Genomic DNA, 56,146 nt, shown 5'->3' on the forward strand with positions numbered 1-56,146 from the left:
CCTATTGGGATATGTCCCCGGGGCTGGATTTTGAAACCAAGCTGATCGCCAAGAGCAACACCGCCGCGCTGCTGGAGCAGCAACTGTCCAAGCCCGGCTATCGCTGTGCCCCGATCAACCTGGGGTCCAATACCGACCCCTACCAGCCCATCGAGCGTGAGCAGCAACTGACCCGACGCACCCTCGAAGTGCTGCTGCGCTATCGGCATCCGGTGACCATCGTCACCAAGGGCTCGCTGATCCTGAGGGACCTGGACCTGCTGGTCGAGCTGGCCCGGCAGCGGCTGGTGGCGGTGATGATCAGCCTGACCACCCTGGACGATGAGTTGAAGCGCATTCTCGAACCCCGGGCGGCGGCGCCCAAGGCGCGTTTGCGGGCGATCCGGGTGATGCGTGAAGCGGGCGTTCCGGTGGGGGTGCTGTGTTCGCCGATGATCCCGATGATCAACGACAGCGAACTGGAAAGCCTGCTCAGCGAGGCCCATGCCGCAGGGGCGCAGAGTGCGGCCTACATGATGCTGCGCCTGCCCCTGGAGGTGGCGCCGCTGTTCGAGGAGTGGCTGGCGGCGCATTACCCGCAGCGGGCCGCCCATGTGCTCAGCCTGATCCGCCAGAGCCGGGGTGGTGAGCTCTACGACAGCCGTTTCGGCAGCCGCATGCGCGGTGAGGGGCCCTTCGCCGACCTGTTGGCCCAGCGTTTCGCCAAGGCGCTCAAGCGCCTGGGGCTCGATCGGCGCGCGGGCTTCGATCTTGATTGCTCGGCCTTCTGTCCGCCGGGGGGGCAGATGTCGTTGCTGTGAGAAGCATTGGCCTATGGTTGCCTAGCGGATGTTGCTGACGGAGGTCCGCTGGTCACCTTTTGACATCGCCCATAGTGGCGTTCTAGAGCGTTCCATTCAGTTTGAGTTAAGTTTTTAGCGCTACCTTGCCCATCAAGTGACCGACGGGTCGCGGTCGGCGCCCCGGTTATTTTTTAATCGATTACTGGCGTCGTGCCGGATAATTCTGGAAAATTCACCAAATCCGACAGAGAGGCTGAATCATGAGTGACAAGGATAAACAGCCGTTGGCTGCGTCGGCTCCCGCACCCACCGAGGTTGCCGAAACCGCCGATGCAGCGCTGCAGCATATCGTTGACGGCTTTTTGCATTTTCATCATGAAGTCTTCCCGCAGCAGGAAGAACTGTTCAAGAAACTCGCCACCGCCCAGCGGCCAAGGGCGATGTTCATTGCTTGCGCGGATTCGCGCATCGTTCCCGAACTCATTACCCAGAGCTCTCCCGGCGACCTGTTCGTGACCCGCAACGTGGGCAACGTGGTGCCGCCCTATGGGCAGATGAACGGGGGTGTTTCCACGGCGATCGAATACGCGGTGCTGGCCCTTGGGGTGCACCACATCATCGTCTGCGGGCACTCGGACTGCGGCGCCATGCGCGCGGTGCTCAATCCGCAAAGCCTGGAGAAAATGCCTACGGTCAAGGCCTGGCTGCGGCACGCCGAAGTGGCGCGGACCATGGTCCACGAGAACTGCGATTGCGCCGATGAATCCTCCAGCATGCATGTGCTGACCGAGGAGAACGTCATCGCCCAGTTGCAGCATCTGCGCACCCACCCTTCGGTGGCTTCGCGCATGGCCAACGGCCAATTGTTCATCCATGGCTGGGTCTACGACATCGAGACCAGTTCGATCAAGGCCTACGACGCGGACAAGGGTTGTTTCCTGCCGCTCGATGGCACTCATCCGATCCCCGTGGCGACGCCCAAAGCGCGCTTCTAATCCCGCCTAAATACACCTGAGTGGTTGTAGCCAGGGCCGCCGTTTGGCGGTCCGGCTTTGCCACGCCTGAACAAAAGTCAGGAGAACTGTCATGCGTGCAGCACAGTTGAAAAGTGTCCTGCCACGGGAGCTGCTGGCTTCGGTGGTGGTGTTTCTGGTGGCCCTGCCCCTGTGCATGGGGATCGCCATTGCCTCGGGCCTGCCGCCAGCCAAGGGCCTGATCACCGGGATCATCGGCGGGCTGGTGGTGGGCTGGTTGGCGGGCTCGCCCTTGCAGGTCAGCGGTCCGGCTGCCGGGCTGGCGGTGCTGGTGTTCGAACTGGTGCGCCAGCACGGTGTGGCCATGCTCGGGCCGATCCTGCTGTTGGCCGGGCTGCTGCAATTGCTGGCCGGGCGTCTGCGCCTGGGGTGCTGGTTCCGGGTCACGGCGCCGGCGGTGGTCTACGGCATGCTGGCGGGGATTGGTGTGTTGATCGTGCTGTCCCAGGTGCATGTGATGCTCGATGCCGCGCCCCAGGCCTCGGGGCTGGCTAACCTTGTCGGTTTCCCTCAGGCGCTGGCCCAGGCCTTGCCGAGTCTGGGTTGGCAGGCGGGCTTGCTGGGGTTGTCGACCATCGCGCTGATGTGGGGGTGGGACAAGTGGCGGCCACAATCGCTGCGCTTCATTCCGGGGGCGTTGCTGGGTGTGGGCCTGGCGACCCTGGCCAGCCTGGTGCTGGCCCTGGAGGTGAAGCGGGTCGAGGTGCCGGCCAACCTGAGTGAGGCCATCGACTGGCTGCGCCCCGCCGACCTGCTCAATCTGGCGGACCCCAACCTGTTGATCGCGGCCTTCGCCGTGGCCTTCATTGCCAGCGCCGAGACCTTGCTGTCTGCCGCGGCGGTGGATCGCATGCACAGCGGCGTGCGTTCGGACTTCGACCGTGAACTGTCGGCCCAGGGCGTGGGCAATATGCTCTGCGGCCTGCTTGGGGCCTTGCCGATGACCGGGGTCATCGTGCGCAGTTCGGCCAACGTCCAGGCCGGGGCCCAGACCCGTTTCTCGACGATCTTCCATGGTCTGTGGCTGCTGGGTTTCGTGTTGCTGCTGTCCAGCGTGCTGCAGAGCATTCCGGTGGCGAGCCTGGCCGGGGTGCTGGTCTACACCGGCTTCAAGCTGGTGGACCTCAAGGTCTTTCGCGGCCTGGGGCGCTACGGGCGGATGCCGATGTTGACCTACGCGGTGACGGCCCTGGCGATTGTCTTCAGCGATCTGCTGACCGGGGTGCTGATAGGTTTTGCCCTGACGCTGGCCAAGCTGGCGTTCAAGGCCTCGCGCTTGAAGATCAGCCTGATCGACCTTCCCGCCGCCGGCGAGATGGAGCTGCGTCTGATGGGGGCCGCGACCTTTCTCAAAGTGCCGGCCCTGACTCGGGTTCTGGCGAGCATTCCACCGGCGACGACGGTGCATGTGCCTCTCAACCACCTCAGTTACATCGATCACGCCTGCCTGGAGCTGCTGGAGGAATGGACTCGGGCCAATCAGGCCAAGGGGTCGCGGTTGATGATCGAGGCGCGGGGCTTGAAGCGACGCCTGGAAGGACGCTTGAGCAGTGGTGGTGGGATTGGAGTGGCGTCAGCAAGAAGTTGATGGCAGCAGGGAATGGGCTGCCCCCTTCGCCACAAGGCTCGTTGCGAGCCTTGCTGGCGAGGAGTGGGTTCAGGCGGCGGGCTGGTCGAGCTCTAGCTCCACGCCCAGCTGGCGTGACAGGCAGGGCCAGCGTTTCCAGGCGGCCTCGGTGTCCGGGCTGTTGAGTTTGTCGCGGTAGGCTTCCACTGATTCCAGGGCGAAGCTTTCTTCGTCGAGCATGGCGTCGACCGCGTGGTGTACCGCTTCGTCCAGCTGGTTGGCGAAGGTTTCACCGATCAGTTGGTGGGCGATGAGGTTGGCGACCGTCATGTCCAGGGGGATCAGTGGACGGCCGAAGTGCTTGATGTACAGATCGTTAACCTCTTCCACCAGGCGCAGTGCCAGGTAGGCTTCGTCCAGCAGGCTGTCGAGGCCGACGTGGCCGTCCATGATGGCCGGCGGCTGGAGGAAGAATTGCTCGGCGATCTTCAGTACAGGCTTGATCTGCGATTCGATGCCGGCTTCACGGGCCACCGCATTAGCGGCGTCCAGCAGGTCCGGAACCTGGTCGATGTAGGCGCTGACGAAACGGGTCATGACGTCCTTGGCGTCGACTTCGGGCAGCTGGATGGCAGGGTGCAGGTGAGGCAGTTGCGTTTCCAACTGACGGGTCAGAAGGCCTGTGCTGGCTTCGTGTTGCCGGGCCAGTTGGATCTGCTCGCGCAATGCGGCGGTGTTCATGAAAACTCCAGGGAACAAGGGCAATTGAATAGGGAGAACATAAGTTAGCCTGCTTACGAAAATGCTTAAGACGCATTTGTCATAATTATTTCATGCTTAGACAGCGGGGTTATATCGTTCTGCCATCCCGGGCACTCGATCCCTTTTGTGCCGTGGCCTGCAAACCTCCTTTCCAGTGTTTCAGCTGATTTACGCCCTCGCGTTGCGAGGTCAGAGTCGCTGTCTATACTCGCCATTGTATGAAGTTAGCTGATGACGCCCGACTGCAAATGCAGCGAGGCCCGGCCGGTTTAAGTTCGTAGTCTAGGCAGCCGCTCCCTTGCCGCAGGTGTTAAGCCGGCGGGATAACAAGAACGATAAGGGGAACCCGCAATGATGCGACATCCACATGTCTGGATGGGCCTCCTGTTGTTGTCGATATTCAGCCAGGCGCAAGCCGCCTGGACGGTGAATATGACGCCTGGGGCTACCGAGATAAGCCACGCGGTATTCGACCTGCACATGACCATCTTCTGGATCTGTGTGGTGATCGGCGTCATCGTCTTCGGCGCGATGTTCTGGTCAATGATCGTTCACCGCCGCTCCACGGGCCAGGTCCCGGCCCGGTTCCACGAAAGCACCACTGTGGAAATCCTCTGGACCATCATCCCCTTCCTGATCCTGGTGGCCATGGCCGTCCCGGCGACGGCGACCCTGATCAAGATGTACGACACCAGCGAGCCGGACGTGGACATCCAGATCACCGGCTACCAGTGGAAGTGGCACTACAAATACCTCGGCCAGGATGTGGAGTTTTTCAGCAACCTGGCCACCCCCGCCGAACAGATCCACAACAAGAGCGTCAAGGGCGAGCACTACCTGCTGGAAGTCGACCAGCCCCTGGTGCTGCCGGTGGGGGCCAAGGTGCGCTTCCTGGTGACCGCCGCCGACGTGATCCACTCCTGGTGGGTGCCGGCCTTTGCGGTCAAGCGTGACGCCATCCCGGGCTTCGTCAACGAAGCCTGGACCCGGGTCGACAAGCCCGGCATCTACCGTGGCCAGTGCGCCGAGCTGTGTGGCAAGGACCACGGCTTCATGCCGATCGTGGTGGAGGTCAAGAGCCAGGCCGACTACGACACCTGGATGGGCGAGCGCAAGGCCGAGGCCGCCAAGCTCAAGGAGCTGACCAGCAAGGAATGGACCCTCGATGAGCTGGTGGCCCGTGGCGATAAGGTCTACCACACCGCTTGCGTCGCCTGTCACCAGGCGGAAGGCCAGGGCCTGCCGCCGATGTTCCCGGCCCTCAAGGGCTCGAAGATCGCCACCGGGCCCAAGGGCGATCACTTGAATATCGTCCTTTACGGCAAACCGGGGACTGCCATGGCGGCCTTCGGCAAGCAGTTGTCGGAAGTCGACATCGCTGCGGTGGTGACCTACGAGCGCAACGCCTGGGGCAACAACAAGGGCGACATGGTCACGCCAAAAGAAGTGCTGGCGCTGAAACAGGCGGAAAGCAAATGAGCCGGCTTATTGGGTATTTCCGCAACCGCTCGGGGTGCAGTGTCCCTGAGCGTCCAGCCCACCCGTTTGCAGGAGACAGGGCATGAGTGCAGTGATCGATGACCACGGCCACGCCGGCCATGATGACCACGCCCATGGTCCCGCCAAGGGCCTGATGCGCTGGGTACTGACCACCAACCACAAGGACATCGGCACCCTGTACCTGTGGTTCAGCTTCGCGATGTTCCTGCTGGGCGGCTCCTTCGCCATGGTGATCCGCGCCGAGCTGTTCCAGCCCGGGCTGCAGATCGTCGAGCCGGCGTTTTTCAACCAGATGACCACCATGCATGGCCTGGTGATGGTCTTCGGCGCGGTGATGCCGGCTTTCGTCGGCCTGGCCAACTGGATGATTCCGCTGATGATCGGCGCCCCGGACATGGCCCTGCCGCGGATGAACAACTTCAGCTTCTGGCTGTTGCCGGCGGCCTTCCTGATGCTGGTTTCGACGTTATTCATGCCCGGCGGCGGGCCGAACTTCGGCTGGACCTTCTACGCCCCGCTGTCCACCACCTACGCCCCGGAAAGCGTGACCTTCTTCATTTTCGCCATCCACCTGATGGGTATCAGTTCGATCATGGGGGCGATCAACGTGATCGCCACCATCCTCAACCTGCGTGCCCCGGGCATGACCCTGATGAAGATGCCGCTGTTCGTCTGGACCTGGCTGATCACCGCCTTCCTGCTGATCGCAGTGATGCCGGTGCTGGCCGGTTGCGTGACCATGATGCTGATGGACATTCACTTCGGCACCAGCTTCTTCAGCGCTGCCGGCGGCGGCGACCCGGTGTTGTTCCAGCACGTGTTCTGGTTCTTCGGCCATCCCGAGGTCTACATCATGATCCTGCCGGCCTTCGGCGCCGTCAGCTCGATCATCCCCACCTTCAGCCGCAAGCCGCTGTTCGGCTACACCTCGATGGTCTATGCCACCGGGGCCATCGCCTTCCTGTCGTTCATCGTCTGGGCGCACCACATGTTCGTGGTGGGCATCCCGCTGGTGGGCGAACTGTTCTTCATGTACGCCACCCTGCTGATTGCCGTGCCCACCGGGGTCAAGGTGTTCAACTGGGTGAGCACCATGTGGCAGGGCGCGCTGACGTTCGAGACGCCGATGCTGTTCGCCGTGGCCTTTGTCATTCTGTTCACCATTGGCGGCTTTTCCGGGTTGATGCTGGCCATCGCCCCGGCGGACTTCCAGTACCAGGACACCTACTTCGTGGTGGCGCATTTCCACTACGTGCTGGTGCCGGGGGCGATCTTCGGGATCTTCGCCTCGGCCTATTACTGGTTGCCCAAGTGGACCGGGTACATGTACGACGAAACCCTGGGCAAGCTGCACTTCTGGCTGTCCTTCGTCGGCATGAACATGGCCTTCTTCCCTATGCACTTCGTGGGTCTGGCGGGCATGCCGCGGCGGATTCCGGACTACAACCTGCAGTTCGCCGACTTCAACATGGTGTCCTCCATCGGGGCCTTCACCTTCGGCGCGACGCAGATCTTCTTCCTGTTCATCGTCATCAAGTGCATTCGCGGTGGCAAACCGGCCCCGGCCAAGCCGTGGGAAGGGGCCGAAGGGCTGGAGTGGAGCATTCCATCGCCGGCGCCGTACCACACCTTCGTCACGCCACCGGAAGTGAAATGAACAGCTGTGTTGTAGGAGCGAGCTTGCTCGCGAAGGCGTCGGGCCAGGCGATAGAACGCATCGCCCGGTTCGCCAGCAAGCCGGCTCCTACAGGTTCGGGAGGACGTTGAGATGGCCGAGATCTCGCTGAAGAAGCTGGTGACCCGCCTGTTGCTGGTGGTGGCGGCGATGTTCGTTTTCGGTTTTGCCCTGGTGCCGATCTACGACGTGATGTGCAAGGCCTTGGGCATCAATGGCAAGACCGGCGGGCAGTACGCGGACCAGGGGCAGCAGATCGACGCTTCGCGCCAGGTGCGGGTGCAGTTCCTGTCCACCAACGCCATCGACATGGTCTGGGAGTTCTATCCCAAGTCTGATGACATCGTGGTCCATCCGGGGGCGGTGAACGAGATGGTCTTCATCGCCCGCAACCCCAGCGATCACCCGATGAGCGCCCAGGCCATCCCGAGCATCTCCCCCAGCAGCGCGGCCATGTATTTCCACAAGACCGAGTGCTTCTGCTTTACCCAGCAGGTGCTGCAGCCCGGGGAGAAGATCGAGATGCCGGTGCGTTTCATCGTTGACCGCGACATGCCCAAGGATGTGAAGCACCTGACGCTGGCTTACACGCTGTTCGATATCACCGCGCGTCATCCACCGGTGGCGGTTGCCGCCAAGACCGGTGGATAGACGATCTGGCGTGCCCGATAAGGAGAACAACCCATGGCGACTCATGAGCACTATTACGTTCCTGCCCAGAGCAAGTGGCCGATCATTGCGACGGTGGGCATGTTCGTCACCGTGTTCGGCCTGGCGACCTGGTTCAACGACCTCAAGGCGGCGCGCCCGGAATCCCATGGCCCGCTGATCTTTTTCGTCGGTAGCCTGCTGCTGGCCTACATGCTGTTCGGCTGGTTTGGCGCGGTGATCAAGGAAAGCCGCGCCGGCTTGTACAGTGCTCAGCTGGACCGCTCGTTTCGCTGGGGCATGAGCTGGTTCATCTTTTCCGAAGTGATGTTCTTCCTGGCCTTCTTCGGCGCGCTGTTCTATGTGCGACACCTGTCCGGGCCCTGGCTCGGCGGTGAGGGGAACAAGGGCATCGCCCATATGCTCTGGCCGAACTTCGAGTTCGTCTGGCCCCTGCTCAACAACCCCGATCCGAAACTCTTTCCATCGCCCACGGGCACCATCAGCCCCTGGGGCTTGCCGCTGCTCAACACCGTGCTGCTGGTCAGTTCCAGTGTCACCGTGACCATCGCCCACCATGCCCTGAAGAAAGGCCATCGTGGAGCGCTGAAGATCTGGTTGGCGCTGACCGTGCTGCTGGGTTGCGCCTTCCTCGGCTTCCAGGCCGAAGAGTACATCCACGCCTATCGCGAGCTGGGCCTGACGCTGGGCTCGGGGATCTACGGCGCCACCTTCTTCATGCTCACCGGTTTCCACGGCGCCCACGTGACCATCGGCACCTTGATCCTGTTCGTGATGCTGATGCGTGTCATGCGTGGGCATTTCGACGCCGAACATCAGTTCGGATTTGAAGCGGCCAGCTGGTACTGGCACTTCGTCGATGTGGTGTGGATCGGCCTGTTCGTTTTTGTCTACGTGCTCTGAGGACCTGCAGCGCCCTACCAGGGCGCGTGGGACACCAGCTGGCCGCTGAAGAAACCCCAGGCGATCAAGCCCACGGTGATTGCGGCCAGGCATACCCGAATACTCAAGGCGGTCACCAGGCGTTTGGATTGGCTGTCGTCCTTGACCAGAAAGAACAGGCCGCTGAACAGGCTGATAACCGTGGCAATCAGCATCAGGACGATGGCTGCTTTGAGCATGGTGGGACTCCGGGGGAAACGCGATGTACAGCAGTATAGCGAGTGGATTTCTCAGCCTTGCGGGCCGGTCATGAAAGGCTTCCGGCCGGGAGTCGTGCCGACCCTGGTGGTGCTGTTGCTGCTGCCTGCGCTGGTTTCCCTGGGCTTCTGGCAACTGAGCCGTGGCGAGCAGAAGCGCCAATTGCTGACCAGCTACGCCGAGCGCCGCGCGGCCGAGCCGGTGTCGCTGTTCGAGTTGCTGGCGGTCGAGGACCCGGCCTTTCGCCGGGTGCGCCTGCACGGTCATTTCGATGCCGATCACAGCCTGCTGCTGGACAACCGCCTGCACGACGGCAAGGTCGGGGTCGAGCTGCTGCAACCCTTCCTTGATCAGGCCAGCGGGCGCTGGTTGCTGGTCAATCGTGGCTGGCTGCCCTGGCCCGATCGGCGCACGCCTGCGGCATTCAGCACCCCGGAGCAGAGCCTGAGTCTGGATGCCTGGGTCTACGTTTCTCCGGGCGCGGCGTTCCAGCTGCAGGCCGACCCGGCTGCTGCGCGCTGGCCACGGTTGATCACCGCCGTGAACCCGGAGGCTCTCTGGGCCGAGCTTGGCCGCAGCGGCTTCAACCATGAAGTGCGTCAGGAGTCCGGTGCTGGCGCCTACCTGACCGCGTGGCCGGTGGTGGCCATGGGGCCGGAAAAACACCTGGGCTATGCCGTGCAGTGGTTCGCCATGGCCCTGGCCCTGCTGCTCCTCTATCTCTATTTCGGCTGGCACAACGCACGGGAGAACCGCCATGGGAACGGCCATGAATCCACCCAACATCTCTGACGCCCAGGTGCCCAACCGGCGCCGCGGCCGTTGGCAACTGATCCTGATCCTGCTGATGGTGATCGGTCCGATGATCCTCGCCACCGGCATGTACAAGCTGCAGTTCTGGGTGCCGGAAAGCCGCAGCTATCACGGTGAGCTGATTGGCAATGGCCAGACTCGGGCGCAGATCGGCGTGCAGTCCGAGGAGGCTCGCTGGCAGATCCTGGTCACGGCCCCCAAGGCGTGTGATGCCGATTGCCAGCAATTGGTGTACCTGGCGCGGCAGATTCAGGTGGCCCTGGGCCGCGATGCTTCGCGGGCCAGCCATGCCCTGGCCAGCGCCCAGCCGCTGAGCGCCGAATACCAAGCCAGGCTGCAGCGCGAGTACCCGCAGTTGCAACGCTACCCCCTGGACCTGGTGACCTATGCCAAAGGCGTCAACGACAAGGACGCGCCGCAGCTGTGGATCGTCGACCCCCACAGCAATCTGGTGTTGCGCTACGACGCTCGGGTCAAGGGCAAGGACCTGCTCAATGACCTGCGGCACCTGCTGAAACTGTCGAATATCGGATAAGGGCATCGTCATGGCCAAACCTGGATTTCGCCTCGCGTTGTTTGCCACTTTGCTGGCTCTGATCGTGGTGCTGCTGGGCGCCTACACCCGGCTGACCCATGCGGGCCTGGGCTGCCCGGACTGGCCCGGCTGCTACGGTTTTATCAGCGTGCCCAAAAGCGAAGCCCAACTGGCCCATGCCGAACTGCATTTTCCCGACACCCCGGTGGAAGCCCACAAGGGCTGGAACGAGATGATCCACCGCTATTTCGCCGGCACCCTGGGGCTGTTGATCGTGCTGCTGGCGGCCCGCGCCTGGACCCATCGCCGGCATCCCGGGCAGCCCCTGAAGCTGCCGCTGTTCCTGATGGTGGTGGTGTTTGCCCAGGCGGCCTTCGGCATGTGGACGGTCACCCTCAAGCTCTGGCCGCAAGTGGTCACCGCGCACCTGCTGGGGGGCTTTGCCACCTTGAGCCTGCTGTTCCTGGTGACCTTGCGCTTGTCCGGCGTGCTGCCGGCGCTGATTGTGCCGCGGCGCCTGCAGTACTGGGCAACGGCCGGGCTGGTGCTGGTGATCGGGCAGATCGCCCTGGGCGGCTGGGTCAGCTCCAACTACGCCGCCGTGGCCTGCATCGACCTGCCCACCTGCCATGGCCAGTGGTGGCCGAACATGGATTTCGCCAACGGCTTTCACCTGACCCAGCACATCGGCCCCAACTACCTGGGCGGACAATTGGACAGTGACGCCCGCACCGCCATCCACATGACCCACCGGGTCGGCGCGGTGCTGGTGACCCTGGTGTTGCTGGGGCTGGCCTGGCAACTCCGGCAAACCGGCATGACCCGCCTGGCCGGGCTGGTGCTGGTGGCGCTGGCGGCGCAGGTCAGCCTGGGCATCAGCAACGTGCTGTTCCATTTGCCACTGCCGGTGGCGGTGGCGCACAACGCCGGGGGCGCGGCGCTGCTGCTGACCCTGGTGCTGGTCAACTATCACGCCCGTACCAGCCTGGTGCAGGCCCGGGATCGCCTGCCCCTGGGCTGGCGTCTCAGCCCGCGCAAACAGATGGCGGGTCCCATCACCATCAAAGGAGAGATGCCATGGCGACTCTGATCAGCGAACGTCAGCATCCCCAGGCCATCTGGCGCGATTACCTGGAGCTGACCAAACCCAAGGTGGTGGTGCTGATGCTGATCACCTCCCTGGTGGGCATGTTCCTCGCCACCCGCGCCGGGGTGCCGTGGACAGTGCTGGTGTTCGGCAACCTGGGCATTGCCCTGTGTGCGGGTGGCGCGGCGGCGGTGAACCATGTGGTGGACCGACGCATCGACGCGCTGATGGCCCGGACCCACAAACGGCCCCTGGCCCAAGGCCGGGTTTCACCCCGGGCGGCCTTGGCGTTCGCCCTGTGCCTCGCGTTGGCCGGGCAAGCGCTGCTGCTGGCGTTTACCAATCCGCTCACGGCCTGGCTGACCCTGGCGTCCTTGCTGGGCTACGCGGTGGTCTACACCGGCTTTCTGAAACGCGCGACGCCGCAGAACATCGTGATCGGCGGGCTGGCCGGTGCGGCGCCGCCGCTGCTGGGCTGGGTTGCTGCTACCGGGCACTTGAGCGCCGAGCCGCTGCTGCTGGTGCTGATCATTTTCGCCTGGACCCCGCCGCACTTCTGGGCCCTGGCCATCCATCGCAAGGAGGAATACGCCAAGGCCGATATCCCGATGCTGCCGGTGACCCACGGTGAGCACTACACCAAGGTGCACATCCTGCTCTATACCTTTGCCCTGCTGGCGGTGAGCCTGCTGCCCTATGCCATCCACATGAGCGGCGTGCTGTACCTGGTGTGCGCTTTGCTTCTGGGCGGGCGCTTCCTGCAATGGGCCTGGGTGCTGTACCGTGGCACTCGGCCGCACGCGGCGATCAACACCTTCAAGTACTCTATTTACTACTTGTTCCTGCTGTTCATCGCCCTGCTCGTAGACCACTACCTATTGTTGAACCTATGACTCGAACTCAGAAAACCGTCTTTATTCTCGTTGCGCTGGTGGCCCTGATCCTGGGGCTGACCGTCAACAAAGTACTGTCCGGCAAGGGTCAGGGCGATCCCACCGCATTGATCGACGCCGGTATCATCCTCCTGCCCCAGAGCCGTACCCTGCCTGCGGTGAAGATGCTCGACCAGGACGGCCAGCCCGTGGTGATCGATGAGTTGAAGGGCAAGTGGTCGCTGCTGTTCTTCGGCTACACCTTCTGCCCGGACATCTGCCCCACCACCCTGGCCCAACTGCGGCAGATCAAGAGTGAGCTGCCCAAGGAGGCGGTGGACAAGCTGCAGGTGATTCTGGTCAGCGTCGACCCCAACCGCGATACGCCGCAGCAGCTCAAGCAGTACCTGGGCTACTTCGACAAGGACTTCAAGGGCCTGACCGCTGCCTCGGTGGAAGACCTGCAGAAACTGGCCAACGCGGTGAGCATTCCCTTCATTCCGGCGGACACCAGCAAGCCCAACTACACCGTGGACCACAGTGGCAACCTCGCGGTGATCGGTCCGGACGGCCACCAGCGTGGCTTTATCCGCGCACCGTTGAACAACCAGAAGCTGGTGGCCCAATTGCCGGTGATGTTGCAGCGCCAATAACGCGGCATGCTTGAACCGCTGAACCGCTGAACCCTGTAGCCGCTGCCGCAGGCTGCGATCGGCCTCGAAGAGGACGCATGCTTGAGGCCCTCGGAAGGCGCTTCGCGCCTTATCGCAGCCTTCGGCAGCGGCTACAAACAAAACGGGGCGCCCAAGGCGCCCCGTTTGTATTTCTGCAACCGATCAGAACGCTGGCAGTACGGCGCCTTTGTACTTCTCGAGAATGAATTGCTTCACTTCTGGGCTGTGCAGGGCGGCGACCAGTTTCTTCATGGCGTCCGAGTCCTTGTCGTCAGGACGGGCGACCAGGATGTTCACGTAAGGCGAATCCTTGCCTTCGATCACCAGGGCATCCTTGGAAGGGTCCAGCTTGGCCTGCAGGGCGTAGTTGGTGTTGATCAGGGCCAGGTCGACCTGAGTCAGCACGCGGGGGATGGTGGCGGCTTCCAGTTCGCGGAACTTCAGGTCCTTGGAGTTCTCGGTGATGTCCTTGATGGTGGCCAGGATGTTGTTGGAATCCTTGAGCTTGATCAGGCCGGCCTTGTCCAGCAGCAACAGGGCGCGACCGCCGTTGGTGGCGTCGTTGGGGATCACCACGGTGGCGCCGCCTGGCAATTCGGAGAGTTGCTTGTATTTGCTGGAGTAGGCGCCCAGGGGTTCCAGGTGCACGCCGGCCACGCTCACCAGCTTGGTGCCTTTGGCCTTGTTGAACTCATCCAGGTATGGCTGGTGCTGGAAGAAGTTGGCGTCCAGGCGTTTCTCGGCCACTTGCACGTTGGGCTGCACGTAGTCGGTGAAGACCTTGACCTTCAGGTCCACGCCTTCTTTGGCCAGGGCCGGTTTGACGAATTCCAGGATCTCGGCGTGGGGCACCGGTGTGGCGGCCACGGTCAGGGTTTCGGCGGCGTGCGCGGAGAACGCGGCAACGGCTGCGAAAGCGACGAGTAGTTTTTTCATCGAACAAGCTCCTTGTAAGTCGCCCGACCCCGGGCGCCTGCCGGCCGGAGCCGGCGATTGCAATTATTTGCGGGAAAAGTGCACCACCAGCTTATCGCCAACGGTTTGCAGAACCTGAACCAACACAATCAGCATCACCACGGTCACCACCATCACATCGTCCTGGAAACGCTGGTAACCATAACGAATGGCCAGGTCACCGAGGCCGCCTGCACCCACGACACCGGCCATGGCGGTGTAGCCGACCAGGGCGATGGCGGTGACCGTGATCGCCGCGATGATACCGGGGCAGGCTTCGGGCAGCAGGGCGTTCATGATGATCTGCCGGGTCGTGGCGCCCATGGCCTGGGTAGCCTCGATAATGCCGCGATCCACTTCACGCAGAGCGGTTTCTACCAAGCGCGCGAAGAAGGTGGAAGCGCCCACCACCAGCGGAGGGATGGCGCCCGCCACACCCAGGGAGGTGCCCGTGATGAGGATAGTGGTCGGAATCATCACAATCAGCAGGATGATGAACGGCAGCGAACGGATGGCGTTGACCACAAAGCCCAGGATCGAATAGACATTTTTCTGTTCCAGCAACTGCCTTGGGCTGCACAGGAACAGTAAGACCCCCAGCGGCAGGCCGACCAGTACGGTGAATACCAGGGACGTGCTGAGCATGACCATGGTGTCGCTGGTCGCCACTCCGATATCGGCCCAGTCAACGTTGTCGAAGTAATGCAGTAAGCCGCTCATTAGCGCAGCACCTCCATGTGGACATCCGCCGCGGTGAAGCGGGCGAAGGCCGCTTCCATGTCACCGCCGGTGATGGCCAGGGTCAGTTGCCCGTAAGGGGTGTCTTTGATGCGGTCGATGCGTCCGGCGAGGATGCTGTAGTCGACCCCGGTCTCCCGGGCCACAGTGCCCAGCAGCGGTGCGTAGGTGGAATCGCCCTGGAAAGTCAGGCGCACGATACGCCCCGGGACGTGGGCGAAGTCGTCGCGTTGCTCGTTCTCGTCGATCTGCTCGTCTTCCTGGACGAAGCGTTTGGTGGTCGGGTGCTTGGGGTGCAGGAACACCTCGGCCACCGAGCCCTGTTCGACGATCTGGCCGGCGTCCATGACCGCCACTTGGTCACAGACGCGACGGATCACGTCCATTTCGTGGGTGATCAGAACGATGGTCAGGTTCAGCTCGCGATTGATCTCGGCCAGCAGTTGCAGGACCGAGGCCGTGGTCTGCGGATCGAGGGCGCTGGTGGCTTCGTCGCACAGCAGGATCTTTGGCTTGGTGGCCAGGGCACGGGCGATGCCGACGCGCTGTTTCTGGCCGCCGGACAGTTGTGCCGGGTATTTCTTGGCGTGGTCGGACAGGCCGACCCGCTCCAGCAACTCAGCCACACGGCGTTCGATGTCGCTGCGCGACAGCTCGCCGGCCAGGGTCAGGGGCAAGGCGACGTTGTCAGCCACAGTCTTGGAGGACAGCAGATTGAAGTGCTGGAAGATCATCCCGACCTGTTGGCGGAAGCGGCGCAGGCCGTTGGCGTCCAGCGCGGTGACTTCTTCACCGTCGACGATGATCGTGCCGCCGCTGGGGTTTTCCAGGCGGTTGATCAGGCGCAGCAGCGTGCTTTTGCCCGCGCCGGAATGACCGATCAGGCCGAACACCTGACCATTCTCGACCCGAAGACTGGTCGGGTGCAGGGCGGGAATATCCTTACCGGCGACCCGGTAGGTTTTATGGACGTTTTGAAACTCGATCACGTAGCGAACCTTGTGGGGCGCGTTAGAAAAGGATCAGCGGTTAGCCGGGCGCGCATTTTAGCCTGTCCGTATAGAGGTTCTTAGCATTTATTTCGCAATCATCCTGCCATTTGGCAATAACGCGATCAAAGGTCATAAAAAAGGAACGCTCGCGGTTTCTCGTCAGTCACTACTTAAGCCACTCGAAAAGCCCCAGGTGCCGTGCCTGCGGGCCTGTGTTCACGAAGCCCCGGCGCGCCAGGGACTTCGCCAACGAGGAGTTTTTGTCTGATGAGTACGAAAAAGCCCAATGCCCCGAAAAGCCAGATGGCCGGGACCGATACCCTGGACCGGGGCAACAGCAACACCAAGTTACAGAGCCTGGAGCCGTTCCGCTCCGACGCCACGGGCCAGGCCCTGCGGACCAATCAGGGGGTGAAGGTCGCTGACAACCAGAACAGCCTCAAGGCGGGCGCTCGTGGTCCTTCGCTGCTGGAAGACTTCATCATGCGGGAGAAGATCACCCACTTCGACCATGAGCGGATTCCCGAGCGCATCGTCCACGCCCGGGGTGTTGGCGCCCATGGCTACTTCCAGAGCTACGACAATCATTCGGCGCTGACCAAGGCCGGTTTCCTGCGCGATCCGCAGAAGAAGACCCCGGTGTTCGTGCGCTTTTCCACGGTCCAGGGGCCAAGAGGCTCCGGCGATACCGTGCGTGATGTCCGGGGATTTGCAGTGAAGTTCTTCACCGACGAGGGCAACTTCGACCTGGTGGGCAACAACATGCCGGTGTTCTTCATCCAGGACGCCATCAAGTTCCCCGACTTCGTGCATGCGGTGAAACCCGAGCCGCATAACGAAATCCCCACCGGCGGTTCGGCCCACGACACCTTCTGGGACTTCGTCTCCCTGCAGCCGGAGTCGGCACACATGGTGATCTGGGCCATGTCCGACCGGGCCATTCCGAAAAGCCTGCGCAGCATGCAGGGGTTTGGCGTGCACACCTTCCGTTTGATCAACGCCGAGGGGCGTTCGAGCTTCGTCAAGTTTCACTGGCGGCCCACCGCCGGTACTTGTTCCCTGGTCTGGGATGAGGCGCAAAAGCTGGCGGGCAAGGACACGGACTTCCATCGCCGTGACCTGTGGGAGTCCATCGAGGCCGGCGATTACCCGGAGTGGGAGTTCGGCGTGCAGATCATCGCCGAAGAAGACGAGCACCGCTTCGACTTCGACATTCTCGACCCCACCAAGCTGATTCCCGAGGAGCTGGTGCCGATCACGCCCCTGGGCAAGATGGTGCTCGACCGCAACCCCGACAATTATTTTGCCGAAACCGAGCAGGTCGCCTTCTGCCCGGGGCACATCGTGCCGGGGATCGATTTCTCCAACGACCCGTTGCTGCAAGGGCGGCTGTTTTCCTACACCGATACGCAGATCAGTCGCCTGGGTGGGCCGAACTTTCATGAGCTGCCCATCAACCGACCGCTGACCCCTTTGCACAATGGTCAGCGTGACGCCATGCACCGCAGCACCATCGACAGGGGGCGGGCTGCCTACGAGCCGAACTCCATTGATGGGGGCTGGCCGAAAGAAACCCCGCCGGCGGCCCAGGATGGTGGTTTCGAGAGTTATAACGAGCGCATCGATGCCCACAAGATCCGCCAGCGCAGCGAGTCGTTCGGCGATCATTTCTCCCAGGCGCGGCTGTTCTTCAACAGCATGAGCAAGCACGAGCAGGAACACATCATCGCGGCCTACAGCTTCGAGCTGGGCAAGGTCGAGCGGCAGTGGATCCGTGAGCGGCAGGTAAACGAAATTCTCGCCAACATCGATCTGCACCTGGCCGCTCGTGTGGCCGAGAACCTGGGCCTGGCGGCGCCGAAGAAGGCCACTGTGGCTGAGCGCAAGACGTCGCTGACACGCTCGCCGGCCCTGAGCCAGGCGAACCTGCTGCCGGGTCATATCAAAACGCGGAAAGTGGCGATTCTTGCGGCCAACGGCGTTGATGGTGCAGCGATTGACGCGTTGAAGAAGGCTCTCAAGGCTGAAGGGGCGCACGCCAAGCTGTTAGGGCCAACCTCGGCACCGGTTATCAGCGCGGATGGCAAGCGCCTGTCGGTGGATGCTTCCATGGAGGGCCTGCCGTCAGTGGCGTTCGACGCGGTGTTCGTGCCGGGCGGCGCGCAGTCGATCAAGACCCTGAGCGGCAATGGTGTGGCGCTGCATTACCTGTTGGAGGCCTACAAACATCTCAAGGCCATCGCCTTGCACGGCGAAGCCCGGGAGCTGCTGGCGGTGCTCAATCTGGAAGCGGACAAGGGCTTGATCGTTGGAGGAGATGCCAAGGCACTCAAAGCGTTCTTTGCCGCCATTGGGCAGCATCGGGTCTGGGATCGAGAGGAAAAGGCCAAGGCAACCCCGGCCTGAACAAACTTTCGCCGACCAGCCCGCTCCCGATAGGAGCCGGCTTGCCGGCGAAGGCTTTACTGCGCCTTGCGCGGGCTCAAGACCATCTGCGCCGGTACATGGCGCACGATCTGCCGGCTGATCTTCTGTTCAAAGTCCGGGTCGAGCTTCTTCACCCGCTTGCCGAGCAAGGTCGACAGCCAGGGATAATCCTCGGTGCGCGGCACCTGGATGCTCACGTCGCACTGATAATTCACCACATCGGTGGCCAGCGCATCGAGCTGATGACGCAGCTTGCGGATATCGGTGACGTTCAAGGCGATGGTGGTGCTCTGGGCCGCAGGATCGATCAGCTTGGCCGCTGGGCGCGCTTCGGCAGCCTTCAAGGCGGCTTCGGCCTGGTCCAGCTCGGCCTTGCGTGCATGGGCGATGGCGTTGTTGACCCCACCGGTCAGCGCCGGGGCCTTGGGCATCAGCGCCCGAGCCCGACTCAGGGCTGTGGCCGCGGCATTCACATCGCCCTTTTGCAGGACGATCTGGCTGCGCTGCAGATAGGCTTCGGCAATCTGCCGCTGGTATTGCACCAACTGTGGGTCGTCAGGCGTTTGTGCCTGCAGTGCACTGAGTTGGTCTTCAGCGGTGGCCAGCTCACTGCTGGCAATGTTTTGTTCCAGCTGCGCGATGGCCGAGGCCCGCGCATCGGGGACCTGGGTGGTCGCCGGTGGCGTGCTTTGGCAGGCCCCCAGCAGCAGGGAGAATGCGACAAGGAGCAGATAACGGGAGGCGAACGGCTTCATTCCTGCGACTCTCTAATTGCGCAAAAAGCGAGCAAGTCTACACCCCTCGACGGGGCAGAACAAAACTCAGCAGAAACAATGCGGCGGCCGTGACCACGATCGACGGCCCGGCCGGGGTGTCCTTGAACCAGGACAGCGCCAGCCCGCCGCACACCGCGAGCATGCCCAGCAGGCTTGCGCCCAGGGCCATCTGCTCCGGCGAACGGGCGTGACGCTGTGCCGCAGCGGCCGGGATGATCAGCAACGAGGTAATCAGCAATACCCCGACAATCTTCATCGCCACCGCAATCACCACGGCAATCAACAGCATCAGCGCCAGGCGCAGCGCAGCCACGGGCAGGCCTTCGACCTTGGCCAACTCCTCGTGCACGGTGATTGCCAGCAGGGGCCGCCACAGTGCCACCAGCAGCAACAGCACCGCTGCGCTGCCGCCGAGAATCCACGCCAGATCGCCCGGGCTGATCGCCAGCAGGTCACCGAACAGGTAGGCCATCAGGTCGATTCGCACTTCATGCATGAAGCTTAGTACCACCAGGCCCAGGGACAGGGTGCTGGGAGCAAGAATCCCCAGCAGCGTGTCGGATGCCAGAGGCTGGCGTTGTTGCAGGGTCACCAGCAGCACCGCCAGCAACAGGCAACCTACGGTGACGGCCACGGCGGGGCTGACATCCAGCAGGAAACCCAGGGCGACTCCCAGGAGCGCAGCATGGGACAGGGTGTCGCCAAAGTAGGCCATGCGCCGCCAGACCACGAAGGACCCCAAGGGGCCGGCAACCACCGCCAGGGCCAAACCTGCGAGCAGGGCGTAGAGCAGAAAATCAGCCATGCTTGCAGTTTTCTCCGTGGACATGGGGGTGGCCCGAGGCGGGCTGGGTGACCACCGAGCCATGCAGGTCATGGGCGTGATCGTGATGGTGGTGGTAGATCGCCAGGCTTGGTGCGTTCTTGCCAAACAGTTCGACGAAGGCGGGATCGCCGCTGACCTGTTCGGGGTGGCCCGAGCAGCAGACGTGGCGGTTCAGGCAGACCACCTGGTCGGTGGTGCTCATTACCAGATGCAAGTCATGGGAGACCATCAGCACGCCGCAGCCATGCCGGTCCCGCAGGCGGGTGATCAGGCTGTAGAGCTCGGCCTGGCCGGCGACGTCAACGCCTTGTACCGGCTCGTCGAGCACCAGCAGTTCAGGCTCGCGCAGCAATGCCCGGGCCAGCAGCACGCGCTGCATTTCGCCGCCGGAAATGCTTTGCACCGGGCTGTCGATCACCTGCTCGGCGCCGACTTCCTTGAGGGCTGCCAAGGCTCGGCTGCGATCCACGCCCGGCACCAGGCGCAGAAAGCGCAGTACCGACAGGGGCAGGGTCGGGTCGACATGGAGCTTTTGCGGCATGTAGCCGACCCGCAGCTTGGGCTTGCGCCAGACGCTGCCGCTGTCGGGCTTGAGCAGGCCCAGTACGGCGCGCACCAAGGTGGTCTTGCCGGCGCCGTTGGGGCCGATGAGGGTCACGATCTGCCCGGGCTCGACGCTGAGCTGGATGTTGTCCAGGACGTTCTGCCCGGCAAAGGTCACCCCGACCTGCTCGAGGCGGATCAACGCAGTGCTCATCAAGCCCCCTGGCAGCCCGAGCAGAGTCCGACCACTTCGACGGTCTGGCCCTCGACCACGAAGCCGACGTCGCGGGCGCTGGTGATGATGGCGTCGCTGATGGATTTCTGTTCGAGCTCGATGGCGGCGTGGCATTCGCGACAGATCAGGAACTGACCCTGGTGCGCGTGTTCCGGGTGGTTGCAGCCGACGAAGGCGTTAAGCGAGGCGATGCGGTGTACCAGGCCGTTTTCCAGGAGGAAATCCAGGGCCCGGTAAACCGTTGGCGGGGCGGCGCGACGACCGTCCTGCTCGCTGAGTACGGCGAGAATGTCGTAAGCCCCCAGGGGCTTGTGGCTTTGCCACACCAACTCCAGTACCCGCCGACGCAGGGCGGTCAGGCGCAGGCCTTGCCGTGCGCACAGGGCGTCGGCCTCAGACAGTGCGCTGTGTACGCAGTGAGAGTGGTCGTGTGGACGGCTGGCAAGGGGTGTTTTAGGCATGAGCGGCGACGAGGTTTGTGAGAGACGTTATTATGTTACCCGTTCTCGCCTCTTCGAGTGTCCATCGTGCCCACACTTTTTCGCCTTTTTGTCGCTTTTACCTTCAGCTTGTTCGCGATCGGCTCGGCCCAGGCCGAAGTCCGGGTACTCACCAGCATCAAGCCGCTGCAACTGATCGCGGCGGCGGTGCAGGACGGCGTTGCGGTTCCTGAGGTGCTGCTGCCGCCGGGTGCGTCGCCGCACAACTATGCGCTGCGTCCGTCGGACGTACGCAAGGTGCAGAGTGTGGACCTGCTGTACTGGATCGGACCGGACATGGAGGGTTTTCTGCCGCGGGTCCTTAAGGGGCGCAGCCTGCCCTCGGTGGCGGTGCAGGATCTGCCGGGCATGAAGCTTCGCCATTTCGCCGAAGATAGCCACTCGCATGCCGAAGAAGCCGACGAACATGATCACGATCATCGCCCGGGGACCCTGGATGCCCACCTGTGGCTGTCGCCGGTGAATGCCCGGGTGATCGCAACGCGTATCGCTGCGGACTTGAGTGCTGCCGACCCGGTCAACGCTGCCCGTTACCAGAGCAACCTGAAAGCATTCAATGAGCGTCTGGATGCCCTGGATACCCGTTTGAAGGCTCGTCTGGCGGGGATCGCCGGCAAGCCCTACTTCGTGTTCCATGAGGCATTCGATTACTTCGAGGACGCTTATGGCCTCAAGCACGCCGGGGTGTTCAGCGTTGCTGCGGAAGTGCAGCCGGGTGCGCAGCACGTGGCGGCCATGCGCGCGCGCTTGCAGCAGGTGGGCAAGACCTGTGTGTTCAGCGAGCCGCCTCTGCGTCCACGGCTGGCCGAGACGTTGGTGGCCGGCTTGCCGGTGAAACTGGCGGAGCTGGATGCGCTGGGTGGTTATACGCCCGCGACCGCTCAGGGCTATGAGCAGGTGCTGGAGAAATTGGGGAACGATCTGGCGGGCTGTCTGGAGCAGCTTTAAGCAGGGATTGTTGCGGGATGACTTTCGCGGGCCAGCCCGCTCCTACAGAGTGCACCTGTAGGAGCGGGCTGGCCCGCGAAAAGTTTTACAGGGCGAACGGCAGCGTGAGGCTGACCTGTTGCCGCTGTGCCAGACGCTGCTGGAACTCCATTGGATCGTGAATCAGTACGTCCTGGCCGGCGAAACTCTCGGCGGCAATCAGTCGTGACAGCCAGAAGCGTACGCAGGCCACCCGCAGCATGGTCGGCCAGAGTTCGGCCTCGGCCGCAGTGAATGGCCGCAGCGCCGCATAGGCACCCAACAGCGCCCGGGCCCGTGGTCCGTCGATCACGCCTTCGGCGTCGGAGCACCAGTCGTTCAAGGCAATGGCCACGTCGTAGAGCATCGGCCCCGAGCAAGCGTTGTAGAAGTCGATCAGGCCGGTCAGATGGGTGCCTTCGAACATCGCGTTGTCGCGAAACAGATCGGCGTGGATGTTGGCCCGAGGCAAGGCAAGGATCCCGGTCTTCTGTTCGGTGATTTCATCCAGCGCCCGCTGCAGCAGATCTTGAGCGGGAGCATCGAGGTGCGACAATAGCTGGGTGCCCTCTTCCTGCATCCAGTCCAGGCCACGATCAGTCTTGCGTTTGATCATGTTGTCCTTGGTCGCCACGTGCAGATGCCCGAGCAACTCACCCACCTGAGAGCAATGCTGGGCGTTGGCTTCCTTGATGTGCTTGCCCGCCAGGCGCGGTTGCAGCAACGCCGGTTTGCCAGCCAATTCCCGCAGGGCCACGCCGTCTGTGGTGCGCAGTGCATAAGGCACCGGCAGGTCGGCCTGGTGCAGCACGTCCAGCAGTTCGATGAAGAACGGCATTTCCTGGACCGGGCCGCGCTCCACCAGGGTCAGGACGAACTCGCCCTGCTCCAGGCTGATGAAGAAGTTGGTGTTTTCGCTACCAGCGGCGATCCCCTGGAAGTCAAGCAGGCGGCCGAGCCCATAAGGGGCGAGAAAGGTTTCCAGCTCGGGCCGAGCCAGGGGGGTGAACACAGACATGGTTAAAAACTGCCAGTACGGGCGCCGCTATCGAGCCAGCGCCAATGAGTTGAAGTCGGAGTGGTTTACCACTCAAAGATTTTCCACGAAGGGATCAGCATATCCGGCTGATCCGAACGGATGAAGTTGCCGTCGGAGCCATCGGCGCGCACCAGGAAGTAGGGTTTACCGCCCTTGGGCGTGACTTTGATGGCGTACAGAAAGCCATTTTGCCGGTATTCCTGGATGGTCTTGTCGCCTTCCGTGCGAATGGTCACTTCCGGGTCCGCTGACGGCGCATCTTCTGCGGCGATCACGGCCATTGGAGCGATTGCAATCAAGCCGGCCAGCAGCAAGCGATTTAGTGTGCGCATGATAACCTTGTCCCTTTGTCGTCAACGGTCCCGCTATTCTAGCGCCGGACCCGCCGAAAAGGTTGATCCTGCTCATGAGCCAAGCCCCCCTCGTCCTGGTGGACGGTTCTTCATATCTGTACCGCGCGTTTCACGCGTTGCCACCTCTGACCACCTCCAAAGGCCTGCCTACCGGCGCGGTCAAGGGCGTGCTGAACATGCTCAAGAGCCTGCGCAAGCAGTACCCGGACAGCCCGTTCGCGGTGGTGTTCGATGCCAAGGGCGGGACCTTCCGCGATGACATGTACGCCCAATACAAGGCCAACCGCCCGAGCATGCCCGATGACATGCGGGTGCAGATCGAGCCGCTGCACGCCAGCGTGATCGCCCTGGGCTTCCCGCTGCTGTGCGTAGAAGGGGTCGAGGCCGATGACGTGATCGGCACCCTGGCCCGCAGCAGCGCGGCGGCGGATCGCCCGGTGGTGATTTCCACCGGCGACAAGGACATGGCTCAGTTGGTCGACGGGCACATTACCTTGGTCAACACCATGTCCGGTAGCAGCATGGATGTGGAAGGCGTGAAGGAGAAATTCGGCGTCGCTCCCGAGCAGATCATCGATTACCTGGCACTGATGGGCGATTCTTCCGACAACATTCCGGGCGTACCGGGTATTGGTCCGAAGACGGCTTCCGGTTTGCTGGTCGGGGTCAATGGCGGCCTGAAGGAGCTCTACGAGCAGCTTGATATCGTGCCGACCCTGCCGATTCGCGGCGCCAAGACCTTGCCGGCCAAGCTGGAAGAGCACAAGGAAATGGCCTTTCTCTCCTATCAGTTGGCGACCATCAAAGTAGACGTGGCCCTGGATGTGGGGCTGGATGACCTGCACTTGCGCGAGCCCGACCGCGAGAAACTGGCGGAGCTCTACAGCCTGCTGGAATTCAAGAGCTGGCTCGATGATTTGCAGCGTGACGCCAAGCGCGTCGAGCTCAGCTCTGCCGAGGCGCCTGAGGCGGTTGCAGAGCAACCGGCAGCGGCGGAGCAGGCGCCACTTGAGTTGCAGTACGAAACCATCCTCGACCAGGAGCGTTTTGCGGTCTGGCTGGAGAAGCTGAAAAACGCCAAGCTGATTGCGTTCGATACCGAGACCACCGGTATCGATGCACAACAGGCGCAACTGGTGGGGCTGTCCTTCTCGGTCAAGGCCGGGGAAGCGGCCTACGTTCCGTTGACCCACTCCTATATGGGCGTTCCGGAGCAGCTGGATCGCGACACTGTGCTGCTGGCTTTGAAGCCGTTGCTGGAAGATCCCAAGCTGCTCAAGGTCGGTCAGCACGCCAAGTTCGACATGAACATCCTGGCCAATTGCGCCATAGGTGGCGATCAGGCCAATGGCATCACCGTGCGCGGCATTGCCTTCGACACCATGCTCGAATCCTACGTGCTCAACTCCACCGCCACTCGCCATGACATGGACAGCCTGGCGCAGAAGTACCTGGACCACAGCACCGTGAGCTTCCAGGACATCGCCGGCAAGGGCGCCAAACAGCTGACTTTCGATCAGATCCCCCTTGAGCAGGCGGGGCCCTATGCTGCTGAAGATGCCGATGTGACCTTGCGTCTGCACCAGGTGCTGTTCGAGAAGCTGACAGCCATTCCGAGCCTGGCCAGCGTATTGACCGATATCGAGATGCCGCTGGTGCCGGTCCTGGCGCGTATCGAGCGTCAGGGCGCTCTGGTGGACGACAAGCTGCTGGGGATTCAGAGCATCGAGCTGGGGGACAAGATGGTTGCCCTTGAGCGCGAGGCTTTCGAGATCGCGGGTGAGGAGTTCAACCTGGGCTCGCCCAAGCAACTGGGGACGATTCTCTACGACAAACTCGGCCTGCCGGTGCTGAAAAAGACCGCCAAGGGCCAGCCTTCTACGGCTGAAGAGGTGTTGGCCAAGCTCGCCGAAGACGACTATCCGCTGCCCCGGGTGTTGATGCAGTACCGCTCCATGAGCAAGCTGAAAAGCACCTACACCGATCGCCTGCCTGAGCAGATCAACCCGCGCACGGGGCGTATCCACACTTCCTATCATCAGGCTGTGGCGTCTACCGGGCGTCTGTCCTCCAGTGATCCGAACCTGCAGAACATCCCGGTGCGCACCGCGGAAGGTCGGCGTATTCGCCAGGCCTTTATCGCCCCGGCCGGCTATAAGCTGCTGGCGGCGGACTATTCGCAGATCGAGTTGCGGATCATGGCGCACTTGTCCCGGGACGAAGGTCTGCTCAATGCCTTCCGCAACAACCTGGATGTGCACACCGCTACGGCTGCCGAAGTGTTCAAGGTGGAGCTCCAGGACGTTACGTCCGATCAGCGCCGCAGTGCCAAGGCCATCAACTTTGGTCTGATCTATGGCATGGGCGCGCAGAAGCTGGGCAAGGATATCGGCGTCGATACCAAGCAGGCCAAGGCCTACATCGATACCTATTTCGCCCGCTATCCGGGGGTTCGCGAGTATATGGACCGTACCCGTGCCCAGGCGGCTGACCAAGGGTATGTGGAGACCATCTTCGGTCGCCGGCTGTACCTGCCGGAGATCAACTCCAACAAGCCGCAGGAGCGTGCCGGGGCCGAGCGCACCGCGATCAACGCGCCGATGCAGGGCACGGCGGCAGATATCATCAAGAAGGCCATGGTGGCGGTGGACAACTGGCTGGAGTCCTCGGGGCTGGATGCCCGGGTCATTCTGCAAGTACACGACGAACTGGTGCTGGAAGTGCGTGAGGACCTGGTGGATCAAGTACGTGATGAGATTCGCGGCTACATGAGCGGTGCCGCAACCCTGGATGTGCCGTTATTGGTTGAAGTCGGCGTGGGAAATAACTGGGATGAGGCCCACTAAGGGCTCTTTTAAGCGGTTTTTGCCGCGGCATAGTGTCGCGGTAAAAGCTGGCCAGGGGCTATTAGCACGGAAAATTTCATCGTTTATTGCCAATAGTTTTTGCAATCCGCCGGAACTAAATCGGTGAAAGCTCACTCAGAGTTACTGAATGGCTGGTGAAGCCCTTCGATGCTCCTATGTTGTGTTAAGTGTTGGCAGATATCTGGACCCCGCCCTAGCGGTCTAGAACTTGAACCCCGAACTTCCCCCTCCCCATACGAAGTCCGGGGTTTTTTTTGCCTGAAAATTGCCTGCGCGGCGACCATGCTGCGTTAAAAAGCGGCGGGAAATGCTCATTTAGGCCCCTAAACTCCGCTTTCCCGCCGCTTTTTGCCTTGCCTGATCACCGCGCAGACAATTTGAAACTCTTTCTCAGGCCTCGGTTTCGGCGCCTTTGTCGGCCAGTTCCATCCAGCCTGCCAGCACGGTGTAGGCCTCTTCCAGGCCCATGCGCTTGGGGGCCGAGAACAGTTGGATGGTGACCGCTTCGCCCCAGCCCTTGCGGATCTGCGACTGCACCTTGAGCAGGGTGTTCTTGGCTGCGCCATAGGTCAGTTTGTCGGCCTTGGTCAGCAGGATGTGCATCGGCATGCCGCTGGCGACCGCCCAGTCCAGCATCAACAGGTCGAAGTCGGTCATGGGATGACGGATATCCATCATCAGGATCAAGCCCTTAAGGCTCTCGCGGCTGCCCAGGTAAGCTTCCAAGTGGCGCTGCCAGTGCTGCTTCAGCGGGATCGGTACTTTGGCGTAACCATAGCCCGGCAGGTCGACCAGACGGCGATCGTCGTCTAGTTTGAAGAAGTTCAACAACTGCGTGCGACCCGGGGTTTTCGAGGTGCGTGCCAGGCTGGCGTGGGTCAGGGTGTTCAGGGCGCTGGATTTACCGGCGTTGGAGCGCCCGGCAAAGGCCACTTCAAAGCCGTCATCGTCAGGACATTGATCGACTTTGGCGGCGCTGAGCATGAACGTAGCCTGTTGGCACAGACCGAGGATGGGGTTCTTGAGTTGCATGGGATTTCCGATAGGGGCGATGCCGAGAGTGGACGCGGCGAGCGGTGTCGTTTCCGTTTCAGTAACGCCAGTATATAATGCCGCAGATTTTGTGTGCGCTTTGTCCCAGCGTAGGATGAAGTTCACGAGAGCGATAAACCTTGAATGCGCATTAGAACGCAGCACGCTCTCAACCCTGAAAAGGTCGTTTTATGACGAAATGGCTGCTAGCTGCCGGTGTCTTGATGCCGCTTTACAGCGCTCAGGCTACACAGGATCCGGAAGCTGTGTACAACCGTGTTTGTGGGGCTTGTCATTCCGGCCAACTACCCACGGCGCCCCGCAAGGGCGACCAGGAAGCTTGGGCGCCGAGGTTGGCGCAAGGTATGGAGACGCTGGTGCAACACGTGACCCAGGGTTTCAAGGCGATGCCGCCGCGTGGTTTGTGCATGGACTGCAGTGCCGAGGATTACCGAGCCATCATCCATTGGATGAGCGAGTGATTCCGGTCCATAACTCTTAACCCTTAGCCGTAGTTGGATTAGCTGATGAACAAATTACTCGTGAGTCTGCTGTTGACCTTGGGCATCACAGGTGTCGCCCATGCCGCAGGCGACGCTGCTGCCGGTCAGGCGAAAACCGCAGTATGTGGCGCTTGCCACGGCCCTGATGGGAACAGCATGGCGCCAAACTTTCCCAAGCTGGCGGGTCAGGGGGAAAAGTATCTGGAGAAGCAGCTGCACGACATCAAGTCCGGCAAGCGGCAAGTGCTGGAAATGACCGGTATGCTGACCAATCTGAACGATCAGGACCTGGCTGACATCGCCGCCTACTTCGCCAGCCAGAAAGGCAGCGTCGGCGCCGCTGATCCTAAAGTCGTGGCCCGTGGTGAAGAACTCTTCCGGGGCGGCAAGCTGGATCAAGGCATGCCTGCCTGCACCGGCTGCCATGCGCCAAATGGCGCCGGTAACGCAGCGGCCGGCTTCCCTCACCTGGGTGGGCAGCACGCACAATATGTGGCCAAGCAGCTGACCGACTTCCGCGAAGGCAACCGCACCAATGACGGCGATACCATGGTCATGCGCAGTATCGCCGCCAAGTTGAGCAACAAAGACATCGAGGCGGTGTCCAGCTATATTCAGGGCCTGCACTAAGGCCTGCTCGATCAAGTTGCCGAGGGTGTTGAGCCGCGGCAACGTTAATGATCGATTAATCTGACGGTGCAAGCATAAAGGGTGGCTCAGGCCGCCCTTTTTTATGGCGTCTGCCGCTACACTAGCGAACTCAAGCCCGCCATGATCTGTCTGAATTCAGGTCGCGCGAGGCGCCAAAATTGTCCAGGAGTAAAGCATGCGTAATCTGATTCTCAGCGCCGCTCTCGTCACCGCCAGCCTGTTTGGCGTGACCGCTCAAGCCGCCGAGCCGCTTGAAGCCGGTAAAACATATGTCGAGTTGAGCAGCGCCGTTCCGGTTGCCGTGCCTGGCAAGATCGAGGTGGTAGAGCTGTTCTGGTATGGCTGCCCGCACTGCTACGCCTTTGAGCCGACCATCAATCCCTGGGTTGAAAAACTCCCTAGCGATGTCAACTTTGTGCGTATCCCGGCGATGTTCGGCGGTATCTGGAACGTTCATGGCCAACTGTTCATCACCCTGGAAGCCATGGGCGTCGAGCACAAGGTTCACAAGGCCGTGTTCGAAGCCATCCATAGCGGCAAGAAACTCGCCACTCCAGAGGAGATGGCTGAGTTCCTGGTGGCCGAAGGCGTCGACAAGGACAAATTCCTGAGCACCTACAACTCCTTCGCCGTCAAAGGCAAGGTCGAAGACGCCAAGAAGAAGGCTCAGGCCTACCAGATCACTGGCGTACCGACCATGGTGGTCAACGGCAAGTACCGTTTCGACCTGGGCTCCGCCGGTGGTCCTGAAGGTGCGCTGAGCGTCGCCGACCAGTTGATTGCCAAAGAGCGCGCAGCCAAGTAAGCGCCGCCGCCATGCCGCGCTGGGGCTCTGAACGCATCGTTGGCCTGCATGATCCGCAGGTCAACGAGCACCATTTGGCGTCGACCGGCCTGCCGGCGGATAGCCGCCTGCGTTTGCTCAGTTTCAATATTCAGGTCGGTATCAGCACCGAGCGTTATCGCCATTACCTGACCCGTGGCTGGCAGCACCTGCTGCCCCATAACGGACGCGCGGACAACCTGCAGAAGATCGGCAATCTGCTGGGGGACTTCGATCTGGTAGCTCTGCAGGAAGTCGATGGTGGCAGCCTGCGTTCAGGCTACGTCAATCAGGTGGAGCACCTGGCCCAACTGGGTGCCTTCCCTTACTGGTACCAACAGCTCAATCGCAACCTGGGACGCCTGGCTCAGCACAGCAACGGTGTGCTCAGTCGCTTGCGCCCCTGGGCCATCGAAGACCATCCACTGCCCGGCCCCAAGGGGCGCGGCGCGATCCTTGTGCGATTTGGCGAAGGCCCCGAGGCGCTGGTGGTGGTGATGATGCACCTGGCGCTCGGCGCCAGGGCTCGAACCCGGCAACTGGCGTACATCCGCGAGTTGATCGGTGGCTACAAGCATCAAGTGCTGATGGGAGACATGAACACCCACGCCAGCGATCTGCTGGAGCACTCCCCTTTACGCGACCTCAGCCTGTTGGCGCCGCAACTGCAGGCGACCTTCCCCAGCTGGCGTCCGCAACGCTGCCTGGACCATATCCTGCTCAGCCCCAGCCTGACCCTGGAGCGAGTCGAAGTCCTGGCCCAACCCATATCCGATCACCTGCCGGTCGCGGTAGAGATTCGTCTGCCGGGTTCGCTCACGGCCGATGCATTGCCCGCGTTGAGTCCTGCACCTCGCGGAACCGATGAATGAGCGACGACGCCCAACGCTGGAAAGAGAAATACCTCAAAAGTATCGAGCAGCAGGAAAAGCTTGAGCGCCGGTGGGCCGCTCGACTGGACTTGCTACGTCGTGGCCTGGTGCGTAGCACCCTGGCGGCGGAGGGTACCGATCGTGCGGTCGACCAGTGCATGAAGGAGATGCGCGAGGTTGTGCGCACCGACGACATGGATGCCGGGCTTGCAGCGCTGCTGCCCCGTCTGGAAAAAGCCGTGCTGGACTCCGAGCAGCGGCGTGAAACCCGGGTCAACCAGATGAGCAGTGCCTTGACCGCCCTGGTTACCCAATTGCAGTCCCTGCCCCTGCCCCGGGAAGTCAGCCGCCCGTTGAAGGCCTTCGCCAAGCAACTGGATGGCCGGGTCAGTCAGGCGCGAGAGATCCCCTTGCTGCTGGGGGAGCTGAGCAATCTTCAGGGCAAGGCCCTGAGCCAGCTGGAAACTCCCGCCGGACCAGATCGCCCGAGTCTGCTGCAGCGCCTGTTCGGGGGCCGTGACACCGCCGATGCTCCCCAGGCTGAGGCGGTTACGCCAGCGGCGCCTGCTCCTGTCCCTGCGGTGGACTCCCGTCCCCAGGTTGAAGAGGCTGGCGAAGCGGACGAAGTGGTTCGCGAGCATTATCAGACCCCGGCCACGGATTTGCCGGAAGTCGCGGAGGTCCCTCCGGCACCTGTCGCCGTGACACCGGCCAAGCCCGAGGCAACACCCGCTGCGCAGCCCGTTTCCGAGGCCCCTGCCAAGATTGAGCCCGAAACGGCCAGCGTACCGTCCCCGTCGTCGGTGGTGGCATTCGTGCCGCCAGTCCTGGCTCAGGAAGAAACCCTTGAGCCAGCGCCCCAGGTCGCGATCGAAGCTCCGGCTCCGGCTGCAGCCGAGGTCGCGCCTCTGGCCTCTGTCGCCGTCGATGCTTTACCGGTAGCGCCTCTGCAGCCGCCGGCAGAAGTACCCGCCGCACCTCAGAGCGAGCCCGGTCCGCTCAACCCCGATGAGCTGTTGCCGCTTCCCGCGGTTTCCCCGGCAGTGCTGCTCGACAGCCTGCCCTTGCCGCCGGTCATGGCCGAGGCCTTGGCGGCCATCGATCCAGAGCAATCCGAGCACGATGTGCTCTACGCCCTGCCGGACTCTCCTGAGCCCTCCTACAGCTCGGTGGCCAAGCATATCGAACACACCCTGCTGGGACTGCTCGATGACCTGAGTCTGCCGGAACGTCATCGGCCTCAGGCCGAAGCCATGCGTGATCGTCTGCAACATGGCCTGAACTGGTACGAGTTGCTGCCAATCCTCGATGATCTGGCGGTGCTGATGCTGGCAATCACCGATTCGGGCCAGCATGAGTTCGAGACGTACCTCAAACAGCTCAACGAGCGCCTCGAGGCTTTCCAGAGCAATCTGCAGGCGGCCAGTGATGGCCACGCCGACAGCAGCTCGGCGGCACGGGCCATGGACACCCAGATCCGTGAGCAGGTCGATGGCCTGCAGAGCAGCGTGCAGGAGGCGGCAGACCTGGATGACCTCAAGCAGGTACTGGAAAGCCATCTGGAAGGCCTGCTGGGCACCATGGATCACCACCAGAAGCAGCGCGATGAGCGTGAGAAGGAAGTGGCGGCCCGTCTGCAAAGCCTGGCAGAGCGGGTTTCGAGCATGGAGCAGGAGGCCCAGGGCTACCGTGAGCACCTGGAGGAACAGCGGCAAAAGGCTCTGATCGATCCGCTGACCGGGTTGCCCAACCGCGCCGCCTGGACCGAGCGTCTGGAGCACGAGGTCGGTCAATGGCGGCAACATGGCAACAGCCTGCTGCTGGCCATGCTCGACCTCGATCACTTCAAGCGGATCAACGACAACTACGGTCATCTGGCCGGTGACAAGGTGTTGAAGATCATCGCCAATGTGTTGCGCAAGCGCCTGCGTGGCAGCGACTTTATCGCGCGTTTCGGCGGCGAGGAGTTTGTCCTGCTGATGCCCAATACCCCGTTGCCAGCGGGCGCGCGGATAGTGGAAGCGCTGCGAGCGGCGGTCGAGGCGTGTCCGTTCCACTTCAAGGGCGAGCCAGTGACCATTACCGTGTCCGTCGGACTGAGTGCCTTCAAGGCCGGTGATCGCAGCGATCTGGTGATAAAAAGAGCCGATCAGGCGTTATACCGGGCCAAGGATGCGGGTCGCAACCGGGTAGAGGCAGGCTGAGACGCTTGCCGATTCCTGTCTGAAACCTCGGTTTTGCCCATGGCGTTGGGAGCAGTACGTTACACTGTTGCATTCTTTTCTTCAGCGTACTGCCCTTTGCCATGAAACTTCTTGCTCTTGCTTTTTCGCTCCTGGTCCTCGCCGGTTGTGCCAGCGGTCCGCGTATTGACACCAGCCACCCTTCGGTCAATTACGACCAGCGCGCCCAGTTCATCATCGTTCATTACACCTCGGCATCCCTGGAACGCTCCCTGGCCCTGCTGACCCACGGTCAGGTCAGCAGTCATTACCTGATCGGCGACGACAAGTCCGCCACGATCTACAAACTGGTGGACGAGCAATACCGCGCCTGGCACGCCGGCGAGAGCCAGTGGCAGGGCCGGACCTGGCTCAACTCCAGCTCCATCGGCATTGAAATCGTCAACCCGGGCTTTCGTGATGGCCCCAACGGACGGCTCTGGTATCCCTACAGCGAAGCGCAGATCCAGAACCTGATCGTGCTGCTCAAGGACATCAGCAAGCGCAACAACATCTCCCCGCGTCACATCATTGGCCACAGCGACATCGCGCCATCGCGCAAGCTCGATCCGGGCCCGCTGTTCCCCTGGAAGCGCCTGGCTGACGCCGGACTCGGCCTGTGGCCAAACGCTCAGGCAGTGGCCCGCCAGCAGGCGTTTTTTGCCGCCAACCTGCCGAGCATCAGCTGGTTCCAGCAACAGTTGGCGGTCCTGGGCTATGCCACGCCGCAGACTGGCGAACTGGATGTGGCCACCCGCCACGTGCTGGCGGCTTTCCAGATGCACTATCGCCCGGGCCGATTCGACGGCACCCCGGACGCCGAAAGCGCAGCCATCCTGCAGGTGCTCAACCAGACAAAATAATGACGCCGCCGGACGGTTCGGGCCGATTGCTCAATCAGTTGCTATAACTCATTGGTAATCCTTCGGATCTTTCATGATGCCGGTTGCTCGCCAGACCCTGCGTACCTGGTTCCATCGCCCCTGGTTGCTGGCGACGCTGGCGGCTGTGCTGAGCGCGGCGGTGTTGTTGCTGGGCAGTGCCGGAGTGGCCATGCATCAGGTCCAGCAGCGAGAAAGCCAACAGATGAACGCCCAGGGCCAGCGTTTTCTGGAGCGTCTGGAGCAACTGTTCGGGCAACTGCGTGAAGGCCTGGATGTACTGGAGGCCCAGCCGCTGCGCGAGTGCAACGCCGAGCTGATCGCAGCCCTGCAGCAGGTCAGCTACAGCTATCGCTTCATTTATGAAGCGGCCTACATGGATGCCACCCAGACGTGCTCAAACTGGCCGCGACAGAATCTCCTGCCCTCGCCCAGGGCTCCGGATATCCGCGGGCCGACCTACAGCTACTGGCTCAACACCTCGACCCAACCCAATGAAAACCTCGCTGCTCTGATGCTGGGGCGGGGCAATTTTCGCGTGGCCACCTCCCGTGGGCACTTGACCGATGTGGTGGACCTGCCGGCCGGTGGCAGCCTGATGGTGGTGGTCGAGCATGGCTCCCGGGCGATTCCGGTACTGGGTCAGGCCCGTTCCTGGCCGCCGGTGGAGCCCTGGCGCGCCAGCCGCGAGGGGCCGCTGCAGGTCACCCCGGACCTGCTGATCTATCGCATGCCGACCCAGAATCCCGAGTACCAGTTGGTGCTGATCACGCCCCGGGCCAGCCTGCAGGCGGAAGTACTCGATGGCTGGTGGTGGTTGTTACCGTTCAGTCTGTTGCTGGCGCTGTTTATCGGCGGGCTGGTGTATCAGTTGGCGCGGCAGCGCCAGTCGTTGGGAGCAGAGCTGCAAGGGGCGCTGCGACGCGGTGAGCTGCAGGTGCTGTACCAGCCGATCTTCGACCTCAACAGCAGGCTCTGTGTAGGGGCCGAAGCGTTACTGCGCTGGCGGCGTCCGGACGGCACCCTGACCAGTCCCGATCTGTTCATTCCGCTGGCGGAAAACACCGGGCAGATCCGCCAGATCACCGACTTCGTCCTGCAGCGTCTGCTGGAGCAACTGGGGCACGTACTGCGAGCCAATCCCCAGCTGTATATCTCGGTCAACCTGGCGGCCTGTGATGTCATGGTGCCGCGCATCGGTCAGGTCATGGCGCGGCTTCTGGCCTTGCACAAGGTGGCGGCGCGACAGATCGCCTTCGAGGTCACCGAGCGTGGCCTGATCGACGTGGTGGTGGCGCGCAACAACCTGCAGGCCTTGCGGGATGTCGGGCATCAGGTGCTGATCGATGACTTCGGCACCGGCTACTGCAGCCTGGCCTATCTGCAAAGCCTGCCAGTGGATTGCCTGAAGATCGACAAGGCCTTTATCGACGCCCTGGGTCACGATGCTGCCAGCAGTGGCGTGGCGCCCCACATCATTCGCATGGCCCACGCCTTGAATCTCACGGTGATCGCTGAGGGCATCGAATTCGAGGACCAGGCTTCGCTGCTCAGCAGCGAGGGGGTGAGCTTCGGTCAGGGTTGGCTGTTCGCCCATGCCCTGAGTGCCTTGCAGTTTACCGAGCTGATTACCCGAGGCCGGCGTCTGGTGCCCCGGCGCCTGGATGATGAAGCCTGAAGCCCTAGAGCGGCAGGGCCAGATAGAACTGGGTGCCCTGCCCCGGCCTTGAGTAGACGCCCATGCGTCCACCGTGGAGCTGGACGATTTCCTTGCACAGGGCCAGTCCGAGCCCGGCGCCGCCTTTCTTGCGTCCGACCTGAACGAAGGGTTCGAAGATCCGACCCTGCTGACCGTAAGCGATGCCCTCGCCATTGTCCTCGACGCTGACAATCACCCGTTCGCCATGGCGCCTGGCCTGCAGGCGGATCTGGCCGCCACTGGCGGTATGGCGCAGGGCGTTGTCGATCAGATTGTCCAGGACCCGTTCCAGTTGCGGACGGTCGGCGTGCAGGCGCGGCAGTGGCGCCTGGATCTCCAGCAGCAGGCTGATGTCCTGCCGCTGCGCCTGTTCGTTGAAGCGGCCCTGGGCCTGCTCCAGCAACTCTTCCAGGGGACAGGGCGCGAGAGTGAGTTTCTGCAGGCCATTCTGATAGCGGGAAAAATTCAGCAGGTCGTTGATCAGTTGCATCAGCCGCTGCATTTCTTCGTTGACTGTATTGAGCAGGTCGGTTTCCCGGGACTCTTCGGCAAAGTGCAGGCGTTCCTGAAGCAGGCCGAAGGCCATGTGCATGCCGGTGACCGGGGTTCGCAGTTCGTGGGAGGCGCGCAATACGAACTCGCTGCGTACCCGCTCGAATGCCCGCTGTTCGGTGACGTCATGAAGCACCATCACCGCGCCAAGGATATGGCCCTGGGTGTGGCTCACCGGGGTCAGGCTGTAGGTCAGTAGGCGCGATTCGCCATCGACCTCGATATCCAGGTCTTCCGGGGCCCGCTCCAGGTTGCCGCCACGCAGAACCAGCTGCAGCTGTTCATCCAGCTCCGGGCGTTGCAGGGCGCTGCCCAGGCCCTGGCCGAGGCGCTCCTGATCCCAGCCCAACTGCCGTTGGGCCACGGGGTTGAGGTGCTCCAGGCGGCCTTGGCGGTCGATCATCAACAAGCCGTCGTCGATGCTGTCGAGCACCGCCTGCAAGCGCTGCTGGCCGGCCAGCAGTTCGTCGACATTGGTGGCCTGATGCTGGCGCAGGGCTTCGGCCATGATGCCGAAGCGGCGGGTCAGCAGGTTCATTTCCGCTGCGGCCGAGATCGGCAGGGTGACGTCGAAATTGCCTTGGCCGATCTTGTCCGCGGCCTTGGCCAGGGCTTCGATCGGTCCGCCAAAGCGCCGGGCAATGGCATGGGCGGTGATGAAGCCGATGATCAGCACCGCCAGGCCGACCAGGCCCAGCAAGCCGGCTACCAGCAAGGCACGGTCCCGGGCCTGGCGTTCCACCTGGCTGATGTTGTCCAGGGCCCGCTTGTGTTCGTTGATCAGGCCGTTGCGCAAGGTATTGAAACGCTCGGTCAGCGCTTCGTTGTTGTTCAGGCTCGCGGCAGTGTTGCTGTGTTCGAAGGCCTGGTAGAAGCTCAGGTAGTCGCTGCGGGCTTGCTTGAAACCACCCACGGACGGGTTCTGCTGTTCGTGGGCGATGCCCTGGTCGAGGAGGTCCAAGTAGTGCTGCCGCGAGGCTTCCAGGGCTGCGGAGTCGGGCTTGTTGCTGAGCATGATGATCAACTGATCACCCAGGGTCTGGCGCAGCTTGAGCCCCAGATCCAGGGTGATGAAGTTGTTGCGGATCAACGATTCCTGGGTACTGGCCATCTGCATCACGCTGACCAGCCCGAGCACCAGCCCCAGCAGGGCCACGGTGATCAGGGCCGAGATGCTCAGAAACAGCCGGGTCCGCAGTTTCATCGCTAACTTCATAGGGTGATGCTCACAGGTTGTACTGTTTGCGCTTGCGGTACAGGGTCGAAGCGTCGATGCCCAGGGTCTTGGCCGCTTGGTCCAGGGTGTCGCTGGTGGCCAGGACGGCGCCGATATGGGCTTTTTCCAGTTCGTCCAGGCTCAGCGCGGCACCGATTCGCGGGGCGTTGTTGGTGGGCTGTTCGGCCATGCCCAGATGGCTGATTTCAACCCGTTCCTGGGGACAGATGATGCTTGCCCGTTCCACCACGTTGCGCAGTTCGCGGATGTTGCCCGGCCAGCGGTAATTGAGCAGGGCTTCCCGGGCGTCGTCGCTGAAGCCTCGGGCCGGTCGCGAATACTCTTTGACGAAGCGTGCAAGAAAGCGGTCGGCCAAAGTCAGGATGTCTTCGCTGCGTTCGCGCAAGGGCGGCAAGTGCAGGGTGATCACGTTCAGGCGGTACAGCAGGTCTTCACGGAAGCGCCCGTCGCGCACCATGTCCTCGAGATTGAGGTTGGTGGCGGCGAGGATGCGCACGTCGGCCCGGCGAGTCACCGGGTCGCCGACGCGCTCGTACTCCTTGTCCTGGATAAAACGCAGCAGCTTGGGCTGCAGGGTCAGGGGGAAGTCGCCGATCTCGTCGAGGAACAGAGTGCCGCCATCGGCCTGGTTGACCCGGCCCAGGGTACTTTCGCTGGCCCCGGTAAAAGCGCCGCGGCTGTGGCCGAAAAGTTCGCTTTCCATCAGCTCGGCGGTCAGCGATGGGCAGTTGATGGTCACGCAGGACTTCTTCGCCCGTTTGCTCCAGCCGTGGATGGCCCGGGCCAGTTCGCCCTTGCCGGTACCCGACTCGCCGAGGATCAGGATATTGGCATCGGTGCTGGCCACCTGGCGGGCGGTTTCCAGTACCACTTTCATCGCTGGACTGTGGGAGTCCAGGCCGTCCTTGGGTTTGCGCACTTCGCCTTCCAGGGCTTCCAGGCGCGCCGAGAGCTGGCGCACTTCCAGTTGCTTGGCGGTAGCCAGGCGCAGTTGGTCGGGGCTGCAGGGTTTGACCAGGTAGTCGGCGGCACCGGCCTGGATTGCGTCCACCGCCGTGTCCACGGCGGAGTGGGCAGTGACGATCACCACCCGCATCCAGGGCGCTTGAGTACGCATCTGGGCCAGCACATCAAGGCCGTTGTCTTCCCCCAGGCGCAGGTCAAGGAAACACAGGTCGAACACCTGGCGTTGCAACAGCGTATCCGCCTGGGCCGCGCTGTTGGCGGTGGCCACGGTATAGCCCTCGTCTTCCAGGCAGTAGCGGAAGGTGCGGAGGATGGCGGATTCGTCATCCACCAGCAGGATGCGGCCTTGATTCTCCGGCGCTGACTCCATTTCCCAGGCTCCTTTAATGAATGATCTTATTTAGTCCCAGAAAAATCGGGCAAGTTGCAAGGTTGATTCTGATCCATTCCACGGCCTGAAGGTTAGATATCTCCGCCGGAAATGGCTAACAGACTGAAATCCCTAATATTTTGCCAAGGCTAGTCCCTGGGTGGGTCTGTATCAGGCTGTCCGCGGCTCGGCAAAGTTCCCCCTCTGATCAAAAAGCCATGGACCCGGAACGGTCCGATCGTGCATTTCGCACGGTTGGCCGGTGGGGATCGTGCAGGATGCGTGTGAGTGGGCGTCTTTGAATTGCTTTAAGTCATTGATTTTATTGAATTATTTATATGATTAAAAGCTGGCATGCAGACTGCAATATCCCTCTCATCGTGAAGCGCAAGTCAGGGCTTCCATAACAACATCACCACCAGTGTGGGAGGAGTTTCAGGATGAATCGCCAAGGTCTTGCCCAATTGCGTATCGCGCCACTGCATCTCCAGCAAGGCCTGTTCGCCAGCCTGGCGTTACTGGTCACCTTGATCGCCGGACAGCAGTTCCAGCGTTGGCAGGATAGCCAGGCACCCGCCCCGCGCGTGCCGGCTCATCACTTCACCCAGACCCATTTCAGTTCGGTGAGCAGTCAGCTCAACGATGCAACGCCAGTGCAACTGATGGCCGTCGACCAGGCACAACCGGTGCTTGAGGCTCCGCGTCAGGAACGCTGGGTGTTCTAGGCACCAAGGTCTGGGCCGCATTCGGCGGCGCACGACCGGCTCCATAGGCAGCACCCCTGAGCACTATTAATAGAAGAGTAAGGAGAATCATCATGCTGAGCTGGGCAATCACATTCCTGATCATTGCCATTGTCGCTGCGGTCCTGGGCTTCGGTGGTATCGCGGGCACCGCCACGGGTATCGCCAAGATTCTCTTTGTCGTGTTCCTGGTGATGTTCATCGCTTCGTTCTTCTTTGGCCGTCGTGGTCGAGGCTGACCATGAGTCTTTCGTTGAAAACATTGGCTGCCACGCTGCTGCTGGGCGTCAGCGCCCTGGCGTCGGCGGCCAATGATGGCCAGGCACGTACCAACCAACTGCTGGGTTCGGACCCGCAGTTTCGTGACACCTGGCAGGGGGTTGTGCACAAGGAAGAGCGCTTGCCTGAATGGGTGATGAACCTGTCGGGCGATGCTCAGCAACAGATGAACGCAGTGACTGAAGACGGCGATCAGTACCTGGTTGGACCGCTCTGCGAGACTGCGCAGAGTTGTCAGAACCAGCGCCTGATCGTGGCCTTCAGCTTCGACAAGAAGCATGCCTACGCGATGTTGGTGGAGGTGCCTGCGGGCTTGCCTGCGGACAAGTCACCGACCCGTCACGCGAGCTACCGCTTTCTCGGCAAACCCGATGAAGGAATGCGGGCATTGCTTCAGGAGCAGTTGCGCAAAGACCCGAACTGGTACTGAGCGCGCATTGCCGATTTTGCATAACAGCTAGAAGAAAGGGCCGCCCTGGCTCTTTCGACTGTTGCACCACCCGAGGAGGGTGAGTGCATGACCAAGGGGTCGGGACGTTCTGATCCACTGATGATCGGAGTGACCTAGGGGTACAGGGAGTGCCTCCGCAAGGGCCGGGTCAGGAAAGAGCAGCGGCGTAAGCTCCCAGGTCGAGCATCGACTTGACGAGCTTGCGGCGTGCTTGAAGAGCAAAGTCTTGTCCTAGAGCCATCGGTCCGTCTTTTTCGTGATTCCCCAAGGAAAAAATCTTCCTTTGACTCCAGTCAAACGTTTCCTGGTGTTTCTCTGCGACCGTATATCGAGAAACTTTGCGTCAATTGCGCAACCTTTCCGAACACCCGAATCAGAGTAATCCTAAACTTTTTCAGACCTTTTCCTGACCCTTCCGACAAGCCTGCACGCCGCCTGAAATGGCCGTTTCACGGTATTTCTGCCTGCCGAAATGTCGTATTCGAACCGGTTGGGACGCTCGTTTAGTTTGTAAAAACTCATGCCGATTCGGCATAGGGTAGGCGTTTACGGCATTAGACGCGCCCCCCTAGCATCGGAATAGTTGCGCCTTTTTTCGCCCGCAGAGAGCCGTAAATGCTCGTTCGGGATGACCTTATACGGGGGCCGATGCACAAACTTTTCCGCCATTGAGCGTTCCAGTTCGCGCATCAGCCCGAGTCCAACTGAAGTAAGGGTAATGATATGAAGAAGGCAAAATTAAGCCTCGCCTGGCAGATCCTCATCGGTCTGGTCCTGGGGATTGCAATTGGCGCGCTGCTCAATCATTTCAGTGCTGAAAAGGCCTGGTGGGTCAGCAACGTTCTGCAACCTGCAGGCGATATCTTTATCCGCTTGATCAAGATGATCGTGATCCCGATCGTCATCTCCTCGCTGATCGTCGGCATTGCCGGTGTCGGCGACGCCAAGAAACTTGGCCGCATCGGTCTGAAGACCATCATCTACTTCGAAATCGTCACCACCATCGCCATCGTCGTGGGTCTGCTGCTGGCCAACCTGTTCCATCCGGGCGCGGGCATCGACATGAGCACCCTGGGTACCGTGGACATTTCCAAGTACCAGGCCACCGCCGCCGAAGTGCAGCATGAACATGCGTTCATCGAGACCATTCTCAACCTGATTCCATCGAACATCTTCGCGGCCATGGCCCGTGGCGAGATGCTGCCGATCATCTTCTTCTCGGTGCTGTTCGGTCTGGGCTTGTCGAGCCTGCAGTCCGATCTGCGCGAGCCGCTGGTGAAGATGTTCCAGGGCGTCTCGGAAAGCATGTTCAAAGTCACCCACATGATCATGAACTACGCGCCGATTGGTGTGTTTGCCCTGATCTCGGTGACCGTCGCCAACTTCGGTTTTGCCTCCCTGCTGCCGTTGGCCAAGCTGGTGATCCTGGTGTACGTGGCCATCGCCTTCTTCGCCTTCGTGATCCTCGGCCTGATCGCCCGCCTGTTCGGCTTCTCGGTGCTCAAGCTGATGCGCATCTTCAAGGATGAACTGGTGCTGGCCTACTCCACCGCCAGCTCGGAAACCGTGCTGCCGCGGGTGATCGAGAAGATGGAAGCCTACGGCGCGCCGAAAGCCATCTGCAGCTTCGTGGTGCCCACCGGCTACTCCTTCAACCTGGACGGCTCGACCCTGTACCAGTCCATCGCGGCGATCTTCATTGCCCAGCTGTACGGCATCGACCTGTCCATCAGCCAGCAATTGCTGTTGGTGCTGACCCTGATGGTCACTTCCAAAGGCATTGCCGGAGTTCCGGGCGTGTCCTTCGTGGTGCTGCTGGCCACCCTGGGCAGCGTGGGCATTCCGCTGGAAGGCCTGGCCTTCATCGCCGGTGTCGACCGTGTGATGGACATGGCGCGCACCGCCTTGAACGTCATCGGCAACGCCCTGGCAGTCCTGGTCATCGCCCGTTGGGAAGGCATGTACGACGATGCCAAGGGCCAGCGCTACTGGAATTCCCTGCCGCACTGGCGCAGCAAAGAGCCGCTGCCAGCCGGCGAAGCTTCCAAAGGCTAAGCGCCACTGCGTAGGAGCTGGCTTGCCAGCGAAGAGGTTCTCAAGTCCTCTACACGGCTCAGACGCGCCTTCGCCGGCAAGCCGGCTCCTGCAATGAACGAACCCCGGGTAATCCGGGGTTTGTCGTTTCTGTGGGCCCCGCTATCATTCGCCGCATCTTCCGAGGGATATGACCGATGCTCAATGGCCTGTGGCTTGGCTTCTTTATCGTAGCGACCGTGTCCGCCCTGGCGCAGTGGCTGGTGGGCGGCAACGCCGGGATCTTTGCCGCCATGGTGGAAAGCATTTTCGCGATGGCCAAGCTGTCGGTGGAGGTGATGGTGCTGCTGTTCGGCACCCTGACCCTGTGGCTGGGCTTTCTGCGGATCGCCGAGAAGGCCGGCATCGTCGATTGGCTGGCCAAGATCCTGGGCCCGCTGTTCAAGCGCCTGATGCCGGAAGTGCCGCCTGGGCACCCGGCCCTGGGGCTGATCACCCTGAACTTCGCCGCCAACGGCCTGGGCCTTGATAACGCCGCCACGCCGATCGGCCTCAAGGCCATGCGCGCCCTGCAGGAACTCAACCCCAGCGCCACCACCGCCAGCAACGCGCAGATCCTGTTCCTGGTGCTCAACGCTTCGTCCCTGACCCTGCTGCCGGTGACCATCTTCATGTACCGCGCCCAGCAAGGTGCGGCGGACCCGACCCTGGTGTTCCTGCCGATCCTCCTGGCCACCAGCGCTTCGACCCTGGTCGGCCTGCTGTCGGTGGCGGTAATGCAGCGCCTGCGTCTCTGGGACCCGGTGGTGCTGGCCTACCTGATTCCCGGGGCCCTGGCTCTGGGCGCCTTCATGGCGCTGCTGGCGACTCTGTCGGCCACGGCCCTGGCATCCCTGTCGTCGATCCTCGGCAACCTCACCCTGTTCGGCCTGATCATGCTGTTCCTGGTGATCGGTGCGCTGCGCAAGGTCAAGGTCTACGAGGCCTTTGTCGAAGGGGCCAAGGAGGGTTTTGACGTCGCCAAGAACCTCTTGCCGTACCTGGTGGCCATGCTGTGCGCGATCGGCGTATTGCGGGCGTCCGGGGCCCTGGATTTCGGCCTCGACGGGATTCGTCATCTGGTGGCCTGGGCCGGCTGGGATACGCGCTTTGTCGACGCTCTGCCCACCGCCATGGTCAAGCCGTTCTCCGGCAGTGCCGCCCGGGCGATGCTCATTGAGACCATGAAGACCCAGGGTGTGGACAGTTTCCCTGCACTGGTGGCAGCGACCATTCAGGGCAGCACCGAAACCACCTTCTATGTGCTGGCGGTGTATTTCGGCGCGGTGGGCATCCAGCGGGTGCGGCACGCCGTGGGCTGTGCCTTGCTGGCGGAGTTCGCCGGCGTGGTGGCGGCGATTGCGGTTTGCTACTGGTTCTTTGGATAAGCCTTCGCCGGCAAGCCGGCTCCTACGGAGGTTGTAGGAGCCGGCTTGCCGGCGAAAGGGCCGTTCATTGTTTCAGCGCCAGGTTGCCCTGCCCCACCGCCCAATCCACTACCTGCCGGGTAAGCGCGTCGCTGGCCTGGCCAAACCCTGTCACCACCGCCGGCACTTGGGGTTCGCTCAGGGGTTGGCGCACTTCAAAGCGCCGGCTGGCGAGGATCTTCTGGTCGTAACCTCGAATCAGCCGCGCATCCAGGCGGATCACCACCTGGACGGCGTTGCCCTGGTACTCGGTCTGAAAGGCTTGCAGGTCGCCGCCCAGGGCCAGGTCGGTCTGCAGGTTGCTGTCGTCGGTGCTCAACAACTGCACCCGGCCATCGCGCTGGAAGCCGTCCAGCAGGCGGTTGCGCAGCAGGATCGGTGCCGGGTCGCTCCAGCGCGAAGCCTTGTAGCTGCTGATCAGGTTGCCCTGGGGAATCACCGCGATGCGTGCGCTGTTCAGCGCATCGCCAGCCTGCGGCTTGAGCAACTGCAGCGACCACGACAGTGCCTTGCCCGTGGCAGGGGTCGCGTTTTGCCCTACCGGCAGCCGGTAGATATCCAGTGGTTCGCCCTTGGGCAGGATCGAGCAGGCAGCGCTCAGGGCCAGGGTGCACCCCAGGGCCAGTCGGGCCAGCAGGTGACAGGCAGGCTTCATGGCGTGAACTCCTTGTTCTTCTCGTTACCCAGCAAGTAACCGCCGGGGTTGGCTTCGAGGCGGCGGGTGATGGCCCGCAGCGAGCTCAGGGTCTCGCGCAGCTCGCGCACCGCCGGCGCCAGGCCGTTGAGGCCTTGCATGCCATTGTTCAGCGAGTCCTGGTTGTCGCTCAGCAGTTTGTTCAGGGTGGCGCTGCTCTGCTCCAGGTTGCGCATGGCGTGCTCGGCGCTGCCGAACATCTGCTTGCCCTGGTCGTTGAGCAGGCCGTTGGCATTGCGCATCAGCGCGGTGGTCTGTTCCAGCATGGCGCTGGTCTGCTTGCTGATAGAGCCCAGTTGCTGCATCAACTGGCGCAGGTCGTCACGTTGTCCGGCGATGCTGGCCGAGGTTTTCTGCAGGTTGTCCAGGGTGTTGCTGACCCGCTCCACGTTGTCCGGAGAAAACATGCTGTTGGCGTTGTGCAGCAGCAGGTTGACCCCGGTCATCAGGTCATTGCTGTTGTTCAGCAGGCGGGCAATGGGCGATGGCGAGGCAATGATGGTCGGCAGGTGGCCGTCCTTGCCCTTGAGGGGCGGGCTTTGCGGTGTACCGCCGCTGAGCTGGATGATCGAGGTGCCGGTGATGCCGGTCAGGGCCAGCTTGGCCTGGGTGTCCTCCTTGATCGGGGTTTCACTGCCCAGGCGGATCTGCGCCAGTACCCGGCGCGGGTCCTTGGGGTCCAGGCGCAGGTTGACCACATCGCCGACCTTGATGCCGCTGTATTGCACGGCGCTACCCTTGGACAGGCCGCTGACCGCCTCATTGAAGACAATCTGATAGTCCTGGAAGGCGCTGTCGACGCTGGACTTGGCCAGCCACAGGCCGAACAGCAGGGCGCCGGCCACCACGATCACGGTGAACAGGCCGATCAGTACATGATGGGCTCGGGTTTCCATGTCATCCCTCGTTGGTCTGTGTAGCGGCCTGGTAGGCCGCGCGGCCGCGTGGGCCATGGAAGTATTGGTGAATCCATTCGTCCGGGGTTTCGGCGACGATGTCGATGGCGTCCGCCACCAGTACCTTTTTCTGCGCCAGCACCGCCACCCGGTCGGTGATGGTGTAGAGGGTGTCCAGGTCGTGGGTGACCAGGAACACGCTCAGGCCCAGGGCATCGCGCAGGGTCAGGATCAGTTGGTCAAAGGCTGCCGCCCCCACCGGGTCGAGGCCGGCGGTGGGTTCGTCGAGAAACAGGATGTCCGGGTCCAGGGCCAGGGCACGGGCCAGGGCTGCGCGCTTGATCATGCCGCCGGAGAGCGAGGACGGGTATTTGTCGGCGGCCGACAGGGGCAACCCGGCCAGGGCCAGTTTCACCGCCGCCAGGTGTTCGGCGTCGCTGCGGGACAGGCCCGCATGCTCGATCAGTGGCAGGGCGACGTTCTCGGTCACTGTCAGCGAGGTGAACAGCGCGCCCTTCTGGAACAGCACGCCAAAGCGCCGCTCGATCAGGGAACGTTGCTGCTCCGGCAGGCTGGGCAGGTCCTGGCCGAAGACCCGCACCGAGCCTTCGCTGGGTTGGCGCAGGCCGACGATGCTGCGCAGCAGCACCGACTTGCCGCTACCTGAGCCGCCGACCACGCCAAGGATCTCGCCCTTGTACACGTCCAGGTCGAGATTTTCGTGCACGCTCTGCTTGCCGAAGCGGTTGCACAGGCCACGGACCTCGATCACCGCCTCGGCGGGCGGGCGCGTCGGGCGGCTCACCAGCCCATCTCCATGAAGAACAGCGCGGCCACGGCGTCGATGACGATCACCACGAAGATCGACTGCACCACGCTGGACGTAGTGTGGGCGCCCACTGATTCGGCACTGCCGCTGACCTTGAAGCCCTCCAGGCAGCCGATGGCGGCGATCAGGAAAGCGAAGATCGGCGCTTTGACCAGGCCCAGCAGAAAGTGCTTAACGCCGATGTCCGAGTGCAGCAGCGAAAGGAACATCGCCGGGGAAATATCCAGGGACAGGGCACAGACCACGGCGCCGCCAATGATCCCCGAGAGCATCGCCAGGAAGGTCAGCATCGGCAGCGCCACCAGCAGGGCCAGCACCCTGGGCAGCACCAGCAACTCCATCGGGTCCAGGCCCAGGGTGCGGATCGCGTCGATCTCTTCGTTGGCCTTCATCGAGCCGATCTGCGCGGTGAAGGCGCTGGCGGTGCGCCCGGCCATGAGGATCGCGGTGAGCAGCACGCCAAATTCCCGCAGGAAGGAAAACGCCACCAGGTCGACGGTAAAGATGCTGGCGCCGAAGTTGGCCAGCACCGTGGCCCCGAGAAAGGCCACCACCGCCCCCACCAGGAAGGTCAGCAGGGCGACGATGGGCGCGGCATCGAGGCCGGTCTGCTCGATATGCGCCACCACCGGGGTGATGCGCCAGCGCTTGGGGTGCAGCAGGCCCCGGGCCAGGGTTTCGAGGATCAGGCCGATAAAGCCCAGGACCTTCAGGGTGTCCTGCCAGACGGTGTAGACCGCACTGCCAATGCGTGAGAGCAGTTGCACGCTGACGGCAATCTCCGGTTCCTTGACCGGTACACAAAAATCGTTGAGCGAGCTGTAGACCGTATGCAGCAATGCGCGGTCGGCGGTGGACAGGGTGCAATCGGGGTGTTCGGCGGATTGCCCCAGGCGTTCGGTCCCCAGGAGTTCTACCAGCAGCGAGGCACCCGCGGTGTCCAGGGCTCCCAGGCCGTTGAGGTCGACGTGGGTGCTGCTGTCGTAGTGGCCGTTGAGGCTCTGGCAGAGGCGCTTGAGGTCGCTGTAGTGGGCCAGCGTCCAGTCTCCGCCGATGCGCAGTTGCGCCGGAGTGTGGGCGTTATCCAGTTGAGCGGTGCCGGGCGTCATGCGGGTATTCATAAGCTCCGAGCTTGTGTGGCGATTGCGCAGTGCTACGTAATAGCACGATCCCCGTTACTTTGCCTCGCCGCTCTTGGCTGGATCTTGATCTGGGTCGGTGATCTCGAAGCGCAGCACACCAATCACCTGTCCGTCCTCGGTGATCACCCGCACTTGCCATTTTCCCGCTGGGTTGCCGGGGAAATTCTGCTTGTGGGACCAGGCGCGGTAGCCCTCCTTGCGTCCGCCGTGAATATCCAGGGCGATGCGATCCACTTCGCTGCCGTTGAACTTCCAGACGTGATAGATGCGCTCGTCCAGGCCCCGGGGGGCGTTGATCGCGGTGTAGGCGTACAAACCGCTGCTGCGTACCTGGCTGGCACTCACCTGTTCCAGGCTGTCCCCGGGCGTGCGGTCCTGGAGTTGGGTGCTGATGGCGTCCTCGGTCAGCCACAGGGTGGCCGGCGGCACCCAGGAGCGCAGCAGCCAGCCGGTGCTGCCAATGGCCAGGGTGATACACAGCACCGCCAGTGCGCTGCGCACGCTGCGGATCGGCAGGATCGACGCCAGGCTCGGGAAGGACAGGAGCATGGCGATGCCCAGGGCCAGCTTGAAGCTCTGGGCCGTGGTCAGGTGCAGGATCAGCGGCAGGGCCGTGAGCAAGGCGGCGAACAGGGTCAGGGTGTGCAAGGCGAGGAACAGCCAGCGCCGCGGCGCCAGCCACTTGTAGTACAGCGGGTCGGTGATGGAAATCAGCGCCGCTGCCCCCAGCAGCCCGGTGAATACCAGTTGGCCGCTGTTCCAGCTGGTGGTGATGAAGAAGAACGGCAGGACGAAGAACAGGCTTTCCTGGTGGATCATTTGTGTCGCGTAGCGCAGCAACGGTTGTGGGATCTCGCGCTTGAAGACCTTGGTGAACAGTTGGGTCAGGCTGTTTTCCAGCATCAGCCAGACCCAGCTCACCAACAGGATCACGGCGATCCACGAGGCCAGGCTCTGTTGCCGGTCCACCAGGATGAAGCTGCCGACTCCGGAGATGAAACCGCCGAGCGCAATGACCCCCGGGTAGCGCTTCATCAGTTCCAGAATGCGCTGAATATAGTGGGTCAGGTTAGGCATCGGGCGGGGTCACAGTCTTGGCAGGAAAAAACCGTGACAGGATACCTGTTGGCCGCGGCCTGTGGCGAGGGAGCAGGCTCCCTCGCCACACCGGCTAGAGGGTGCGCCGGCGGTACAGCAGGTAGCCGCCCAGGCTGCCGAAGACGATCAGGGCCAGCAGGCCGCCGGTCAGCCAGAGCAGTTGCTCGTCCCCCAACAGGGGTTTTTCGATTCGCACATAGCCCGGCTGTTGCAGCAATTGCTTCAGCGCCAGGTTGGCCTGCTTCAGGCTCACCGCCCGCAGGCGCTTGGCCGGGTCGCTGAAGCGGCCGTTGTCGAAGTCGCCGAGGGCACTCCAGTAGTAATCCGCCAAGGCGCTGTTGCCCTGTACTGCCCAAGCCTGGCGATCGATGGCGGCCTGCTTCAGGCGCTCGAAAGTCGCAGGGTCCAGACCGTCCTTGAGCAGTTTCGCCTTGAGCTGCTCGACCACCTGTCGGGCCTGGGGCAGGTCATCGCGTTCGAGGTCGGCATTGAGGCTGAGAAAACCGACGCCGCCAAACACTTCACGGTCGCTCCAGGGGCCGTAGGACAGCTCATGTTCCAGGCGCAACTGACGGTATAACGCCCAGTCCAGATACTCCTTGAGCAGGTCGAAGGTCTCGTCGTGCTGCTGCTCCAGCAGGGGTTCGGGAAACAGCCAGTGCAATTGTGCGCTCTGCCCTACCCAGCCATGGATCAAGTTGCGCTCGGCGGCGGCCGTGCCCTGGATCTGTGGCAGCTCGCGGTGCTCGCTGGGCTCTACCGGCTCGAGGGCGCCGTAGGTGCGTTCCAGATAAGCCGGCAGCAGGCGATCCAGTTCGCCGACGACGATCAGGGTCATGTTGTTGGGGGCGTACCAGTCTTTGCGCACTTGCTCCAGCTGGGCCAGGGTCAGGTGCCCGACTTCGGCGCGCTCGGCGCATTTGAGCCCCAGTTCCACCGCCAGCTGGTTGCCGGCCTTGTGGCCCAGGTCCTGGCGGTCGAGCCAGCGTTGCAGGTGCGAGTAATGGCCGCCGTCTTCGCGCTCCACCACCTGTTTGGCGGCGGCCACGGCGTTGTCGCCAAGGTGGGTGCGGGTGAGCAATGCCAGCAGCAGATCGAGGACCTTGCGCTGGTTTTTCGCTGGGGCTTCGATGACGAAGGTGGTGTCGGCATTGCTGGTATAGGCGTTCCATTCGCCGCCCAGGGCTTGCATGCGCTCTTCCAGGCCGCCCTCGCCGCTGGCGTCGATGCCGCTGAACAGCAAGTGTTCAAGCAGGTGTGGCAGTTCCTTGTCGGCACAGGGGAAATCGTCCAGGCCGACGCCCACCACCAGGCGAATCGCCACATGACCGCGTTCGCTGCCGGGCTTGAGCAGCAGTTGCAGGCCGTTGGGCAGGGTGTAGCCTTCGACCTGGAAACGATCCAGGGCCCATCCTTGTGCACTGCCCAGCAACAGGCAGGCGAATAACAGACAACGCATAACAAGCTTCCTTACGGCGTGCGTAAGTTTTAGAGACTTCAGATCACTCTGGACGTTCAGGGTGAATGGGTGATGTCAGCCATGTTCTCGATTTCCAGCGCCCCGGTGTCCGAGGTTTCCAGGACCACGTAGGCGCTGCTGCAGAACAGCGAGTTGAGACGCTTCATGTCGGCGATCAGTTCCAGGTGCAGGGAGCTGGTCTCGATGCTCTGGACGATCTTGCGCTGCAGCCGGCTGACGTGGGCGTGGGCCAGGCGCCGTTCCTGGGCGCGGAAGCGGCGTTTCTCCCGCAGCAATTGACGTGCGCTTTCCGGGTCGGCGCTGAGAAATACCGAGAGTCCCAGGCGCAGGTTGGCGATCAGTTGCGCGTGCAGTCCGGTCAGCTCTTCCAGACCCACTTCGGAGAAGGAGCGGCGTTGCGACGTCTTCTGCTGCTGGACCTTGCGCAGCATGCGTTCAATCAGGTCGCTGGCCAGCTTGAGGTTGATCGCCAGTTCGATGATCTCCGCCCAGCGCCGGCTGTCCTGCTCGCTGAGGTCTTCCCGGGGCATTTGCGCCAGGTACAGCTTGATGGCGCTGTACAGCGCTTCGACATCCTCGCTCAGGGCGCGCATTTCCTGGGTAATGGCGGTCTGCTTGCCACGCAGCACATCGCGCATGGCTTCCAGCATATTGTCGATCAGGTCGCCGATGCGCAGGGTTTCCCGGGCGGCGTTGGCCAGGGCCAGGCTCGGGGTGGCCAGGGCAGTGGGATCGAGGTGCCGTGGTCGTGCACGGCCGTTGTCCTGGGGGCGCTCGGGCATCAGCCAGGCACAGAATCGGGCCATGGGGCCGACAGTGGGCAGCAGCAACAGGCAGCGGACGGTGTTGTACAACAGGTGGAAGCCGATCACCACTTCCTGGGGGCTGAAGTCCAGGCTATCCATCCAGTGGGCCAGCGGGTCGAGCACCGGAATGATCAGCAGCAGGCCGATCAGCTTGTACAGCAGGCTGCCCAGGGCCACCTGGCGTCCGGCGGTGTTCTGCATGCTGGTGCTGAGGAAGGCCAGCACCCCGCTGCCGATGTTGGCGCCGATCACCAGGCCGATGGCCACCGGCAGGCCGATCACTCCGGCCCCGGCCAGGGTGGCGGTCAGCAGCACCGCCGCCAGGCTGGAGTAGGACACCATGGCGAACACCGCGCCCATCAGCGCATCCAGGAGGATGTCGCCGGTGAGTGAGGCGAACAGCACCTTGACCCCTTGGGCGTGGGTAATCGGCGCTGCGGCTTCGACGATCAGTTGCAGGGCCAGAATGATCAGGCCCAGGCCGATGCCGACCCGGCCCAGCTGGCCGGCGCGAGTCTGTTTGCGCGACAGAAAGAAAATCACCCCGAGGAAGATCAGCAACGGTGACAGCCAGGACAGGTCGAAAGTCAGCACCCGAGCCATCAATGCGGTACCGACATCGGCCCCCAGCATGGTGGCCAGCGCCGGGGTCAGGGTCATCAGGCCCTGGCCGACAAAGGAGGTCACTAGCATCGCCGTGGCGTTGCTGCTCTGGACCATGGCGGTTACCAGGATGCCGGCGACGAAGGCCAGCGGTCGCCTGGCCATGTTCTGACCGATTACGTGGCGCAGGTTGGAGCCGTAGACCCGCAGGATGCCGGTACGGACGATGTGCGTGCCCCAGATCAGCAGGGCCACGGCGGAAAGCAGATTGAGCAGGGTCAGCATGAGAGGGCCCCCCTGGGGTGAAGAGCCCCAAGTGGGGCCAATGGACGTTGTTGCGCGAGGTTCTACGTTATGTATTTAAGCTGTAGTTGGCTAACGCACAGGACGCCAGCATCGCATAGCTAAACCGGTGATTGAAACAAAACTGTCATGAAAACAGCTGCCTGCAGCAGTGAAAAAGGGGCTCGTAAGCCCCTTTTTGTGTAGCGCGTTGGCGGTTTATTGACCAGGAATGTCCTTGCGCAGTTTCACCGGGTCCTGCTGTTTTTTCTTCTTCGCGATGGCGGTGCGCATCTTGATGTTGATGGCTTCCACCGCCAGGGAGAAGGCCATGGCGAAGTAGACGTAGCCTTTTGGTACGTGCACTTCGAAGGCCTCGGCGATCAGTACGGTACCGACCACCAGCAGGAACGACAGCGCGAGCATCTTCAGCGACGGGTGCTTGTCGATGAATTCGCTGATGGCGCCGGCCGCCAGCATCATCACCAGGACCGCGACAATGATCGCCGCCACCATGACCGGCACATGGGACACCATGCCCACTGCGGTGATGACCGAGTCCAGGGAGAAGACGATGTCGATGATGGCGATCTGGATGATGGTGTAGATGAAGTTGCCGCCCTTGCCTTTGGGTTCATCCAGGGTTTCGTCTTCACCTTCCAGTGCGTGGTACATCTCCTGGGAGCTTTTCCACAGCAGGAACAGGCCGCCGAAGAACAGGATCAGGTCCCGCCCGGAAATGCCTTGGCCGAAGACCACGAACAGATCGGCCGTAAGGCGCATGACCCAGGTGATCGACAGCAGCAACAGAATCCGCGTGACCATGGCCAGGGCCAGGCCGAAGATCCGGGTGCGCGCCTGCATGTGCTTGGGCATGCGGCTGACCAGGATCGAAATCATGATGATGTTGTCGATGCCCAGGACGATTTCCAGGGCGGTCAAGGTAAAGAAGGCAACCCAGATTTCCGGGTTGGTCAGCCATTCCATGTGTATTCCTTTGAGCGGTTGTTATGGCCCGGGCCGGGAAGCCGGCCCGAGCGAAGAATCATTGCTTTTATAGCGTGCTGAACAGCGGAAAAATCCCCATCAGCAGAGCGGCGAACATTATGCACAGACAGACCAGAACTGCCCACTTGAGGGTGAAGCGCTGGTGATCGCCGAACTCGATGCCAGCCAGGGCCACCAACAGATAGGTCGAGGGTACCAGCGGGCTGAGCAAGTGCACCGGTTGGCCGACGATCGACGCCCGGGCCATTTCCACCGCCGTGATGCCGTAATGACTGGCGGCTTCTGCCAGCACTGGCAATACGCCGTAGTAGAAGGCGTCGTTGGACATGAAGAAGGTGAACGGCATGCTCACCAGCGCGGTGATCACCGCGAGATAGGGCCCCAGGGCTTCAGGGATCACTGCCAGCAGGCTCTTGGACATGGCGTCGACCATGCCGGTACCGGACAGGATGCCGGTGAAGATACCGGCAGCGAAGATCAGCCCGACCACTGCCAGCACGCTGCCGGCGTGGGCCGCGACCCGGTCCTTCTGCTGCTGCAGGCAGGGGTAGTTGACGATCATGGCAATACTGAAGGCCACCATGAACAGCACGGGCAACGGCAGCAGCCCGGCGATCAGCGCGCACATCAGGGCGAAGGTCAGGGCACCGTTGAACCAGATCAGCTTCGGACGACGGGCGTCGGGGTACTGCGAGACGCTGATTTCACTGTGATCGATCTCATCGCCCGCCAGGTGCAGTTCGCCCAGGCGTGCCCGTTCACGTTTGCCGTACAGATAGGCGATCGCCAGGATCGCCACCACACCGGCCAGCATCGCTGGGATCATCGGCACGAAAATGTCCGACGGGTCCACGTGCAAAGCGCTGGCGGCGCGGGCGGTCGGGCCGCCCCAGGGGGTCATGTTCATCACCCCGCCGGCGAGGATGATCAGGCCGGCCATGATCCGCGGGCTCATGCCAATGCGGCTGTACAACGGCAGCATGGCGGCCACGCAGATCATGTAGGTGGTGGCGCCGTCACCGTCCAGGGACACCACCAGGGCCAGCACGGCGGTGCCGACCGAGACCTTCAGCGGGTCGCCCTTGACCAGCTTGAGGATCTTGCGCACCGCCGGGTCGAACAGGCCGGAGTCGATCATCAGGGCGAAATACAGAATGGCGAACATCAGCATCACGCCGGTGGGCGCCAGCTTGGTGATGCCTTCGAGCATCATGGGACCGATCTTCGGTGCGAAACCGCCGAACAGGGCGAACAGGATCGGCACGATGATCAGGGCGATCAGCGCGGACAGGCGCTTGGTCATGATCAGGAACATGAACGTGATGACCATGGCAAAGCCAAGGAAAGTCAGCATGGGAATACTCCAGGCGTAGCGCGGCTAGGGAATGGCGAACCGGGTGGGATCAGCGCAGAACGGCAAGCACGAGGCGTACGGGGGGAGTCGAAGCGAACAGGCGGGTACGAGCGGACATCAGAATCACCATTGTTGTTGTTAATAGGGCCGGGAGCGCCAGAAACGCCCGCTGTGGCCAACCGGTCTTTTGCCGGTAGTGGAGGCGATCCTAATCGGGGAAGCTTTCAGCCAGCTTTCGGCATTGAAAGGAAACGGTGGATGTTGCGGCAGGCGACCAGCGGCATAAAGTGACGGGCATGGGCCCGAAAGAGGAATGCACATGAGTGAGTTGCACACCGGCGGCTGCCACTGCGGGCGGCTGCGCTACCAGTTCAGCGGGCCACTGCGGGATATCGCCCACTGTCATTGCTCGATCTGCCGCCGGGTCAGTGGCGGTCTGGTGACCACCTGGATCACTTTGCCCGCCCGGGCTTTCAAGTGGCTGGAAGGCGTTCCCGCGCGCTACGACTCATCTGCAAGTTGTGCGCGCTATTTCTGCGCTGACTGCGGTGCTCACTTGGCACTGGTTACCCACCTGAGCCCGGACAGCATCGATGTCACCATCGCCACTCTGGATCACCCGGAACGGGCGCCTGCGGACCGGCATATCTGGACCGAAAGCCGGCTTCCCTGGCTGCACCTGGATGAGCAACTGCCGGAAGAACCCGAGGAAACACTGTAGGAACCGGCTTGCCGGCGAAGCTTTCAAGGCAGCTCCAACCCACCCGCTGCCTTGTGCAGAGCCCGCAGGTGCTCGCCCACCTGCTTCAGATTGGCCTCGTTGGCGGCGATCTCGGCGGCCCGGGCTGGTTCGAGCAACGCCCGCACTTCCTTGTCCAGTTCGCCGGTCAGCGATTGCAGCTGTTTCTGCCGCTCACTGCTTTCGGACTCCAGGCGCTGCCATTCGCCGGGCTGGGGCAAGCCATAGCCGCTGCTGCCCAGCAGTTCCGCCGGTCGGCTGAGGAAGCCGCTGTTGGCGAGAATTTCCTGCAAGGTCTTGTTGGCTTTTTCCATGCCGCCATTCTTCAGTTCCCGGGCGCCCAGGTAGCGCTGCTTGACCTCGTCCTGGGCCAGCAACAGTTGCCGGCGATAGCTGGCCTGCTCCAGGAGCAGCAAGGCCGCGCTGGTTCGCAGGTCGGCCCGGTCGAACCACTCGCGGCGTTGCGCAGCGCTCAGTGACAGCCAGTCTTCGACGCTGGCCTGTTTGATCGGCAGGTGCTTTTTGATCACTTCGAACATGGCCTGGTAGCGGTCGCGGAAGGAGTCGAAGCGATAGCCCAGGCGCAGCGCTTCCCGGGGATCGTCGAGTACGCTGGTGTCCGCCAGTCCCCTGCCCTTGAGCACTTCCAGCAAGCCGTTGGGCATGATGCTGTCGAGGCCGATCAGTTGTTTGTTGTTGCTGCCGCTGCGCAGCAGCTTGAGGCTCTCCACTGCGCAGTTGTTGGACAGGAAGTAATAGTTGCCGTCATAGCTCCAGTGCATCTCGGCGGCGTGCTCCACCACTTCCTCGATCTCGCTGCGTGACAGCTTCAGGGGCACGGATGCCAGGCTGCGCAGTTCGGTCTTGGTGTATTCATCGATGACCTGCGACAGCGGCAGGACGAACAGCCGCGAAGGATATTTGCCCACCAGGCCATCCCAGCTGGACAACTGTACGTCGCCGACAAAGGCGCGGTAGGACAGCACCAGGTGTTGGTCCAAGTCCAGGCGGCAATCCGGGCCACGGGGCCGGCCTGGGGCACAGATCACCAGGCGCAGCATGCTGTGGCCCCAGCGGCTGACCCAGTTCTGGTTGGCCTCGGCCAGCAGGTAGTCCACCGCGTAGACCCGTTCCGGGTCGACCTTGCCCAGGGGCGTCTTGGCGAAGTCGTTGCCGGCGTTGAGGAAGGCAAAGGACTGGGCACAATTGTCCTTGGCTGCAGGGGCCCAGGCGAAATGTTCCTGGTAGTAGCGATACAGCGCCGGGCGGCGGCAGGCGTAGCTCGGATCGAGGAGGAAGTACTCCATGTTCACCGCTACGAACTCTTTCGGGTTGGTGATCTCGTAGAGGTCCGGACTGCGGGCAACCTGCCGGTTGTGCTGTTCCCGCTCGCCGCGGCGACCGACATATTGCGGCCAGCCGGCCAGGTCCAGCAGCCGCGGGTCGTCGCTGAGGGTAAAGCGGCGATCGTTCTGGCCCCGGCACTCATCCGGCAGGCCGATCAGGCCGGAAGTACCGGTCTTGCGGGTGCAGCGCTGGATCAGGCTGCGTTCGGCGCTGGGCCATAAACGCGCACGATCATAAATATGGGTCAGTTCATGAAGTACGGTGGCGAGCAGTTCCCGGCGCACGGTGCCGTGGGGGCGACTGGTCTTCTGGGTCGCAGCCGAGCCATCGGCCAGGCTGGGCAACAGGGCACGATTGAGGTCCAGTTCCGCAACCAGGGATGCCGCGCCATAGGCATTGTCGGGCATCTGGTCGGTCCAGCCGACATCAATGGTGCGATCCAGTTGCTGGATGAAGCGCGGCGGCAGTGCCTGCATCGCTTCATCCAGCAGCGCCTGGCTGGCGCGTTGTTGCGCCGGGCTCAAACCATCGGTCTTGAGGCGTAATTGCAGGTCGGCTTGGGCGGTGCCACAGAGCAGCCCCAGGGTCCCGGCCAGCAGCCAGGTGAAAACTGGCTTCACAGAGCGAGGATAGCTTCGGCGAGGACCTGATCGCTGGCGTTACGGGCTTCCGGCAATTGGGTGCGCAGTGCAGTGAAGGCAGCTTCCAGTTGTGCGCCACGGATATCGCCATTGCTGGCGACAAAGCTGGCGGCATCGTCA

53 protein-coding genes (2 of these 53 running past the window's edge) are annotated in these 56,146 nt (G+C 62.4%); 28 read left to right on the top strand and 25 right to left on the bottom strand.

Annotation, left to right across the window (positions count from 1 at the left end):
- From LOY69_RS00285 to LOY69_RS00295, 3 genes are all read left to right on the top strand, one after another.
- A protein-coding gene (locus LOY69_RS00285) for a PA0069 family radical SAM protein (RefSeq protein WP_110594127.1) crosses the window boundary here: on the top strand, positions 1-800 show its 3' portion. It extends 259 nt beyond the left edge of the window; only the last 800 of its 1,059 coding nucleotides appear in the window; the start codon falls outside the window, past its left edge; it ends in the stop codon at positions 798-800.
- Positions 801-1,042: 242 nt separating this feature from the next.
- The gene (locus LOY69_RS00290; RefSeq protein WP_102862473.1) at positions 1,043-1,777 is read left to right on the top strand and encodes a carbonic anhydrase; all 735 of its coding nucleotides are present in this window, start codon (positions 1,043-1,045) and stop codon (positions 1,775-1,777) included.
- Positions 1,778-1,868: 91 nt separating this feature from the next.
- A complete protein-coding gene (locus LOY69_RS00295) occupies positions 1,869-3,404 on the top strand; it encodes a SulP family inorganic anion transporter (protein ID WP_110652528.1) in 1,536 nt (511 codons plus the stop codon).
- Between the two features lie 69 nt (positions 3,405-3,473).
- On the opposite strand, the gene LOY69_RS00300 is transcribed toward LOY69_RS00295, so the two are convergent.
- Complete coding sequence (locus tag LOY69_RS00300) at positions 3,474-4,124, bottom strand: hypothetical protein (RefSeq protein ID WP_102881436.1); 651 nt, start codon at positions 4,122-4,124, stop codon at positions 3,474-3,476.
- 372 nt (positions 4,125-4,496) lie between these two features.
- Between LOY69_RS00300 and coxB the strand changes: the two genes are divergently transcribed.
- From coxB to LOY69_RS00320, 4 genes are all read left to right on the top strand, one after another.
- Complete coding sequence (gene coxB, locus LOY69_RS00305; protein ID WP_265073984.1) at positions 4,497-5,624, top strand: cytochrome c oxidase subunit II; 1,128 nt, start codon at positions 4,497-4,499, stop codon at positions 5,622-5,624.
- An 82-nt stretch (positions 5,625-5,706) separates the two neighbouring features.
- Complete coding sequence (ctaD, locus tag LOY69_RS00310; protein ID WP_102881437.1) at positions 5,707-7,302, top strand: cytochrome c oxidase subunit I; 1,596 nt, start codon at positions 5,707-5,709, stop codon at positions 7,300-7,302.
- Between the two features lie 111 nt (positions 7,303-7,413).
- Positions 7,414-7,971 (top strand): cytochrome c oxidase assembly protein, encoded by a 558-nt coding sequence (locus tag LOY69_RS00315; RefSeq protein WP_102862478.1) that lies wholly within the window; start codon positions 7,414-7,416, stop codon positions 7,969-7,971.
- Between the two features lie 33 nt (positions 7,972-8,004).
- The gene (locus tag LOY69_RS00320) at positions 8,005-8,892 is read left to right on the top strand and encodes a cytochrome c oxidase subunit 3 (RefSeq protein WP_102881438.1); all 888 of its coding nucleotides are present in this window, start codon (positions 8,005-8,007) and stop codon (positions 8,890-8,892) included.
- Between the two features lie 14 nt (positions 8,893-8,906).
- On the opposite strand, the gene LOY69_RS00325 is transcribed toward LOY69_RS00320, so the two are convergent.
- Entirely contained in the window at positions 8,907-9,110 is a 204-nt protein-coding gene (locus tag LOY69_RS00325) for a twin transmembrane helix small protein (RefSeq protein ID WP_016967712.1), read from the bottom strand.
- 70 nt (positions 9,111-9,180) lie between these two features.
- Between LOY69_RS00325 and LOY69_RS00330 the strand changes: the two genes are divergently transcribed.
- Genes LOY69_RS00330 through LOY69_RS00350 form a run of 5 tightly spaced genes read left to right on the top strand, consistent with a single transcriptional unit; the run spans position 9,181 to position 13,089 of the window.
- Positions 9,181-9,921: an SURF1 family protein gene (locus tag LOY69_RS00330; protein WP_110594124.1), complete on the top strand. Its 741-nt coding sequence runs from the start codon at positions 9,181-9,183 to the stop codon at positions 9,919-9,921.
- Entirely contained in the window at positions 9,887-10,477 is a 591-nt protein-coding gene (locus LOY69_RS00335; RefSeq protein ID WP_110594123.1) for a hypothetical protein, read from the top strand. Before LOY69_RS00330 ends, LOY69_RS00335 begins: the two co-directional genes overlap by 35 nt.
- 10 nt (positions 10,478-10,487) lie before the next feature.
- Entirely contained in the window at positions 10,488-11,567 is a 1,080-nt protein-coding gene (locus LOY69_RS00340) for a COX15/CtaA family protein (RefSeq protein ID WP_265073985.1), read from the top strand.
- The gene (gene cyoE, locus LOY69_RS00345; protein ID WP_102862482.1) at positions 11,555-12,457 is read left to right on the top strand and encodes a heme o synthase; all 903 of its coding nucleotides are present in this window, start codon (positions 11,555-11,557) and stop codon (positions 12,455-12,457) included. The genes LOY69_RS00340 and cyoE overlap by 13 nt, the downstream gene beginning before the upstream one ends.
- On the top strand, positions 12,454-13,089 hold the full coding sequence (locus LOY69_RS00350; RefSeq protein ID WP_102862483.1) for an SCO family protein: 636 nt from the start codon (positions 12,454-12,456) through the stop codon (positions 13,087-13,089). The genes cyoE and LOY69_RS00350 overlap by 4 nt, the downstream gene beginning before the upstream one ends.
- 183 nt (positions 13,090-13,272) lie before the next feature.
- On the opposite strand, the gene LOY69_RS00355 is transcribed toward LOY69_RS00350, so the two are convergent.
- The 3 genes from LOY69_RS00355 to LOY69_RS00365 all read right to left on the bottom strand — a co-directional run bounded on the left by LOY69_RS00355 (position 13,273) and on the right by LOY69_RS00365 (position 15,791).
- Positions 13,273-14,046, bottom strand: a complete 774-nt coding sequence (locus LOY69_RS00355; protein ID WP_102862484.1) for a MetQ/NlpA family ABC transporter substrate-binding protein — start codon at positions 14,044-14,046, stop codon at positions 13,273-13,275.
- Positions 14,047-14,109: 63 nt separating this feature from the next.
- Positions 14,110-14,784, bottom strand: coding sequence for a methionine ABC transporter permease (locus LOY69_RS00360; protein WP_102862485.1), 675 nt, complete (start codon positions 14,782-14,784; stop codon positions 14,110-14,112).
- Positions 14,784-15,791: a methionine ABC transporter ATP-binding protein gene (locus LOY69_RS00365; RefSeq protein ID WP_102862486.1), complete on the bottom strand. Its 1,008-nt coding sequence runs from the start codon at positions 15,789-15,791 to the stop codon at positions 14,784-14,786. The genes LOY69_RS00360 and LOY69_RS00365 overlap by 1 nt, the downstream gene beginning before the upstream one ends.
- Before the next feature lie 270 nt (positions 15,792-16,061).
- Between LOY69_RS00365 and katE the strand changes: the two genes are divergently transcribed.
- Complete coding sequence (gene katE, locus LOY69_RS00370) at positions 16,062-18,200, top strand: catalase HPII (RefSeq protein ID WP_265073986.1); 2,139 nt, start codon at positions 16,062-16,064, stop codon at positions 18,198-18,200.
- A 56-nt stretch (positions 18,201-18,256) separates the two neighbouring features.
- On the opposite strand, the gene LOY69_RS00375 is transcribed toward katE, so the two are convergent.
- Genes LOY69_RS00375 through zur form a run of 4 tightly spaced genes read right to left on the bottom strand, consistent with a single transcriptional unit; the run spans position 18,257 to position 21,062 of the window.
- Positions 18,257-18,976 (bottom strand): PA5502 family lipoprotein, encoded by a 720-nt coding sequence (locus tag LOY69_RS00375; protein ID WP_102881442.1) that lies wholly within the window; start codon positions 18,974-18,976, stop codon positions 18,257-18,259.
- Between the two features lie 37 nt (positions 18,977-19,013).
- Positions 19,014-19,802, bottom strand: coding sequence for a zinc ABC transporter permease subunit ZnuB (gene znuB / locus LOY69_RS00380; protein ID WP_102881443.1), 789 nt, complete (start codon positions 19,800-19,802; stop codon positions 19,014-19,016).
- Positions 19,795-20,580, bottom strand: a complete 786-nt coding sequence (gene znuC / locus LOY69_RS00385; protein WP_102881444.1) for a zinc ABC transporter ATP-binding protein ZnuC — start codon at positions 20,578-20,580, stop codon at positions 19,795-19,797. The genes znuB and znuC overlap by 8 nt, the downstream gene beginning before the upstream one ends.
- Complete coding sequence (gene zur, locus LOY69_RS00390) at positions 20,580-21,062, bottom strand: zinc uptake transcriptional repressor Zur (protein ID WP_060836879.1); 483 nt, start codon at positions 21,060-21,062, stop codon at positions 20,580-20,582. The genes znuC and zur overlap by 1 nt, the downstream gene beginning before the upstream one ends.
- Before the next feature lie 57 nt (positions 21,063-21,119).
- On the opposite strand from zur, the gene LOY69_RS00395 reads away from it, so the two are divergent.
- A complete protein-coding gene (locus LOY69_RS00395; protein WP_110652533.1) occupies positions 21,120-22,049 on the top strand; it encodes a zinc ABC transporter substrate-binding protein ZnuA in 930 nt (309 codons plus the stop codon).
- 85 nt (positions 22,050-22,134) lie between these two features.
- Here the strand turns inward: LOY69_RS00395 and LOY69_RS00400 are convergent, their stop codons facing one another.
- Both LOY69_RS00400 and LOY69_RS00405 read right to left on the bottom strand, forming a co-directional pair.
- Positions 22,135-23,085, bottom strand: a complete 951-nt coding sequence (locus tag LOY69_RS00400) for a homoserine kinase (protein WP_110594119.1) — start codon at positions 23,083-23,085, stop codon at positions 22,135-22,137.
- A 65-nt stretch (positions 23,086-23,150) separates the two neighbouring features.
- Positions 23,151-23,438, bottom strand: coding sequence for a DUF2782 domain-containing protein (locus LOY69_RS00405; RefSeq protein WP_102862493.1), 288 nt, complete (start codon positions 23,436-23,438; stop codon positions 23,151-23,153).
- Between the two features lie 74 nt (positions 23,439-23,512).
- On the opposite strand from LOY69_RS00405, the gene polA reads away from it, so the two are divergent.
- The gene (gene polA, locus LOY69_RS00410; RefSeq protein ID WP_265073987.1) at positions 23,513-26,305 is read left to right on the top strand and encodes a DNA polymerase I; all 2,793 of its coding nucleotides are present in this window, start codon (positions 23,513-23,515) and stop codon (positions 26,303-26,305) included.
- A gap of 411 nt (positions 26,306-26,716) precedes the next feature.
- Here polA and yihA read toward each other — a convergent pair whose 3' ends face one another.
- Positions 26,717-27,358 (bottom strand): ribosome biogenesis GTP-binding protein YihA/YsxC, encoded by a 642-nt coding sequence (gene yihA, locus LOY69_RS00415; RefSeq protein ID WP_060836883.1) that lies wholly within the window; start codon positions 27,356-27,358, stop codon positions 26,717-26,719.
- Positions 27,359-27,549: 191 nt separating this feature from the next.
- Between yihA and LOY69_RS00420 the strand changes: the two genes are divergently transcribed.
- The 7 genes from LOY69_RS00420 to LOY69_RS00450 all read left to right on the top strand — a co-directional run bounded on the left by LOY69_RS00420 (position 27,550) and on the right by LOY69_RS00450 (position 34,988).
- Positions 27,550-27,840: a c-type cytochrome gene (locus tag LOY69_RS00420; RefSeq protein ID WP_016963939.1), complete on the top strand. Its 291-nt coding sequence runs from the start codon at positions 27,550-27,552 to the stop codon at positions 27,838-27,840.
- Between the two features lie 45 nt (positions 27,841-27,885).
- On the top strand, positions 27,886-28,491 hold the full coding sequence (locus tag LOY69_RS00425) for a c-type cytochrome (protein WP_102862496.1): 606 nt from the start codon (positions 27,886-27,888) through the stop codon (positions 28,489-28,491).
- Between the two features lie 196 nt (positions 28,492-28,687).
- On the top strand, positions 28,688-29,317 hold the full coding sequence (locus LOY69_RS00430) for a thiol:disulfide interchange protein DsbA/DsbL (RefSeq protein ID WP_102862497.1): 630 nt from the start codon (positions 28,688-28,690) through the stop codon (positions 29,315-29,317).
- Between the two features lie 11 nt (positions 29,318-29,328).
- Complete coding sequence (locus LOY69_RS00435) at positions 29,329-30,207, top strand: endonuclease/exonuclease/phosphatase family protein (RefSeq protein ID WP_102862498.1); 879 nt, start codon at positions 29,329-29,331, stop codon at positions 30,205-30,207.
- Positions 30,204-32,411 carry a diguanylate cyclase gene (locus LOY69_RS00440; RefSeq protein ID WP_265073988.1) on the top strand — a complete coding sequence of 736 codons (2,208 nt, stop codon included), beginning with the start codon at positions 30,204-30,206 and terminating at the stop codon, positions 32,409-32,411. The genes LOY69_RS00435 and LOY69_RS00440 overlap by 4 nt, the downstream gene beginning before the upstream one ends.
- Before the next feature lie 101 nt (positions 32,412-32,512).
- Positions 32,513-33,292 (top strand): N-acetylmuramoyl-L-alanine amidase, encoded by a 780-nt coding sequence (locus tag LOY69_RS00445; RefSeq protein ID WP_110594116.1) that lies wholly within the window; start codon positions 32,513-32,515, stop codon positions 33,290-33,292.
- Positions 33,293-33,368: 76 nt separating this feature from the next.
- A complete protein-coding gene (locus tag LOY69_RS00450) occupies positions 33,369-34,988 on the top strand; it encodes an EAL domain-containing protein (protein ID WP_110652544.1) in 1,620 nt (539 codons plus the stop codon).
- 4 nt (positions 34,989-34,992) lie between these two features.
- On the opposite strand, the gene LOY69_RS00455 is transcribed toward LOY69_RS00450, so the two are convergent.
- Positions 34,993-36,777, bottom strand: a complete 1,785-nt coding sequence (locus tag LOY69_RS00455) for a KinB sensor domain-containing domain (RefSeq protein WP_102881451.1) — start codon at positions 36,775-36,777, stop codon at positions 34,993-34,995.
- A 10-nt stretch (positions 36,778-36,787) separates the two neighbouring features.
- Entirely contained in the window at positions 36,788-38,134 is a 1,347-nt protein-coding gene (gene algB / locus LOY69_RS00460) for a sigma-54-dependent response regulator transcription factor AlgB (protein ID WP_102881452.1), read from the bottom strand.
- Positions 38,135-38,574: 440 nt separating this feature from the next.
- On the opposite strand from algB, the gene LOY69_RS00465 reads away from it, so the two are divergent.
- From LOY69_RS00465 to LOY69_RS00485, 5 genes are all read left to right on the top strand, one after another.
- A complete protein-coding gene (locus LOY69_RS00465; RefSeq protein ID WP_110594114.1) occupies positions 38,575-38,859 on the top strand; it encodes a hypothetical protein in 285 nt (94 codons plus the stop codon).
- Positions 38,860-38,951: 92 nt separating this feature from the next.
- The gene (locus tag LOY69_RS00470; RefSeq protein WP_003170804.1) at positions 38,952-39,116 is read left to right on the top strand and encodes a DUF1328 domain-containing protein; all 165 of its coding nucleotides are present in this window, start codon (positions 38,952-38,954) and stop codon (positions 39,114-39,116) included.
- A 2-nt stretch (positions 39,117-39,118) separates the two neighbouring features.
- Complete coding sequence (locus tag LOY69_RS00475; protein ID WP_102862504.1) at positions 39,119-39,586, top strand: inhibitor of vertebrate lysozyme family protein; 468 nt, start codon at positions 39,119-39,121, stop codon at positions 39,584-39,586.
- Positions 39,587-40,330: 744 nt separating this feature from the next.
- A complete protein-coding gene (gene gltP / locus LOY69_RS00480; protein WP_253129114.1) occupies positions 40,331-41,662 on the top strand; it encodes a glutamate/aspartate:proton symporter GltP in 1,332 nt (443 codons plus the stop codon).
- Positions 41,663-41,838: 176 nt separating this feature from the next.
- Positions 41,839-43,068: a nucleoside recognition domain-containing protein gene (locus tag LOY69_RS00485; RefSeq protein ID WP_102862506.1), complete on the top strand. Its 1,230-nt coding sequence runs from the start codon at positions 41,839-41,841 to the stop codon at positions 43,066-43,068.
- 64 nt (positions 43,069-43,132) lie between these two features.
- Here LOY69_RS00485 and LOY69_RS00490 read toward each other — a convergent pair whose 3' ends face one another.
- From LOY69_RS00490 to LOY69_RS00530, 9 genes are all read right to left on the bottom strand, one after another.
- Entirely contained in the window at positions 43,133-43,762 is a 630-nt protein-coding gene (locus tag LOY69_RS00490; protein WP_110652538.1) for an ABC-type transport auxiliary lipoprotein family protein, read from the bottom strand.
- On the bottom strand, positions 43,759-44,697 hold the full coding sequence (locus LOY69_RS00495; RefSeq protein ID WP_102862508.1) for an MlaD family protein: 939 nt from the start codon (positions 44,695-44,697) through the stop codon (positions 43,759-43,761). Before LOY69_RS00495 ends, LOY69_RS00490 begins: the two co-directional genes overlap by 4 nt.
- A gap of 1 nt (position 44,698) precedes the next feature.
- Entirely contained in the window at positions 44,699-45,502 is an 804-nt protein-coding gene (locus LOY69_RS00500; RefSeq protein ID WP_102881456.1) for an ABC transporter ATP-binding protein, read from the bottom strand.
- Complete coding sequence (locus tag LOY69_RS00505) at positions 45,499-46,647, bottom strand: ABC transporter permease (RefSeq protein ID WP_102881457.1); 1,149 nt, start codon at positions 46,645-46,647, stop codon at positions 45,499-45,501. The genes LOY69_RS00500 and LOY69_RS00505 overlap by 4 nt, the downstream gene beginning before the upstream one ends.
- Before the next feature lie 54 nt (positions 46,648-46,701).
- Positions 46,702-47,745, bottom strand: coding sequence for a DUF5924 family protein (locus tag LOY69_RS00510; protein WP_102881458.1), 1,044 nt, complete (start codon positions 47,743-47,745; stop codon positions 46,702-46,704).
- Between the two features lie 94 nt (positions 47,746-47,839).
- Positions 47,840-49,225, bottom strand: a complete 1,386-nt coding sequence (locus LOY69_RS00515) for a M16 family metallopeptidase (protein WP_265073989.1) — start codon at positions 49,223-49,225, stop codon at positions 47,840-47,842.
- Between the two features lie 56 nt (positions 49,226-49,281).
- Positions 49,282-50,940: a Na/Pi cotransporter family protein gene (locus LOY69_RS00520; protein ID WP_102881460.1), complete on the bottom strand. Its 1,659-nt coding sequence runs from the start codon at positions 50,938-50,940 to the stop codon at positions 49,282-49,284.
- Positions 50,941-51,156: 216 nt separating this feature from the next.
- Entirely contained in the window at positions 51,157-51,924 is a 768-nt protein-coding gene (locus tag LOY69_RS00525) for a TerC family protein (RefSeq protein WP_102862514.1), read from the bottom strand.
- A 67-nt stretch (positions 51,925-51,991) separates the two neighbouring features.
- Positions 51,992-53,299: a CitMHS family transporter gene (locus LOY69_RS00530; protein ID WP_102881461.1), complete on the bottom strand. Its 1,308-nt coding sequence runs from the start codon at positions 53,297-53,299 to the stop codon at positions 51,992-51,994.
- 319 nt (positions 53,300-53,618) lie between these two features.
- Here LOY69_RS00530 and LOY69_RS00535 point away from each other — a divergent pair, with 319 nt between their 5' ends.
- A complete protein-coding gene (locus tag LOY69_RS00535; protein WP_265073990.1) occupies positions 53,619-54,020 on the top strand; it encodes a GFA family protein in 402 nt (133 codons plus the stop codon).
- Between the two features lie 23 nt (positions 54,021-54,043).
- Here the strand turns inward: LOY69_RS00535 and LOY69_RS00540 are convergent, their stop codons facing one another.
- On the bottom strand, positions 54,044-56,005 hold the full coding sequence (locus LOY69_RS00540; RefSeq protein ID WP_265073991.1) for a DUF4105 domain-containing protein: 1,962 nt from the start codon (positions 56,003-56,005) through the stop codon (positions 54,044-54,046).
- Positions 56,002-56,146: the end of a DUF2388 domain-containing protein gene (locus tag LOY69_RS00545; RefSeq protein ID WP_102862518.1), read on the bottom strand. The gene runs 176 nt beyond the window's last position; only the last 145 of its 321 coding nucleotides appear in the window; its start codon lies beyond the right edge, outside the window; the stop codon is at positions 56,002-56,004. The genes LOY69_RS00540 and LOY69_RS00545 overlap by 4 nt, the downstream gene beginning before the upstream one ends.

Origin of the sequence: Pseudomonas sp. B21-059, assembly GCF_026016285.1 — a bacterium.
GTDB classification, from domain to species: Bacteria; Pseudomonadota; Gammaproteobacteria; order Pseudomonadales; family Pseudomonadaceae; genus Aquipseudomonas; species Aquipseudomonas danubii.

Excerpts from the sequence above, each read along its gene's own strand:
- LOY69_RS00290 (WP_102862473.1), top strand. The coding sequence starts at position 1,043 with ATGAGTGACAAGGATAAACAGCCGTTGGCTGCGTCGGCTCCCGCACCC.
- LOY69_RS00295 (WP_110652528.1), top strand. The coding sequence starts at position 1,869 with ATGCGTGCAGCACAGTTGAAAAGTGTCCTGCCACGGGAGCTGCTGGCT.
- LOY69_RS00300 (WP_102881436.1), bottom strand. The coding sequence starts at position 4,124 with ATGAACACCGCCGCATTGCGCGAGCAGATCCAACTGGCCCGGCAACAC.
- coxB (WP_265073984.1), top strand. The coding sequence starts at position 4,497 with ATGATGCGACATCCACATGTCTGGATGGGCCTCCTGTTGTTGTCGATA.
- ctaD (WP_102881437.1), top strand. The coding sequence starts at position 5,707 with ATGAGTGCAGTGATCGATGACCACGGCCACGCCGGCCATGATGACCAC.
- LOY69_RS00315 (WP_102862478.1), top strand. The coding sequence starts at position 7,414 with ATGGCCGAGATCTCGCTGAAGAAGCTGGTGACCCGCCTGTTGCTGGTG.
- LOY69_RS00320 (WP_102881438.1), top strand. The coding sequence starts at position 8,005 with ATGGCGACTCATGAGCACTATTACGTTCCTGCCCAGAGCAAGTGGCCG.
- LOY69_RS00325 (WP_016967712.1), bottom strand. The coding sequence starts at position 9,110 with ATGCTCAAAGCAGCCATCGTCCTGATGCTGATTGCCACGGTTATCAGC.
- LOY69_RS00330 (WP_110594124.1), top strand. The coding sequence starts at position 9,181 with ATGAAAGGCTTCCGGCCGGGAGTCGTGCCGACCCTGGTGGTGCTGTTG.
- LOY69_RS00335 (WP_110594123.1), top strand. The coding sequence starts at position 9,887 with ATGGGAACGGCCATGAATCCACCCAACATCTCTGACGCCCAGGTGCCC.
- LOY69_RS00340 (WP_265073985.1), top strand. The coding sequence starts at position 10,488 with ATGGCCAAACCTGGATTTCGCCTCGCGTTGTTTGCCACTTTGCTGGCT.
- cyoE (WP_102862482.1), top strand. The coding sequence starts at position 11,555 with ATGGCGACTCTGATCAGCGAACGTCAGCATCCCCAGGCCATCTGGCGC.
- LOY69_RS00350 (WP_102862483.1), top strand. The coding sequence starts at position 12,454 with ATGACTCGAACTCAGAAAACCGTCTTTATTCTCGTTGCGCTGGTGGCC.
- LOY69_RS00355 (WP_102862484.1), bottom strand. The coding sequence starts at position 14,046 with ATGAAAAAACTACTCGTCGCTTTCGCAGCCGTTGCCGCGTTCTCCGCG.
- LOY69_RS00360 (WP_102862485.1), bottom strand. The coding sequence starts at position 14,784 with ATGAGCGGCTTACTGCATTACTTCGACAACGTTGACTGGGCCGATATC.
- katE (WP_265073986.1), top strand. The coding sequence starts at position 16,062 with ATGAGTACGAAAAAGCCCAATGCCCCGAAAAGCCAGATGGCCGGGACC.
- LOY69_RS00375 (WP_102881442.1), bottom strand. The coding sequence starts at position 18,976 with ATGAAGCCGTTCGCCTCCCGTTATCTGCTCCTTGTCGCATTCTCCCTG.
- znuB (WP_102881443.1), bottom strand. The coding sequence starts at position 19,802 with ATGGCTGATTTTCTGCTCTACGCCCTGCTCGCAGGTTTGGCCCTGGCG.
- znuC (WP_102881444.1), bottom strand. The coding sequence starts at position 20,580 with ATGAGCACTGCGTTGATCCGCCTCGAGCAGGTCGGGGTGACCTTTGCC.
- zur (WP_060836879.1), bottom strand. The coding sequence starts at position 21,062 with ATGCCTAAAACACCCCTTGCCAGCCGTCCACACGACCACTCTCACTGC.
- LOY69_RS00400 (WP_110594119.1), bottom strand. The coding sequence starts at position 23,085 with ATGTCTGTGTTCACCCCCCTGGCTCGGCCCGAGCTGGAAACCTTTCTC.
- LOY69_RS00405 (WP_102862493.1), bottom strand. The coding sequence starts at position 23,438 with ATGCGCACACTAAATCGCTTGCTGCTGGCCGGCTTGATTGCAATCGCT.
- polA (WP_265073987.1), top strand. The coding sequence starts at position 23,513 with ATGAGCCAAGCCCCCCTCGTCCTGGTGGACGGTTCTTCATATCTGTAC.
- yihA (WP_060836883.1), bottom strand. The coding sequence starts at position 27,358 with ATGCAACTCAAGAACCCCATCCTCGGTCTGTGCCAACAGGCTACGTTC.
- LOY69_RS00420 (WP_016963939.1), top strand. The coding sequence starts at position 27,550 with ATGACGAAATGGCTGCTAGCTGCCGGTGTCTTGATGCCGCTTTACAGC.
- LOY69_RS00425 (WP_102862496.1), top strand. The coding sequence starts at position 27,886 with ATGAACAAATTACTCGTGAGTCTGCTGTTGACCTTGGGCATCACAGGT.
- LOY69_RS00430 (WP_102862497.1), top strand. The coding sequence starts at position 28,688 with ATGCGTAATCTGATTCTCAGCGCCGCTCTCGTCACCGCCAGCCTGTTT.
- LOY69_RS00435 (WP_102862498.1), top strand. The coding sequence starts at position 29,329 with ATGCCGCGCTGGGGCTCTGAACGCATCGTTGGCCTGCATGATCCGCAG.
- LOY69_RS00440 (WP_265073988.1), top strand. The coding sequence starts at position 30,204 with ATGAGCGACGACGCCCAACGCTGGAAAGAGAAATACCTCAAAAGTATC.
- LOY69_RS00445 (WP_110594116.1), top strand. The coding sequence starts at position 32,513 with ATGAAACTTCTTGCTCTTGCTTTTTCGCTCCTGGTCCTCGCCGGTTGT.
- LOY69_RS00450 (WP_110652544.1), top strand. The coding sequence starts at position 33,369 with ATGCCGGTTGCTCGCCAGACCCTGCGTACCTGGTTCCATCGCCCCTGG.
- LOY69_RS00455 (WP_102881451.1), bottom strand. The coding sequence starts at position 36,777 with ATGAAGTTAGCGATGAAACTGCGGACCCGGCTGTTTCTGAGCATCTCG.
- algB (WP_102881452.1), bottom strand. The coding sequence starts at position 38,134 with ATGGAGTCAGCGCCGGAGAATCAAGGCCGCATCCTGCTGGTGGATGAC.
- LOY69_RS00465 (WP_110594114.1), top strand. The coding sequence starts at position 38,575 with ATGAATCGCCAAGGTCTTGCCCAATTGCGTATCGCGCCACTGCATCTC.
- LOY69_RS00470 (WP_003170804.1), top strand. The coding sequence starts at position 38,952 with ATGCTGAGCTGGGCAATCACATTCCTGATCATTGCCATTGTCGCTGCG.
- LOY69_RS00475 (WP_102862504.1), top strand. The coding sequence starts at position 39,119 with ATGAGTCTTTCGTTGAAAACATTGGCTGCCACGCTGCTGCTGGGCGTC.
- gltP (WP_253129114.1), top strand. The coding sequence starts at position 40,331 with ATGAAGAAGGCAAAATTAAGCCTCGCCTGGCAGATCCTCATCGGTCTG.
- LOY69_RS00485 (WP_102862506.1), top strand. The coding sequence starts at position 41,839 with ATGCTCAATGGCCTGTGGCTTGGCTTCTTTATCGTAGCGACCGTGTCC.
- LOY69_RS00490 (WP_110652538.1), bottom strand. The coding sequence starts at position 43,762 with ATGAAGCCTGCCTGTCACCTGCTGGCCCGACTGGCCCTGGGGTGCACC.
- LOY69_RS00495 (WP_102862508.1), bottom strand. The coding sequence starts at position 44,697 with ATGGAAACCCGAGCCCATCATGTACTGATCGGCCTGTTCACCGTGATC.
- LOY69_RS00505 (WP_102881457.1), bottom strand. The coding sequence starts at position 46,647 with ATGAATACCCGCATGACGCCCGGCACCGCTCAACTGGATAACGCCCAC.
- LOY69_RS00510 (WP_102881458.1), bottom strand. The coding sequence starts at position 47,745 with ATGCCTAACCTGACCCACTATATTCAGCGCATTCTGGAACTGATGAAG.
- LOY69_RS00515 (WP_265073989.1), bottom strand. The coding sequence starts at position 49,225 with ATGCGTTGTCTGTTATTCGCCTGCCTGTTGCTGGGCAGTGCACAAGGA.
- LOY69_RS00520 (WP_102881460.1), bottom strand. The coding sequence starts at position 50,940 with ATGCTGACCCTGCTCAATCTGCTTTCCGCCGTGGCCCTGCTGATCTGG.
- LOY69_RS00525 (WP_102862514.1), bottom strand. The coding sequence starts at position 51,924 with ATGGAATGGCTGACCAACCCGGAAATCTGGGTTGCCTTCTTTACCTTG.
- LOY69_RS00530 (WP_102881461.1), bottom strand. The coding sequence starts at position 53,299 with ATGCTGACTTTCCTTGGCTTTGCCATGGTCATCACGTTCATGTTCCTG.
- LOY69_RS00535 (WP_265073990.1), top strand. The coding sequence starts at position 53,619 with ATGAGTGAGTTGCACACCGGCGGCTGCCACTGCGGGCGGCTGCGCTAC.